This window comes from Streptomyces sp. NPDC127098, assembly GCF_042722465.1.
Taxonomy (GTDB): Bacteria; Actinomycetota; Actinomycetes; order Streptomycetales; family Streptomycetaceae; genus Streptomyces; species Streptomyces millisiae.
This window is the reverse complement of record NZ_JBHXFJ010000024.1, coordinates 1-56,394: the sequence shown is the minus strand read 5'-3', so window position 1 is coordinate 56,394 and position 56,394 is coordinate 1. Positions and strand designations below refer to the sequence as shown.

51 protein-coding genes and 1 riboswitch (1 of these 52 only partly in view) are annotated in these 56,394 nt (G+C 74.0%); of the genes, 27 read left to right on the top strand and 24 right to left on the bottom strand.

Translation table 11 applies throughout. From position 1 onward, the window contains the following. From ACFWI8_RS17440 to ACFWI8_RS17405, 8 genes are all read right to left on the bottom strand, one after another. A protein-coding gene (locus ACFWI8_RS17440) for an extracellular solute-binding protein (protein ID WP_387091826.1) crosses the window boundary here: on the bottom strand, positions 1-168 show its 5' portion. 1,482 nt of this gene lie to the left of the window's left edge; only the first 168 of its 1,650 coding nucleotides appear in the window; it begins with the start codon at positions 166-168; its stop codon lies beyond the left edge, outside the window. Positions 169-230: 62 nt separating this feature from the next. Further along, positions 231-1,178 (bottom strand): carbohydrate ABC transporter permease, encoded by a 948-nt coding sequence (locus ACFWI8_RS17435; protein ID WP_387091824.1) that lies wholly within the window; start codon positions 1,176-1,178, stop codon positions 231-233. Beyond that, a complete protein-coding gene (locus ACFWI8_RS17430; RefSeq protein ID WP_387091821.1) occupies positions 1,175-2,188 on the bottom strand; it encodes an ABC transporter permease in 1,014 nt (337 codons plus the stop codon). Before ACFWI8_RS17430 ends, ACFWI8_RS17435 begins: the two co-directional genes overlap by 4 nt. An 81-nt stretch (positions 2,189-2,269) precedes the next feature. Continuing rightward, positions 2,270-5,002 (bottom strand): Tat pathway signal sequence domain protein, encoded by a 2,733-nt coding sequence (locus tag ACFWI8_RS17425; protein WP_387091818.1) that lies wholly within the window; start codon positions 5,000-5,002, stop codon positions 2,270-2,272. Between the two features lie 532 nt (positions 5,003-5,534). Then, positions 5,535-6,692 (bottom strand): substrate-binding domain-containing protein, encoded by a 1,158-nt coding sequence (locus tag ACFWI8_RS17420; RefSeq protein ID WP_387091815.1) that lies wholly within the window; start codon positions 6,690-6,692, stop codon positions 5,535-5,537. Between the two features lie 148 nt (positions 6,693-6,840). Continuing rightward, positions 6,841-7,833 carry an aldo/keto reductase gene (locus ACFWI8_RS17415; RefSeq protein WP_387091813.1) on the bottom strand — a complete coding sequence of 331 codons (993 nt, stop codon included), beginning with the start codon at positions 7,831-7,833 and terminating at the stop codon, positions 6,841-6,843. Between the two features lie 60 nt (positions 7,834-7,893). Further along, positions 7,894-8,664, bottom strand: coding sequence for an alpha/beta hydrolase (locus ACFWI8_RS17410; protein WP_387091810.1), 771 nt, complete (start codon positions 8,662-8,664; stop codon positions 7,894-7,896). An 80-nt stretch (positions 8,665-8,744) separates the two neighbouring features. Continuing rightward, positions 8,745-9,656, bottom strand: coding sequence for a LysR family transcriptional regulator (locus ACFWI8_RS17405; protein ID WP_387091807.1), 912 nt, complete (start codon positions 9,654-9,656; stop codon positions 8,745-8,747). Between the two features lie 108 nt (positions 9,657-9,764). Between ACFWI8_RS17405 and ACFWI8_RS17400 the strand changes: the two genes are divergently transcribed. Continuing rightward, a complete protein-coding gene (locus tag ACFWI8_RS17400; protein WP_387091804.1) occupies positions 9,765-11,006 on the top strand; it encodes a pyridoxal phosphate-dependent aminotransferase in 1,242 nt (413 codons plus the stop codon). 46 nt (positions 11,007-11,052) lie between these two features. On the opposite strand, the gene manD is transcribed toward ACFWI8_RS17400, so the two are convergent. From manD to ACFWI8_RS17365, 7 genes are all read right to left on the bottom strand, one after another. Next, positions 11,053-12,261, bottom strand: a complete 1,209-nt coding sequence (gene manD / locus ACFWI8_RS17395) for a D-mannonate dehydratase ManD (protein ID WP_387091801.1) — start codon at positions 12,259-12,261, stop codon at positions 11,053-11,055. Between the two features lie 34 nt (positions 12,262-12,295). Beyond that, positions 12,296-13,141, bottom strand: coding sequence for a carbohydrate ABC transporter permease (locus tag ACFWI8_RS17390; protein ID WP_387091799.1), 846 nt, complete (start codon positions 13,139-13,141; stop codon positions 12,296-12,298). Continuing rightward, entirely contained in the window at positions 13,138-14,091 is a 954-nt protein-coding gene (locus tag ACFWI8_RS17385; RefSeq protein ID WP_387091797.1) for a carbohydrate ABC transporter permease, read from the bottom strand. The genes ACFWI8_RS17390 and ACFWI8_RS17385 overlap by 4 nt, the downstream gene beginning before the upstream one ends. After that, entirely contained in the window at positions 14,091-15,410 is a 1,320-nt protein-coding gene (locus tag ACFWI8_RS17380) for an ABC transporter substrate-binding protein (protein WP_387091794.1), read from the bottom strand. The genes ACFWI8_RS17385 and ACFWI8_RS17380 overlap by 1 nt, the downstream gene beginning before the upstream one ends. A gap of 181 nt (positions 15,411-15,591) precedes the next feature. Then, a complete protein-coding gene (locus ACFWI8_RS17375; protein WP_311594595.1) occupies positions 15,592-16,377 on the bottom strand; it encodes a FadR/GntR family transcriptional regulator in 786 nt (261 codons plus the stop codon). 73 nt (positions 16,378-16,450) lie between these two features. Continuing rightward, positions 16,451-17,152 carry a ribonuclease H gene (locus ACFWI8_RS17370; protein WP_387091789.1) on the bottom strand — a complete coding sequence of 234 codons (702 nt, stop codon included), beginning with the start codon at positions 17,150-17,152 and terminating at the stop codon, positions 16,451-16,453. A gap of 20 nt (positions 17,153-17,172) precedes the next feature. Continuing rightward, positions 17,173-17,937, bottom strand: coding sequence for an IclR family transcriptional regulator (locus tag ACFWI8_RS17365; protein ID WP_387091787.1), 765 nt, complete (start codon positions 17,935-17,937; stop codon positions 17,173-17,175). A gap of 93 nt (positions 17,938-18,030) precedes the next feature. Here ACFWI8_RS17365 and ACFWI8_RS17360 point away from each other — a divergent pair, with 93 nt between their 5' ends. From ACFWI8_RS17360 to ACFWI8_RS17335, 6 genes are all read left to right on the top strand, one after another. Then, positions 18,031-19,236, top strand: coding sequence for a pyridoxal-phosphate-dependent aminotransferase family protein (locus ACFWI8_RS17360; protein ID WP_387091785.1), 1,206 nt, complete (start codon positions 18,031-18,033; stop codon positions 19,234-19,236). Continuing rightward, the gene (locus ACFWI8_RS17355; RefSeq protein WP_387091782.1) at positions 19,233-22,187 is read left to right on the top strand and encodes an FAD-binding and (Fe-S)-binding domain-containing protein; all 2,955 of its coding nucleotides are present in this window, start codon (positions 19,233-19,235) and stop codon (positions 22,185-22,187) included. The genes ACFWI8_RS17360 and ACFWI8_RS17355 overlap by 4 nt, the downstream gene beginning before the upstream one ends. 57 nt (positions 22,188-22,244) lie before the next feature. Next, complete coding sequence (locus ACFWI8_RS17350; protein WP_387091779.1) at positions 22,245-23,555, top strand: SLC13 family permease; 1,311 nt, start codon at positions 22,245-22,247, stop codon at positions 23,553-23,555. 16 nt (positions 23,556-23,571) lie between these two features. After that, a complete protein-coding gene (locus ACFWI8_RS17345) occupies positions 23,572-24,402 on the top strand; it encodes a hydroxypyruvate isomerase family protein (protein WP_387091777.1) in 831 nt (276 codons plus the stop codon). Positions 24,403-24,546: 144 nt separating this feature from the next. Beyond that, on the top strand, positions 24,547-25,629 hold the full coding sequence (locus tag ACFWI8_RS17340) for an NAD(+)/NADH kinase (RefSeq protein ID WP_387091774.1): 1,083 nt from the start codon (positions 24,547-24,549) through the stop codon (positions 25,627-25,629). Positions 25,630-25,728: 99 nt separating this feature from the next. Next, positions 25,729-26,610 (top strand): aldo/keto reductase, encoded by an 882-nt coding sequence (locus tag ACFWI8_RS17335; RefSeq protein ID WP_387091771.1) that lies wholly within the window; start codon positions 25,729-25,731, stop codon positions 26,608-26,610. A gap of 46 nt (positions 26,611-26,656) precedes the next feature. Here the strand turns inward: ACFWI8_RS17335 and ACFWI8_RS17330 are convergent, their stop codons facing one another. Next, complete coding sequence (locus ACFWI8_RS17330) at positions 26,657-27,568, bottom strand: undecaprenyl-diphosphate phosphatase (protein ID WP_387091768.1); 912 nt, start codon at positions 27,566-27,568, stop codon at positions 26,657-26,659. 419 nt (positions 27,569-27,987) lie between these two features. On the opposite strand from ACFWI8_RS17330, the gene tuf reads away from it, so the two are divergent. From tuf to ACFWI8_RS17315, 3 genes are all read left to right on the top strand, one after another. Then, complete coding sequence (gene tuf, locus ACFWI8_RS17325) at positions 27,988-29,160, top strand: elongation factor Tu (RefSeq protein ID WP_387091765.1); 1,173 nt, start codon at positions 27,988-27,990, stop codon at positions 29,158-29,160. 60 nt (positions 29,161-29,220) lie between these two features. Beyond that, the gene (locus ACFWI8_RS17320; RefSeq protein WP_387091762.1) at positions 29,221-30,090 is read left to right on the top strand and encodes a spermidine synthase; all 870 of its coding nucleotides are present in this window, start codon (positions 29,221-29,223) and stop codon (positions 30,088-30,090) included. Between the two features lie 64 nt (positions 30,091-30,154). Beyond that, on the top strand, positions 30,155-30,628 hold the full coding sequence (locus ACFWI8_RS17315; protein ID WP_387091759.1) for a DUF4442 domain-containing protein: 474 nt from the start codon (positions 30,155-30,157) through the stop codon (positions 30,626-30,628). Positions 30,629-30,942: 314 nt separating this feature from the next. Here the strand turns inward: ACFWI8_RS17315 and ACFWI8_RS17310 are convergent, their stop codons facing one another. Next, positions 30,943-31,803, bottom strand: coding sequence for an EamA family transporter (locus tag ACFWI8_RS17310; protein WP_387091757.1), 861 nt, complete (start codon positions 31,801-31,803; stop codon positions 30,943-30,945). Between the two features lie 102 nt (positions 31,804-31,905). Here ACFWI8_RS17310 and ACFWI8_RS17305 point away from each other — a divergent pair, with 102 nt between their 5' ends. From ACFWI8_RS17305 to ACFWI8_RS17295, 3 genes are all read left to right on the top strand, one after another. Continuing rightward, the gene (locus ACFWI8_RS17305; protein WP_387091754.1) at positions 31,906-32,481 is read left to right on the top strand and encodes a helix-turn-helix domain-containing protein; all 576 of its coding nucleotides are present in this window, start codon (positions 31,906-31,908) and stop codon (positions 32,479-32,481) included. A 30-nt stretch (positions 32,482-32,511) separates the two neighbouring features. Then, complete coding sequence (locus ACFWI8_RS17300) at positions 32,512-33,066, top strand: YbaK/EbsC family protein (RefSeq protein WP_387091751.1); 555 nt, start codon at positions 32,512-32,514, stop codon at positions 33,064-33,066. A gap of 87 nt (positions 33,067-33,153) precedes the next feature. Further along, entirely contained in the window at positions 33,154-35,124 is a 1,971-nt protein-coding gene (locus ACFWI8_RS17295; RefSeq protein WP_387091748.1) for a hypothetical protein, read from the top strand. Between the two features lie 33 nt (positions 35,125-35,157). Here the strand turns inward: ACFWI8_RS17295 and ACFWI8_RS17290 are convergent, their stop codons facing one another. Next, a complete protein-coding gene (locus ACFWI8_RS17290; RefSeq protein ID WP_387091745.1) occupies positions 35,158-35,577 on the bottom strand; it encodes a hypothetical protein in 420 nt (139 codons plus the stop codon). Between the two features lie 32 nt (positions 35,578-35,609). Further along, entirely contained in the window at positions 35,610-37,298 is a 1,689-nt protein-coding gene (locus ACFWI8_RS17285) for a translation initiation factor 2 (RefSeq protein WP_387091742.1), read from the bottom strand. A 107-nt stretch (positions 37,299-37,405) separates the two neighbouring features. Between ACFWI8_RS17285 and ACFWI8_RS17280 the strand changes: the two genes are divergently transcribed. The 8 genes from ACFWI8_RS17280 (at position 37,406) to ACFWI8_RS17245 (ending at position 45,399) form a co-directional block, all read left to right on the top strand. Then, positions 37,406-37,810: a hypothetical protein gene (locus tag ACFWI8_RS17280; protein ID WP_387091739.1), complete on the top strand. Its 405-nt coding sequence runs from the start codon at positions 37,406-37,408 to the stop codon at positions 37,808-37,810. 98 nt (positions 37,811-37,908) lie between these two features. Continuing rightward, a riboswitch (cobalamin riboswitch) is annotated at positions 37,909-37,975 on the top strand. 137 nt (positions 37,976-38,112) lie between these two features. Next, positions 38,113-39,132, top strand: a complete 1,020-nt coding sequence (locus tag ACFWI8_RS17275) for a hypothetical protein (RefSeq protein ID WP_387091736.1) — start codon at positions 38,113-38,115, stop codon at positions 39,130-39,132. Further along, positions 39,129-40,262, top strand: coding sequence for a CbiQ family ECF transporter T component (locus ACFWI8_RS17270; RefSeq protein WP_387091733.1), 1,134 nt, complete (start codon positions 39,129-39,131; stop codon positions 40,260-40,262). The genes ACFWI8_RS17275 and ACFWI8_RS17270 overlap by 4 nt, the downstream gene beginning before the upstream one ends. After that, positions 40,259-41,881 (top strand): ABC transporter ATP-binding protein, encoded by a 1,623-nt coding sequence (locus ACFWI8_RS17265; RefSeq protein ID WP_387091730.1) that lies wholly within the window; start codon positions 40,259-40,261, stop codon positions 41,879-41,881. Before ACFWI8_RS17270 ends, ACFWI8_RS17265 begins: the two co-directional genes overlap by 4 nt. After that, the gene (locus tag ACFWI8_RS17260; protein WP_387091727.1) at positions 41,878-42,756 is read left to right on the top strand and encodes an ECF transporter S component; all 879 of its coding nucleotides are present in this window, start codon (positions 41,878-41,880) and stop codon (positions 42,754-42,756) included. Before ACFWI8_RS17265 ends, ACFWI8_RS17260 begins: the two co-directional genes overlap by 4 nt. After that, entirely contained in the window at positions 42,753-44,237 is a 1,485-nt protein-coding gene (locus ACFWI8_RS17255; RefSeq protein ID WP_387091724.1) for a prenyltransferase/squalene oxidase repeat-containing protein, read from the top strand. Before ACFWI8_RS17260 ends, ACFWI8_RS17255 begins: the two co-directional genes overlap by 4 nt. 54 nt (positions 44,238-44,291) lie before the next feature. Beyond that, positions 44,292-44,786, top strand: coding sequence for a DUF4430 domain-containing protein (locus ACFWI8_RS17250; RefSeq protein ID WP_387091721.1), 495 nt, complete (start codon positions 44,292-44,294; stop codon positions 44,784-44,786). Between the two features lie 82 nt (positions 44,787-44,868). Further along, entirely contained in the window at positions 44,869-45,399 is a 531-nt protein-coding gene (locus ACFWI8_RS17245; protein WP_311594623.1) for a hypothetical protein, read from the top strand. 19 nt (positions 45,400-45,418) lie between these two features. Here the strand turns inward: ACFWI8_RS17245 and ACFWI8_RS17240 are convergent, their stop codons facing one another. Then, positions 45,419-46,729 (bottom strand): acyltransferase family protein, encoded by a 1,311-nt coding sequence (locus ACFWI8_RS17240; protein WP_387091718.1) that lies wholly within the window; start codon positions 46,727-46,729, stop codon positions 45,419-45,421. A gap of 149 nt (positions 46,730-46,878) precedes the next feature. On the opposite strand from ACFWI8_RS17240, the gene ACFWI8_RS17235 reads away from it, so the two are divergent. Next, positions 46,879-47,268, top strand: a complete 390-nt coding sequence (locus ACFWI8_RS17235; protein ID WP_387091715.1) for a VOC family protein — start codon at positions 46,879-46,881, stop codon at positions 47,266-47,268. 4 nt (positions 47,269-47,272) lie between these two features. Here the strand turns inward: ACFWI8_RS17235 and ACFWI8_RS17230 are convergent, their stop codons facing one another. Both ACFWI8_RS17230 and ACFWI8_RS17225 read right to left on the bottom strand, forming a co-directional pair. Beyond that, positions 47,273-48,112 (bottom strand): nitroreductase/quinone reductase family protein, encoded by an 840-nt coding sequence (locus ACFWI8_RS17230; RefSeq protein ID WP_387091712.1) that lies wholly within the window; start codon positions 48,110-48,112, stop codon positions 47,273-47,275. A gap of 230 nt (positions 48,113-48,342) precedes the next feature. Further along, on the bottom strand, positions 48,343-48,759 hold the full coding sequence (locus ACFWI8_RS17225) for a CoA-binding protein (protein ID WP_387091924.1): 417 nt from the start codon (positions 48,757-48,759) through the stop codon (positions 48,343-48,345). Positions 48,760-48,839: 80 nt separating this feature from the next. Between ACFWI8_RS17225 and ACFWI8_RS17220 the strand changes: the two genes are divergently transcribed. Further along, on the top strand, positions 48,840-49,466 hold the full coding sequence (locus tag ACFWI8_RS17220; protein ID WP_387091709.1) for a YigZ family protein: 627 nt from the start codon (positions 48,840-48,842) through the stop codon (positions 49,464-49,466). Positions 49,467-49,653: 187 nt separating this feature from the next. Then, positions 49,654-50,031, top strand: a complete 378-nt coding sequence (locus ACFWI8_RS17215) for a hypothetical protein (RefSeq protein ID WP_387091706.1) — start codon at positions 49,654-49,656, stop codon at positions 50,029-50,031. A gap of 82 nt (positions 50,032-50,113) precedes the next feature. On the opposite strand, the gene ACFWI8_RS17210 is transcribed toward ACFWI8_RS17215, so the two are convergent. Next, positions 50,114-50,770 carry a CE1759 family FMN reductase gene (locus ACFWI8_RS17210; RefSeq protein ID WP_387091703.1) on the bottom strand — a complete coding sequence of 219 codons (657 nt, stop codon included), beginning with the start codon at positions 50,768-50,770 and terminating at the stop codon, positions 50,114-50,116. Continuing rightward, positions 50,767-51,876: an LLM class flavin-dependent oxidoreductase gene (locus tag ACFWI8_RS17205; RefSeq protein WP_387091700.1), complete on the bottom strand. Its 1,110-nt coding sequence runs from the start codon at positions 51,874-51,876 to the stop codon at positions 50,767-50,769. Before ACFWI8_RS17205 ends, ACFWI8_RS17210 begins: the two co-directional genes overlap by 4 nt. A gap of 156 nt (positions 51,877-52,032) precedes the next feature. Between ACFWI8_RS17205 and ACFWI8_RS17200 the strand changes: the two genes are divergently transcribed. The 3 genes from ACFWI8_RS17200 to ACFWI8_RS17190 form a co-directional block, all read left to right on the top strand. Then, complete coding sequence (locus ACFWI8_RS17200) at positions 52,033-53,097, top strand: pectinesterase family protein (protein ID WP_387091697.1); 1,065 nt, start codon at positions 52,033-52,035, stop codon at positions 53,095-53,097. 156 nt (positions 53,098-53,253) lie between these two features. Further along, positions 53,254-54,402 (top strand): exonuclease SbcCD subunit D, encoded by a 1,149-nt coding sequence (locus tag ACFWI8_RS17195; RefSeq protein ID WP_387091694.1) that lies wholly within the window; start codon positions 53,254-53,256, stop codon positions 54,400-54,402. Positions 54,403-54,404: 2 nt separating this feature from the next. Then, on the top strand, positions 54,405-56,394 hold a 1,990-nt coding region (locus ACFWI8_RS17190; protein ID WP_387091691.1), incomplete at its 3' end, for an AAA family ATPase.

Sequence of the window (56,394 nt, the reverse complement as noted above, 5' to 3'; positions counted from 1 at the left end):
GTCGAAGGGGACGTACCGCGGCAGCTGGACCGCGCTGTTGGCCTCGGCGCTGTTCCGGGTCGCGCGCGACCCGGACGAGCAGGCCGTCAGGGGGCCGAGGCCGAGCGTGGCCGCGCCGAGGCCGAGACCGGCGAGCAGGCCGCGCCGGGAGAGGGGTCTGGTGGACAACGGGATCACCTCTGTGGGACATGCGGAAGAGAAGAGGGGGAGAGGGGGCAAGGGGGGAGTGGTCAGCCCTTGACCGCGCCGATGAGGACGCCCTTGGCGAAGTGGCGCTGCAGGAAGGGGTAGACGAGCAGGATGGGGACGATCGCGATGACCAGGATCGCCATCTGCATGGGGAGTTGCGGGGGCAGCGCCTCGCTGCCGCCGACCTGGTCGCCGCCGATGGCGCTCTGGTTCACGACGAAGGTGCGCAGGACGAGCGCCATGGGCCACTTGTCGGTGGTCTGGATGTAGAGCAGCGCGTTGAAGAACGCGTTCCAGTAGCCGACGGCGTAGAAGAGGCCGACGACCGCGAGCACCGCCTTGGAGAGCGGCAGGACGATGCGGGTGAGGACGGTGAACGGGGTGGCGCCGTCGATGTGCGCGGACTCGAAGAGCTCCTGCGGGAGTTCCTGGAAGAAGGCGCGCATGACGATCACGTTGAAGGCGTTGATCATCACCGGCAGGACCAGCGAGGCGTAGCTGTCCAGCAGGCCGAACTCCCTGACCACCAGGTACGTCGGGATGATGCCGGGCGAGAACAGCACCGCGCCGAGCAGCAGCATCAGCACCGGCCGGCCGCCGACGGCGCCCGGCCTGGCGAGCCAGTACGCCAGGCCGGCCGAGGCGGCCAGCGAGAGCAGGGTGCCGATCACGGTCACCCCGATCGAGATCAGCAGGGCCCGGGTGACGACGCCGCCGGAGAGCACGGCCTGGTAGGCGTCGAGGGAGATGCCGTCCGGCCACATCAGCATGCCGCCGCCGGCGTCGTTGATCGCCTCCTGGTCGGCCAGGGAGGTGACCACGATCGACCAGAACGGGACGACCACCAACGCCACCGCGACGAGGAGCGCGACGAACTTCAGGAACTGGACGACCGGGTTGGGCTTCTCCATCCAGATCGGCCGCTTGCGTTCACGGCCGGGCCCGCGGACGGTGTCGTCGCCGATCGTCGCCTGTTCGAGTGTGGTCATCGCCGGTACACCCCCCGCTCGCCGAAGGCGTGCGCCACCTTGTTGGCGCCGATGACGAGGAGCACTCCGACCAGGCCCTTGACCAGGCCCGCCGCCGCCGAGACACCCCAACCGCCGCCGAGGATTCCGTAGTTGTAGAGCCAGGTGTCCAACACCTCGCTGGCCTCCAGACCGACCGGGCCCTGCTGCAGGATGATCTGCTCGAAGCCGACCGAGAGGCTGTTCCCGAGCCTGAGGATCAGCAGCAGGACGAACAGGCCCCGCAACGAGGGCAGCGTGATGTGGATCAGGCGGTGCCAGCCGTTGGCCCCGTCGATGGCCGCCGCCTCGTACTGCTCCTCGTCGATGCGGGAGAGCGCGGCGAGGAAGATGATGGTGCCCCAGCCGGCGTCCTTCCAGATCGACTGCGCGGTGATCAGGGTCATGAACAGCTCGGGGGTGCCGATGATCTCCACCGTCGGCAGGTCGTTCCGGACCAGGAAGGTGTTGAGGGTGCCGGCGTTGCCCAGCATCTGCTGGAAGATCGCCACCACGATCACCCAGGACAGGAAGTGCGGCAGGTAGAGGACCGACTGCAGCAGGCGCTTGAGCCGTTCGCCGGCCAGGCTGTTGAGGAGCAGCGCCAGGGCGAGCGGCACCGGGAACACCAGCACCGTCTGGATGACGGTCAGTTGGAGGGTGTTGACCAGCGCGTTGACGAACTCGGGGTCGCCTTCGGTCAGGAAGGAGAAGTTCTCCAGGCCGACCCACTCGGAGTCGCCGATGCCCAGGTAGGGCTGGTAGTCCTGGAAGGCGATGACGCTGCCGAGCATGGGCAGGTAGTGGAAGGCGACGAGCACCAGCGCGCCGGGCAGGCCCAGGACCAGCAGGAGCCGGTCCCGCGCCAGGCGGCGCAGGAGCCCGGGGGGCCGAGCGGTGGGCGGCGCTGGCGGCCGTTTCCGGCCCGCGCGGTGCCGCGCGTCGGGAGACCGCTGTCTCCGACGCTCGCGAATCGTTTCAAGTGCGGTCATGGAAAGGGGGGTCCCTTCGACGAGGGCGGGGCGGGCACGCTTCCGGCAGTGCCGTCGGCCGCCGTCCCGGAGCTGACGGCGTCAGATGTGGTCGCCGACGAGCGCGAGGCACTGGATGACGGCCAGGCCGTACTGGGCGCTCGCGTTGGTGCCGAGGCGGGCCTCGTCGACGGGGTTGAGCACCGCCGGGCCCTCGATGCGCTCGGAGGTGAAGGGGTGGTCCTCCGGATAGCCGGCGTGCCCGGTGCGCAACTCCCGCCAGGCGCGCTCCGCGAGCGCGGCGTCGTCGAGCCGCACGGCGGCGTAGGCGGTGGCCCGGGAGTACGCCTGACGCAGGTTGAGGCTGCCCCAGGACGAGCCGGTCTCCTGCCGCTGTTCCTCCGCGGTGGAGTTGTAGAGCCGGCAGAACCGCACCCACTGCGCGGTGACCTGCTCGTCGTCGATCAGCTCGAGCAGTTCCGTCATCAGCTCGATCAGGCCGAAGACGGAGCTGAGGCTGCCGATGCTGATACTCGGCTCGGCGGGTCCCGTGAAGCGGCCGTCCGCGAGGTCGTAGGTGACGTTCCCGCCCTGCGCCCAGGAGTTGGGCAGCGCCGCGATGGTGGTGGCGCCGTTGATCAGCTTGGTGCGGGCGATCCCGTCGCCGTTGCGTTCCCACTCGGTCAGCCAGGCCAGGGCCAGCGCGCCCCAGTCGGTCGACTTGCTGACGCCAAGCGCCGTCGGGTCCGGGTCGAAGGGTTCGTCGGTGAGCTTGCGCCCGGGGTTGAGCACGAGGAAGGTGCGGTCGGCGTCGACGAGTTCGTGCAGCACGTCGCCGACCCGCTCGTCGGCGGTGAGGAAGTAGAGGAACCGCTTGTAGCCGGCGTTGCTGATCCGGACCTGCTTGGCGCTGTCCCCCCAGTGCTGCACGCCGTGCCGGGTGCCAAGACCCTTCCACTCGCCCAGGTGGTACATGTCGACCTCGCCGGTGTGGCGGGTCATGGCCTCGGCGAAGCGGAACGCGGTGGCGTCGCCGGTGCGCAGGTAGTGGTACCACAGCCACAGGTCCGTGGAGAGCTCGGAGTTGTCCCAGGCGTAGCCGCCCACGTCGTAGCGCCAGGCGTGCCGGTCCCGGTCGTAGTCGTGCATCACGTCGCCGTAGTCCCAGAAGCCGTACCAGTGGCGCTGGTCGACCGAGTCCACGTAGTAGCGGTGCATGAGCGCCAGGTTGTTCTCCACCTCGTCCCTGGCGGCGTTGGAGCGGTCGACCGGGGACCAGGCGCCGAACACGCCGGCCGCGTGGTTGTGTTCGGGTGGGCTGGCCAGCAGCGGCGGGGTGGCGTTCGCGTCGGCGAGGGCCGAGACGCGTTCGGCGCTGGGCGTCGACTCCAGGGCCCAGAAGGTCAGTTCCGTGGTGCGGGCGACGCCGTAGGGGGTGCCGAACTCCGGCTCGTAGTCCTCGTAGGTGATCTCCAGGCCCTCCAACTGCTCGGGGTAGGTGTCCTGGCCCATGCCGTCGTGGTAGAAGCGCAGGTCCATCGCCCCCGCGCGCGGGGACCACATCCACACGGTGGCCTGCGCGGTGTCGGTCGCGGCGCCGGTGATCTCCAGCTCGGTCGGGTGCAGTTGCCAGAAGTTCCGCATTCCGAACGCCAACCCGCCGCTGGGCGAGCCCACATAGGCCAGGCCTCTGGCACGCTGTCCACCGTCCACCCGCAGCCACGAGTGCCCGGCCTTCGTCCGCTTGTGGAGCTCGAAGCCGTTGGCGGTGAGCTGGTGGAGGCTGTAGTCGCCGAACGCCGGTATGTACTGGAGCCGGGTGGTGACGCGCTGGTCCCAGGTGGCGGGGTCGGGGGTGGCCTGGCCGGCGACCTGGGCCTGCCGCACCGCCGCGCCTGGGTCCCGGCGCAGCCCGGTGATGCCACGCACCGCCTCGGACAGCACGCCCTCGCCCTGGCCGGCGAACCGCACGTGCCGGTCGTGCGGCTCGCCCCGCATGGGCACGTCGAACCGCACGCCGAGGCCACCCACGAAGTCCCGCTCGGCGTCGCCGTCATAGACGAAGGTGTGCACCACGCGGACCCCGTCCGAGCCGGCGTAGAGGTAGAAGCGGACGGTGAACGGCAGCCAGGCCCGCCGGTCCTTGCGGTGCTTGCCCTCGACCTTGACGACGGCCCGCACCGGTCCTTCCTGTTCGACCGTCACCTCCTCGATCGCGCTGGTGAAGAACTGAGTCCTGATCACCTCGGCCTGCTCCGTGCTCGGTCTGTCCTGGCGGGAGGCGACCAACCGGCCCTTTTCGGCGATCACCGTGTCGCCGCGTCGGATCGACTCCACCAGGTGCTCGCCGCCGCGCCGGAAGGTCACGGCGATCACGCCGGTGTCGACGGTGATCCGCCGGCTGTTCGAGGTGACCGTCACGGGCGAGTCGGGGGCGGCGGCCTCGCCGGCGACGAGCCGGTAGGTCCCGGCGCGCGGGGCGGCGCCGCTGGTGGCGTGTGCCGTCCACTTCACGGAGCCGTCGGGCCACCACCCGGTGGGCCAGGACTGCACGGGTATGGCCGTCCCCGAGTCGGTGACCAGCGAGAACTCCTGGTCGGGGGCGAAGGCCCCGCGCGGCCACGGCACCCCGAACGTCGTCCCGGCGGCCAGCTCGGCCGGCGTGCCGCCCTCCAACCACCGCACGGTGACCGGCTCGTGACCTGCCAACTCGGTGGGGCGTGAGGCTTGTTCCGCGCTGGGCGTCGCCGCCTCGGCGCCGCGGGAGGCGAGCAGGGCGGTGGCGCCGGCGGCGGCCGCCGAGGTGAGGACGTTGCGTCGACTGATGTGGACCACGGTGTTCAGCTCCTTGGGGCGGGCGAGGTGCGGGAGGTCAGCGGATGACGCGGGCGCCGACCAGGCCTTGGGCCCGGAGTTCGGCGACGGCGAGGCCGGCGAAGGTGCGGCGCAGCACCTCGCCGGGCGCGGTGGCGGTCTCGGCGAGCATCGTGCGCCGCGTCTCGGCCGAGACGCGGGGGCGGTCAGCAGCACGACACCGGCGACGGTTCTGCGGGGGCGGGAACGGCGTGTTCTCGGCATGGGCGCGGGTTCCTCCAGGCTCGGGCCCCGCTCGGCGGCGCTCCGCGGAGCTCATCGGCGCGAACAGTGTGCACAGTCATGCGCGAAGCTGCAATAGATTGGCGTGAGAAGGAAATTTCTGCCTGGGTGTGGCGTAAACGTTGACGTCCTGAGCGTTTCGCAGGAGGGTGCACCTGCGGTCAGCCAGCAGCGAGGAGATGGTCATGCGCCACGAGCACGTTCGACGGCGCGGCCGACGACGCCCGGGACCTCGACCCGCCCGCCCTCGCCTACGCGGGGCGGTGAGCGCTCAGGAGATGGACCCGCCCCCGGCGGCCGAGGCGCCGGCCGCCGCCGCGCCGCAGGAGGCTCGGACGACGAGCCGCGGCTGGAGCACGAGCTGCCGCACGGCCGGCGGCTCGACCGCGTGCAGCCGGTCGAGCAGCAACTGGGCCGCCCGCTCGCCGAGTTCCTGCTTCGGTGGGGCGACGGCCGTCAGCGGCACCTCGGCCAGCGAGGCGATCTCGTCGTCATAGGCGATCAGCGCCAGGTCGTCGGGGGTGCGCAGGCCGCGCAGCCGCAGACGCCGCGCCAGCTCGATCGCGTCGTGGTCGGAGTGCACCAGTGCCGCCCGGGTCCCCGTGGCCAGGCACCGCTCGATGAAACCGTCGTAGTGCCGGATGGCCTCCGCGGAGACCAGCACCGGCCGACCGCCGTCCACGACCGGGGCCGACGGGTCGAGACCGAGAGACCGCACCGCCGCCGCGTGGCCCTCCCGGATCAGCCCGGCCGTGGGGCTGCCGTTGACGAACAGACCCACCCGGTCGTGGCCGAGCGCGGCGAAGTGCCGGACCGCCGTGTACGTGCCCTGCCGGTGGTCGGACATCGCGAACTCGCAGGGCTCGTAAGCATCCCGGGGCTGACGCTCGACCAGCACGAACGGCAGCCCGGTGGCCCGGAGTCCGTCGAGGGTACCGGCGGGCGTGTGGTGTCCCTCGGCCGTGGTGACCAGCAGCCCGGCGGCGCCGGAGGCGACAAGCTCCTCGATCTGGCCCAGGTCCCTGGGCTCCGCGTAGGTGGTGAGGCCGATCACCACGCGGGCGCCGCGCCGGGCGGCGGCGCCGCGCACCCCCGCCACCAGCTGGGGGTAGTAGTAGTTCATCGAGGGGACGAGCAGGCCCAGCATCGGGCCGTCGTCGCCCGGGGTCGGCGCCGGGGGAGTCGCCCGGGCGGTCCGCGCCCACTGCCGGACGTGTGCCTGGTCGTGGGCGCCCCGTCGCGTCACCAGCATGGCGCCGCCCCTGACCCGGGTGACCTTGCCGGCCGCCGCGAGCTCGGCGAGGTCCCGGCGGATCGTCGCGCTCGACACCCGCAGCCGGGCGGCGAGTTCGACGATCTTCAGAGCGCCGTGGGCCTTGAGCTCCCTGAGCAGCAACTCGTGTCGCTGCGCGACGAGCATGTCGGCCATCGGTCCTCCGGTGATCAGTTATTGAGCATCCTAGGCGAAAGCTGTCGTTCGTGCGTGAAATGCTGCGTCACGACGGTGGATGCTGCACAACTGCGCACTCGCTGATCGCTTGCCGAGGGAGGGCCGACCACGCCGCGCGGCCGGGGACCTAGCCGGGGACCGGTGCCGTCTCGGGCAGCAGGCCGGCGGCGCGCAGGTCGGACCAGAGGGCCGGAGGAACGGGACGGGCCAGCAACTCGGCGCTGCCGGTCACCTCGGCCGGTGTACGGGCGCCGACGACGACGGCCGCCACCGCCGGGTGGGCCAGCGGGAACTGCACGGCCGCCGCGAGGGGCGGGACGGCGTGCCGCTCACAGAGGGCGCGCAGCGCGCGCAGCCGCGCGGCGAGCGCCGGCGGGACGTGGGAGTGGCCGTGGGGCGCGCCGGGGCGCGGGTCGGCCAGCAGTCCCGACTGGTAGACGCCGGCGGCCAACACCGCGATGCCCCGCGCGGCGCACAGCGGCAGGAGTTCGGCCAGGCCCGACTGGTCGAGAAGCGTGTAACGGGCGGCGAGCAGCACGCAGTCCGGGCCCGGGGGTGGGGCCTCGCGGATGAAGCGGGCGGCGACGTCGGCGTGGTTCACGCCGAGCGAGACCGCGCCGACCGTGCCGCGGTCGCGCAGCTCGGCCAGTGCCGGGTAGGCCTCGGCGAGGGCCGTGGGGTAGTCCTGCTCCGGGTCGTGGACGTGCAGCACGTCGATCCGGTCGAGGCCGAGGCGGTCGAGGCTCTCCGCGAGCGAGCGGAACACCGCCCGCCGGCCGTAGTCGAGGCGTGGCCCGACGCCGGGCGGCGGGTCGGCCCAGATGGGCTGGGTGTCCGGGCCGCCCGGTTCGATCAGCCGGCCGACCTTGGTGCAGAGGGTGAAGCGCTCCCGCGGCTTCGGGCGCAGCGCCCGCCCGGCGAGGCGCTCCGAGCGCCCGTAGCCGTAGACCGGCGCCGTGTCGTAGAGCCGGATCCCGAGCTCCCAGGCGCGGTCGATCGTGGCCTGGGCCTCGGCCTCCGACACCGGCTGGAACATCCCGCCCAGTGCGGCGAGGCCCAGACCCAGCCGGGTCACGCGCAGTCCGGTGCGACCGAGCGTCACGCGTTCGTCGGCACGCATCGCGCCTCCTCTCGCGTTCTGTATGCGCACCACCGGCCCCGGCCATGCGTGACGCTCGCCTCAACCGTCCTCGCGCGAGCGGCCGGACGGCTCCTCGGGGGCGTCCTGGCGCCAGCCGTGCGAGCGGAACCAGGCGGCGCACCAGTCCGTCCAGCGGGACAGTTCCGGCTGCTCGGGGGCGAGCCCGACGCCGTGCCGGCCGTGCGGCAGCACGTGCAGTTCGACCGGCACCCCGACGGCTGCGAGGGCCTCGGTGTAACGGAGCGAGTGCGAGACGTCGACGGACGGGTCGTCGGCCGTGTGCCAGAGGAAGGCCGGGGGGCTGGCCCGGTCGACCGTCAGTTCGCGCGAGGCGGCCCGGCGCTCGGCCGGCGTCGCGTCCGGGCCCAACAGCGCCTCCAGCGACCCGAGATGAGGCAGCTGGCTGAAGGAGATCACGGGGTAGCAGAGCACGGCGAGCGCCGGGCGCTCGGCCGGCGTCAGGACCGGGTCGCCGGCCAGCGTGGCGGCCAGGTGACCGCCGGCGGAGAAGCCGAGGACCGCCACCCGGTCCGGATCGATCCCCAGCTCGGGGGACTGGGCCCGGATGGCACGCAGCGCCGCGCGGCCGTCCTCAAGAGCCGCGGGGTGCCGGTGCGGCGCGACGCGGTAGCGCAGCACGAAGGCGGCGAGCCCGAGCTCGTTCAACCAGCGGGCCACGGGTTCGCCCTCGTGCTCGGCGTGGCCGAGGTAGGCGCCGCCGGGGAGGACGAGCACCGCGGGGGCGCGCTCGCCGGCCCACGCGGGGGCGGGGAAGGCGGCGAGACGGCCTTCGAGGCTGGGGTCTGTCATGGTCATGCGTCCCTCGGTTCGTGCGTGGCGCCGGGCGGCGGAGCTGGGCGCCGGAGCGGTCCCCGGGAGGATAGAACGTTTCAACCCTGGGTTCCCAGAGCCTGTCGGACCGCCTGGAGGCAGGCGGCGACGGCCGGGTCGTCCCTGGTGGTGGTCCTGGTGAGGGCCAGCACGTGCCGCCGCATGCGGGGAACGAGCGGCAGCCAGGCGACGCCCGGCTGGTCCCGGGCGACGCCGGCCGGCAGGAAGGCCACGCCGGCTCCGGACGCGACGAGCGCGGCCAGGACGTGCAGCCCCTCGAACTCCCAGCGCTGCCGGGGCACGGCGTCGGCGGCGGCCAGCCGCAGGTCGCCCGCGGCCCGGGAGAGCTGGCCGACCGGGGCGCACAGCCAGGTCTGGTCCCTGACCACCTGGCGCAGCCGGGCGGCGGTGGCGCGGTCCCCCCGCTCGGCCGGCGCGTGGTCGGCCGGGACCGCCAGGACGACGTCCTCGCGGCGCAGGTGGTGGACGGACAGGCCGGCGCTCCCGGTCGGCTTGTCCGGGGACCAGTCGTCGATGACGGCGAGGTCGTAGCGGCGGTCCAGGACGCCGGCCGCGGCGGTGGTCGAGCCGGTCTCATGGGCGATGACGGTGAGTTCGGGGTGCCGGCGCCGCAGCGCGGCCAGGCGCGGGGCCAGGACGGCGGCCAGGGTCGGGAGGCAGCTGACGGTCACCCGCCCGCCGACGGCGCCGGCGCGGGCGCGCATGCGACTCCCCGCGGTCTCCACGGCGGCGAGGATGCGCTCGGCGTGCTCGGCCAGTTCGCGCCCCGCGTCGGTCAGACTCGCGCGCTGGGCGGTGCGTTCGAGCAGGGCGACGCCGGCCTCCCGTTCCAGGGCCGCCAGTTGTTGGGAGACCGCCGAGGGCGAGTAGCCCAGGTCGGCGGCCGTGGCGGCGATGGTCCCCCGGGCGGCGAAGCGGAGCAGGATCTCAAGACGGCGCAGATCCAGCATCAGTTCTCCTTAAGGTTTCCCCCGTCCTTTCGTGCTGTCGCTGATGCTACGCGTCGGGCAGGCTGGTCGTGGCCGCCCCTGCCACGTGCCAGAACAGGATGGTTTCCCATGACGACGCACTCCGCGACCCTCGCCATCGATGAGGCCGTCCAGGCCCGCCGCGCCGCGGGCCACGACGTGCTGCACCTCGGCTTCGGGGAGGCCGGGTTGCCGGTGCCGCCGGGCCTGGCCGAGGTGCTCGCCGACGCCCACACGAGCAACGGCTACGGCCCGGTCGCCGGCTCGCGGCGGGCGAGGACCGCGGCGGCGGGCTGGTTCGCCCGGCGCGGTCTGCCGACCGAGCCCGACCAGGTCCTCTTCGCGCCGGGCAGCAAGCCGTTGCTCTTCGCCCTGCTCGCCGCGATCGGCGGTGACGTGGTGCTGCCCCGCCCCGCGTGGGTCTCCTACGCGGCCCAGGCGGCCCTGCTCGGCCGCCGGGTCCTCTCGGTGCCCGTCCCGGCCGAGGCCGGCGGCATCCCCGACCCGGAGCGCCTGGCCGCGGAACTCGGGCGGGCCGCGGTGGCCGGGGCGCGGCCCGGCGTGCTGGTGCTGACCGTTCCCGACAACCCGACCGGCACCGTCGCGCCGGCCGAGCAGGTGGAAGCGGTCTGCCGGATCGCCGAGCGGCACGGCCTCGCCGTGGTCAGCGACGAGATCTACGCCGAGCTGAGCCACGGCGGCGCCGTCCCGAGCCCCGCGCGGTACCTGCCGGAACGCACCGTCGTCACCACCGGGTTGAGCAAGTCGCTGGCCCTGGGCGGCTGGCGGATCGGCTTCGCCCGCCTGCCGGCGGGCGGCTGGGGCCGGCGGCTGCGGCAGGAACTGACCGGGGTGGCAAGCGAGATCTGGTCCAGCCTGGCGGCGCCCATGCAGGCGGTGGCCGCCCACGCCCTGGACGAGCCGCCGGAGATCACCGCGCACGTCGCCGCCTCCCGTCGCCTGCACGGGCGCGTCGCCCGGGAGGCGCACAACCTGCTCCTGTTGGCGGGGGCCGACTGCCGCCGGCCCCAGGCCGGCTTCTACCTCTATCCGGACTTCGCCCCGGTCCGCGGGGCCCTGAGTGCCCGGGGGATCACCACCGGCGGCGGGCTCGCCGCCGCCCTGCTGGACCGGCACGGCGTCGCCACCCTCCCCGGCAGCGCCTTCGGCGAGCCCGACACCGCGCTGACCCTCAGGATCGCCACCAGCCTCCTGTACGGCGCCACCGCGCGGCAACGCCAGGCGGCGCTGGCCGCCGAGGAGCCGGAGACGCTGCCCTGGATCGCGCCCGCCCTCACCCGACTCGGCGACGCGCTGGACGCGCTGCTCTGAGCCGCCGCCGGGGTGGCCGGGCCGAGCGGCCACCCCGGCGCGGGGCTCACCAGTCGTGGACGGTGCCGTCGGCCAGCCGGTTGACCGGCAGGTAGGCCGGCCGGTAGGGGTGGGCCGCGGCCAGCTCCTCGTCGAGCTCGACGCCGATGCCGGGGGCCTCGCCCGGGTGCAGGTGCCCGTCGGTGAACGTGTAGGCGTGCCGGAACACCTCGTCGGTCAGCGCGGTGTGTCCCGAGTACTCCTGGATGCCGAAGTTGTGGATCGCCAGGTCCAGGTGGATCGCGGCGGCCATGCCGACCGGCGAGATGTCCTCCGGGCCGTGCACGGCGCTCTTGATCTGGTACTGCGCCGCGTAGTCGAACAGTTTGCGCAGCGGCGTGACGCCGCCGAAGTGGGTCACGGCGGAGCGCACGTAGTCGATGAGCTGCTCGCCCACCAGCGTCTGGTAGTCGAAGACGCTGTTGAAGACCTCGCCGATGGCCAGCGGGGTGCTGGTCTGCCGGCGCACCAGACGCAGCCCCTCCTGGTTCTCGGCCGGGGTGCAGTCCTCCAGCCAGAACAGGTCGTACGGTTCGAGGGCCTTGCCGAGCCGGGCCGCCTGCACCGGGGTCAGCCGGTGGTGCGCGTCGTGCAGCAGCGGCAGCTCGGGCCCGAACTCACCGCGCACGGCCTCGAAGACGCCGGGTATGTGCCGCAGGTAGGCGGCGGTGTCCCAGTCCTCGACCACCGGGCGTGGGTGTCGGCCCTCCGCGGCGGACTCCCCGTCGCGGTGCACGCCGTAGACCTTCGCCAGGCCCGGCACGCCGGTCTGCACCCGGATCGCCTGGTAGCCCTCGGCCTGCCGGGCCCGGATCGAGTCGAACAGCTCGGGGACGTCCCGGCCGCTCGCGTGCCCGTAGGCGCGCACCCGGTCCCGGCTCGCGCCGCCGAGCAGCTGGTAGAGCGGCAGCCCGGCGGCCTTCGCCTTGATGTCCCACAGCGCCACGTCCACGGCGGCGATCGCGGCCATCGTCACCGGACCGCGGCGCCAGTAGGCCCCCCGGTACAGGTACTGCCAGGTGTCCTCGATCCGGTGCGGGTCCCTGCCGATCAGCAGCGGCACCACGTGGTCAAGGAGGTAGCTGACGACGGCGAGTTCGCGCCCGTTGAGGGTGGCGTCGCCCAGGCCGGTGATGCCCTCGTCGGTGGTGATCCGCAGGGTGACGAAGTTGCGGCCCGGGCTGGTGACGACGACCTTCGCGTCGACGATCTTCATGGAGTGGTCTTCCTGGGGGTGGGTGGGGTGCTGGTCAGCCCTTCGTGGCCCCGGCCGTGAGGCCGGCCACGAGGTGCTTCTGTCCGATGACCGCGACGAGGACGACCGGGATGGTCATCAGGGCGGCGGCGGCCATCAGGCCGCCCCAGTCGGTGCTGGCGTAGGAGATGAAGTTGAACAGGGTCACCGGCGCGGTCCTGGTGTTCTCGTCGGCGAAGATCAGCGCGAACATGAAGTTGTTCCAGCTGAAGACGAAGGCCAGCAGCGAGGCCGTGGCGGTGCCGGGCGCGGCCAGCGGCAGCGCGATGCGCCAGAACGCACCGAAGGCCGAGAGGCCGTCCGTGCGCGCCGCCTCCTCCAGCTCCACCGGCAGGCCCTCGAAGAAGCCGATCATGATCCAGAGGATGAGCGGCACCGAGACGAACATGTGGCTGAGGACCAGGACCGTGTAGCTGCCGACGAGGCCGGCCCTGGCGAACAGGTAGTACCAGGGCACCAGGAGCGACACCGCGGGAACGATGCGGGCGATGAGGATCAGGGACCCGGTGCGGTGCATCCGGAACCGGCCCACCGCCCAGGCGGCCGGCACCGCGATCAGCGCGGACAGCGCGGTGGAGACACCGCCCACGATCAGCGAGTTGCGCAGCGACCGCAGGATCTCGCCGTCCGCCAGGACGTTGCGGAAGTTCTCCAGCGTCGGGCTGAAGAACAGGCCCACGCTCGGGTCGGTGACCTGCACGTTGGTCTTGAAGGCGGCCGCGAACATCCACACGATGGGCAGCGCGAAGACCAGCGAGACCGCCGTCACGGCGACTCCCCGCAGCAGGGCCCAGGGGTGGCGGCGCCGGCCGGCGCGGCTGGTGGCGGCGTTGGCGCTCATGCGGACTTCCTTCCGGCGCGGCGCCGCAGCACGAGCACGACGCCGATGATGAACAGCGTGAACAGCACGAGCACCGCGGAGGCCAGCCCGTACTCCAGGTAGTCGAAGGTGAGGCCGTAGGCGTAGACGTTGAGGGTCTCGGCCTCGAAGTCGGAGCCGCCGCCGGGGCCCTTGGTGGCGTAGAGCAGGTCGAAGGTCTTCAGCGCGTCGACGGAGCGCAGCACCAGCGCGGTGGCCAGCGTGGTGGAGAGCATCGGCAGCACCACGTGCCGGAAGCGCTGCCAGGGGCCCGCTCCGTCGACCTGGGCGGCCTCCTCGGGCTCCTCGGGCAGTGTGGACAGGCCGGCGAGCAGTAGCAGGGTCATCATGGGGGTCCACTGCCACACGTCGATCAGCATCAGGGTGGGCAGCGACTGGCTCACCGAGCCGAGGAACTCCTGGGGCGGCAGGCCGACGGACTCCAGCAGGTGGTTGGCGATGCCGTTGGTGGGGTCCAGGATCAGCAGCCACAGGATGCCGATGGCGACCGGCGTGGTGAGCAGCGGGACCAGCAGGATCGTCCGCACCCACCGCATGCCGGTGAACGCCCTGCGCATCAGCATGGCCAGCGCCAGGCCGAGCACCGTCTCCAGCAGCACCGCGCCGACGGTGAAGACGACGGTGCGCCGCACGGCCGGCCAGAAGCGGCGGGTGTCGCCGAGCGCGTCCGCGAAGTTCTGGAAACCGACGTACTCCTGGTCCGCGTTGACGGCGCCGAAGGCGTCCGTGAAGCCGAGGTTGAGGGTGTAGACGAGCGGAAAGACGATCATGGCGCCGACGAAGAGCAGGGCGGGCGCCAGCATCATCCACTTGAGGCGCCGGTTGGCCTGTTCGAAGGTGCGCGGGGCGCGGCCGCCCGGCCGGCCGCCCAGGGCGGGGTGTGGCTGGGGCTTGGTCTGCACGGCGGCCATCAGGACTCCCGGTGGCGGTTGTCGCGGACGAGGAAGTCGGCGAACTCGGCGTCCGCCTCGCGGGCCACCGCCGCCACGGGTTCGCCCAGGATGCCGGCGACCAGCGGGCGGCCGACGATGTCCCGGGCGCGGCCGACCTGGAGCACCTCCGGCCGGTCGTGGTCGACGCCGCGCTCCCCGCCCAGCCGCATGGACTCGGCGAGTTCGGCGGGGAACGCCGCGAGGGTCTCGGCGTCCGACCAGGCGGACTGCCGGGCTCCCGGTATGCCGTCGGCCTGCAGCGCGGCCACCATCTCCGGGCTGGACGCCCAGCGGATGAACTCCCAGGCGTCGTCCCGCAGGAGGGAGAACTCGTTGACGGCCAGGGACCAGGACGGGATGTTGTGCGGCCTGGAGCCGGCCGGTCCTGCCGGGAACGGGGCGAAGCCGACGGTGTCCTGGACGGTGGAGACCGCCGGGTCGAGGAAGTTGGTGTAGATCGCGTCGGCGTCGACGTAGAACGCCGCCTTGCCCTGGGCGAAGATCGGCATGGCCTGCTCCAGGCTCATGTTGGTCGCGCCGGGCGGGCCGGTCCGCTCCAGCAGCCGGCCGTAGTACTCGTAGGCGGCGATGGCCTCGCGGGTGGCGATGGTGGAGCGCCCCTCGGCGGTGAAGTCACCGCCGAAGGAGTAGAGGAAGCTCGACCACTGGCTGACGGCGCCGCTGCGCTGGCCGCGGCCGACGAACCCGAAGAAGTCGTCGCCTCGGTCGGCGAGTTCGAGGGACAGCTCCATCAGCTCGTCCAACGTGCCGGGCGGGCCGCCGAAGTCCGCCAGCAGGTCCCTGCGGTAGTACAGCGTCGGCCGCTCGGTCACCACGGGAACGCTCAACACCCGGCCCGCCGTGGTCGACCGCCGGCGCGGCGCCTCCTGGAAGTCGGCCCAGTCGAAGGCCGCGTCCGACACGCGGTCGGTGAGGTCGGCGAGCCAGCCGTTGGTCGCGAAGAGCAGCTGCTCCTGGAGCGCCCTGACCATCATGACGTCGACGTCCGTGGCGGAGGCGTTGAGCTTCACGTTGTAGCTGTTGGACAGCTGGTCCGAGGTGAGCATCGAGATCGAGACGCGGCGGCCGATCCGCTCCTCGAACTCGGCGACCCGGCCGGCGATCGCCTGCGACCAGACGTGGTTGATCGCCATGACGCGCAGCGGCGCGTCGGGGGAGGCGGAGCCGCTCCGGCCCGAACAGGCGCCGAGCGTCAGCCCGCCGACGGTGGCGGCGGCCGCCACGGCGGCCAGTCTGCCGAAGGAACGGCGGCTGACCGACTGGGGGCTCGTGGACATCCTCGTCCTCGACTTTCTCCGTACGCGCGGAAGTGCGTGTGCTGGTTCCGAAAAAAGAGTGGTCCAACTGGTAGGACCAGTTGGACCGTAACAGGTGTCCTGGCCTCTGACCAGCCCCGGGATCAGGGGGTCACGCTGTGCCGACCGGCGGTCGGCCGCGCGTCATCGGCGGGCCGTGACCTCAGCCATGGTCCTGGGACTGCCGCAGCAGCGTCTCGATGTGCTGGCGCGCCATGACATCGAGGCCGAGATCGAGGTCCGCGCCGTAGGTCCGCAGCCCGAGCATGAGGTGCTCGCGCATCCGCGCCCTGGCCAGCTCGACGTCCCGGGCCACGATCGCCTCGAGGATCTCCGGGTGGTGCGGCACGCCCGGCTCGCCGATCGACGGATCGGAGTTCGAGCGGAGCATCATCTCGAACATCATCCCGCCGATCGACGACAGCATGGTCCGCAGCACGGGGTTGCCGCTCGCCGCAGCGATCGCGTCGTGGAAGTCGAGGTCGGCCCGGGCCTTGTGCACGACGTCGGTGGCCCGCAGCAGCGCGTCGTTGGCCCGCCGCATCGCGTCGAGCTCGGCCTCGTCGGCGCGCTCCGTGGCCAGGCCCACGATCTCGACCTCCAGCGGGATGCGCGCCTCGATCAGGTGCCGCACGGTGGGGCGGCCCGCCCGGTACAGGGCGTCGTAGCTGCGCGCCTGCCCCGGTGACTGCTCGCTGACGAAGGAGCCCCGGCCCGGTGCCACCTCGATCATGTGCTGGGCCTCGAGCCGCCGCAACGCCTCCCGGACCACGTTCCGGCTGGCGCCGAACCGCTCGGCCAGCTCGCGCTCCGAGGGCAGCTTCTCCCCGACGGGGATCTCACCCGAGCGGATGTCGTGCTCCAACTGGCGTGCGACGCGCTCCGTCAGCAACCCTCGCTGCGACGAGGGCGCGGCACGACCCGACGGTGAGGTGGGCGGGGCGGGCATGACCAGGAGCTTAACAGCAGGCCGGGGCGCCGCCCCCGGCGCGGGCGCGCGCCCCGGTCCCGCGGTCCCGCGGTCAGGAACTCCGGCCGGCCGCCTCGGACTCGGTATCCCGGCAGGCCGGGTGGCCCCAGCCCTGCGCGTTCCTGACGATCGGCTCGCTGGCCGCGTAGGACCGGCCGCAGCGGCAGCGGCCCGGGAACTTCGCGGTGATCTCGCCCTTCGAGGCCCGGCGGCGCGTCGAGTTCGCCGTCTTGGCCGCCTTCGCCGTCTTGGCCGGCCTGGCGGCGGCCGGCGGCGGGGCCGCGGAGCCCTGCGCGCTGCCGGCGGCGAGCTGGCTGGTGGCGGCCTGGCTCGCGGCGCGGTCGGCGAAGTCGTTGAGCCGGTCACCGTCCACCTGGTGGGCCGCCACGTACACGAACTCCACCGCGCGGCCGGCCAGCAGCCGGTCGATGCCCTCCACCAGCTCGCGGTTGGCCACCGGCGAGCCGGAAGCGGTCCGCCACCCCTTCTTCTTCCAGCCCGGCAGCCAGGTGGTGACCGCCTTCATGGCGTACTGCGAGTCCATCCGCACCTGCATCGGCACGGCCGGGTCCGCCGCCTCGAGCAGGTGCCGCAGCGCGGACAGCTCCGCCACGTTGTTGGTCGCCGTGCCCAGGGGCCCGGCCGCCCAGCGCCCCGGGTCGCCTTCGGCGTCGGCGATGACCCAGGCCCAGGCGGCACGCCCCGGGTTGCCCTTCGACGCCCCGTCGCAGGCGGCGATGATCCGTTCCGTCATGCCCCCGATGATGCCAGTGGTCAGCGGGTGGCCTCCGCCGCGTCCCCGTAGCCGAGCCGAGCGGACAGCTCCGCCGCCGCCTCGCGCACCAGGCCGCCCCAGCACGTCTCGGACTCCTCGGTCAGGCGGCTCATCGGGACGTTCACGCTGAGACTGGCGATCGGCCTCTCCGGGCCGGCCAGGACGGCGGCCGCGACCGAACCGACGTCGGCCCGCCACTCGCCGTGGTTGAGGGCGAACCCCCGCTCCCGGACTCGGGCCAGCTCGGCGAGCAACTGGTCGGGATCGGTGATCGTGTGCTCGGTGTACCGCGGCACCTCGTCGGCGAACAGGCGGCCGAGGCGCTCGGGGCCGCTGTTGGCGAGGACCGCCTTGCCGTTGGCGGAGGCGTGCAGGGGCAGCGCGTGGCCGAGGGCCATGCTGATGCGCAGCGGGTTGGAGGTCTCCAGCCGCTCGATGAGCACCACCCGGTCCTCCTCGGGGACGGTGAGGTGGATGGTCTCCTCGGTGCGCCGGCGCAGGTCCTCCATGACGGGCACCGCCGCGTCGCGCAGGCCGAGGTCGCCGCTGGCCCGTCCGCCGACCGTGAGCGCCTTGGTGGTCATCACCCACCGCCTGACCTCGCCCGGGGCCGGACGGATCCAGCCGGCCGTGTGGAGCGTGACCAGCGCGCGTTGGACCGAGCTCTTGGGCAGGTCGAGCACCCGCGCCAGGCCGCCGACCCCGACCGGCTGCCGGGCGGCGACCTCTTCGAGCACCCGAAGGGCGTTCAGGACGTTGCGCACTGCCTTGACTCCTCGATCGTCGATCCCTAACCTCACCGCGCTCTGAAACGGCACAGTGTACCGCCTCACGGCACAGCGAAGGGGTTGGATCCGGTGACGGCTCACAGCGGACGACATTTCCTGCAGATCCCCGGGCCGACCAACGTCCCGGACCGGGTGTTGCGGGCCATGGCCCGGCCCACCATCGACCACCGCGGACCGGAGTTCGCGGAACTCGCGCGCGACCTGCTCCGGCGGCTCGGGCCGGTCTTCGGCACCGGCGGTCCGGTCGTCGTCTATCCCTCCTCGGGCACCGGCGCCTGGGAGGCGGCGCTCGTCAACACCCTCTCGCCGGGCGACCGCGTACTCGCCTTCGACACCGGCCACTTCGCGACCCTCTGGCGCGACATGGCCGAGGGACTCGGGCTGGTCGTCGACCTCGTCCCCGGCGACTGGCGGCGCGGCGTCGACCCGGCCGTCGTCGCCGAACGCCTCGCCGCGGACCGGGCGCACGCCGTCGCCGCGGTGCTGGTCGTCCACAACGAGACCTCGACCGGGGTCACCAGCCGGGTGCCGGAGATCCGGGCCGCCCTCGACGACGCGGACCATCCCGCGTTGCTGCTGGTCGACACGATCTCCTCGCTGGCCTCCATCGACTACCGGCACGACGAGTGGGGCGTCGACGTGACGGTCGGCTGCTCACAGAAGGGCCTGATGCTGCCGCCGGGCCTCGGGTTCAACGCGATCAGCCAGAAGGCGCTCGCGGCCGCCGACACGGCGCGGCTGCCGCGCTCGTACTGGGACTGGGCACCGATCCTGGCGGCCAACGAGGGCGGCCACTTCCCGTACACCCCGCCCACCAACCTGCTCTACGGGCTGCGGGAGGCGCTGCTCCTGCTCGAGGAGGAGGGGCTGCCCGCGGTGTTCGCGCGGCACGACCGCCATGCCGAGGCGACCAGGGCCGCCGTCCGGGGCTGGGGCCTCGACGTGCTGTGCGCCGACGAGCGGGAGTACTCGAGCTCCCTGACCGCCGTGCTGCTCGGCGACGGCCACGACGCGGACGCGGTCCGCCGGACCGTACTCGACCGCTTCGACATGTCGCTCGGCACCGGGCTCGGCAGGCTCGCCGGCCGCGTGTTCCGCATCGGACACCTCGGCGACCTCAACGACCTGACGTTGGCAGGCACCCTCGCCGGGGTGCAGCTGGGCCTCCAACTGGCCGGGGTGGCCGTCGACCCCGGTGGCCTCCAGGCCGCGCTCGACGTGCTGCGCGCCGCGCACGAGGACCGGACCGCCGACCGGGGAGAGGAGTCGCGATGACCGCCCCGACCCCGCGCCCGACCGTCGGCGCCCACCTGGAACGCGCGCTCACCGTCACGCTCGACGGCGAGGTCGCCTTCGACGACTACACCCGCCACCTCTTCTCGCGCGACGCCAGCATGTACGCGATCACCCCGCTCGGCGTGGCCTTCCCGCGGCACGCGGACGACGTCGCGGCGGCGGTGCGGGCGGCCGGCGAACTCGGCGTGCCCGTCGTGCCCCGCGGCGCCGGGACCAGCCTGGTCGGCCAGACCATCGGGCCCGGACTGGTGCTCGACACCTCCCGGCACATGAACCGGATCCTGGAGATCGACCCGGCGGCGCGCACGGCGCTGGTCGAGGTCGGCGTGGTGCAGGACCAGCTCAACCAGGCCGCCGCCGCCCACGGGCTGATGTTCGGCCCCGACACCTCCACCAGCAACCGGGCCACCATCGGCGGGATGATCGGCAACAACTCCGCCGGCAGCGGCTCCCTGACCTACGGCATGACGATCGACCACGTGCGGGCGCTCGACGTGGTGCTCTCCGACGGCTCACGCGCCCGGTTCGAGCCGATCGACGAGGCCGAGCGGGAACGCCGCGCGTCGGCGGCGACGTTGGAGGGCCGGATCCACCGGGCGCTGCCGGGGCTGGTCGAGGCCCACGCGGACGCCATCACCGCCGGGATGCCGGCGTTCTGGCGGCGTGCCGGCGGCTACCGGCTCGACCGGCTGGTGGGCTTCGGCCCCGAGAAGCCGTTCGACCTGGCGAAGTTCGTGGTGGGAGCCGAGGGCACCCTGGTGGTCGCCACCCACGCCCTGGTCGACCTGGTGCCCAGGCCGGGACGCACGGTCTACGCCGTCGGCCACTTCGCCGACACGCCGAGCGCCATCTCCGCCACCACGGACGCCCTGGACTGCGACCCCCACCAGGTCGAGCTGATGGACCGCACCATCCTCGAACTCTCCCGCCGGAAGCTTGAGTTCGCCGGCCTCGGCGACATCCTGGTCGGAGACCCGGGAGCCCTGTTGTTCGTCTCCTTCACGGGCGACGAGGAGCCGGAGCTGATCGCCCGGCTCGACCGACTCGACGCGCTGTGGCGGCGGAACGGGCACGGCTACCACACGCTCCGCGCCGTCACCCCGGCCGAGCAGGGCGCGCTGTTGAAGGTCAGGAAGTCCAGCCTCGGCCTGCTCATGGCCGCCGGCCGGGGCACCCGCCGACCGCTGGCCTTCATCGAGGACACCGCCGTGGACCCGGCCGTCCTCGCCGAGTACACGACGCGGCTCAAGAAGATCCTCGACGACCACGGCCTTGAGGCGGGCTTCTACGGCCACTGCTCCGTGGGATGCCTGCACATCCGCCCGTTCGTCGACCTCACGGAGCCCGACGAGGTCAGCACCATGCGTGCCGTCGCCGAGGCGGTCAGGGACCTCGTCACCGAGTACGGCGGGGTCAACTCCAGCGAGCACGGCGACGGCCTGGCCCGCAGCGAGTTCAACCGGGAGATCTTCGGCGACGAACTCTACGAGGCCATGCGCGAGGTCAAGCGCCTCTTCGACCCCGCGAACATCATGAACCCCGGCAAGATCGTCGACGCCCCGTCGATGACCGACAACCTCCGCGACCGCGACGCCCTGCCGCCCGCCTCTCCGCTGAGGACCACCCTGGACTTCGAGGTCGTCGGCGGCATGCGTGGGGCCGCCGACCGCTGCATGAACATCGGCGCCTGCCGGAAGGCCAGCGCCGGGGTGATGTGCCCCTCCTACATCGCCACGAGGAACGAGGAGCACTCCACCCGGGGTCGGGCCAACGCCCTGGTGAAGGCGCTGTCGCAGCCCGACCCGCACGCCGCCCTCGGCGATCCGCGGCTGCACGAGATCCTCGACCTCTGCCTGATGTGCAAGGCCTGCAAGAGCGAGTGCCCGATGAGCGTCGACATGACCTCGCTCAAGGCCGAGGCGCTCGCCCACCACCACGAGTCCCACGGGGTCCCCGCGAGGTCCCGGCTGTTCGCCGCGATCCGCGCGCTCAACCGGCTCGGCTCGGCGACCGCGCCGCTCTCCAACCTCCCGGGGCGCGTCCCGCTCCTGCGCCGGCTCCTGGAGCGCGCCCTCGGCATCACCGCCGCCCGCCCGCTGCCCACGTTCCACCGGGTCAGCCTCCAGCGGTGGTTCCGCCGCCACCGTCCGCCCGCACCCCGGCAGGAGGCGCCGCTGGGCACCGTCACCTGGCTCGCCGACTCGTTCACCAGCTACACGGAACCGGGCATCGGCCGGGCCACCGTCGAACTGCTGGAGCGCGCCGGGTGGCGCGTCGAACTCGCCGCCGGCGGCTGCTGCGGGCGCTCCGGCATGTCCAAGGGACTGCTGGACGACGCCGCGAAGAAGGCGACGGCGCTGGTCACCTCGCTCGACCGTGGAGCGGACCCCGAATCACTGATCGTCGGCTGCGAGCCCTCCTGCGTGTTCATGGTGCGCGACGAGTACGCCACGCTGCTGCCCGACTCCGCGCCGGCACGCGCGGTGGCGAAGCGGGTCAGGCAGGTCGAGGAACTCCTCGTCGAGGCCGTCGACGCGGGCCTGCTCACCCTGCGCGCGGACTCCTGGCTCGCCGGGCGGCGCGTCGTCTACCACGGCCACTGCCACCAGAAGGCCGAGGTGGGCACCGCGGCCACCCTCGCCCTGATCCGCCGGATCCCGGGCGTCGAGGTCGTGGAGATCGACGCCGGCTGCTGCGGGATGGCCGGCTCCTTCGGCTTCGAGTCCGAGCACTACGAGACGTCCATGACCGTCGGCGGCGACCGGCTGTTCCCGGCGCTGGCGGCGGAACCGGAGGACACGGTCGTGGCCGCGACCGGCGTGTCGTGCCGCCAGCAGATCTTCCACGGCGCGGGCCGCACCGCCTGGCACCCGGTGGAACTGGTGCGGGAGGCGCTGGCCGACCGTGACCGGGGAGAACCGGGCGCCTAGCGACCCGCCGCCTCGGCGTCACCCCCCGCGAGCCAACGTCTGCCCCGAGGAGCGTCGATGTCCCCCGAAGCACTCTCCATCGTCGGCCTGGTTCTCGTCTTCCTCTTCGCGACCGTGCGATCGGTCAACATGGGAGCGGTCGCCTTCCTCGGCGCCTTCCTGCTCGGCACCTTCGTCTTCGGGAAGACCGAGGACGACCTCTTCGCCGGATTCCCCGGTGACCTCTTCGTCGTCCTGGTCGGCGTGACCCTGCTCTTCGCCATCGCCAGGTGCAACGGCACGGTCGACTGGCTCATTCAGGCCGGGGTGCGGGCCGTGCGGGGACGGATAGCCCTGATCCCCTGGGTGATGTTCCTCGTCACCAGCCTGCTGACGGCGGTGGGCGCCGTGGTGCCGGGCGCGGTGGCGATGATGGCACCGATCGGCCTGAACTTCGCCACCCGCCACGGGATCAACCCGATGCTCATGGGGCTGCTCGTCATCAACGGCGCCAGCGCCGGCGGCTTCTCGCCGATCAGCATCTACGGCAGCACCACCAACGGGGTCGTGGAGCGCAGCGGGCTGCCCGGCAGCCCCGTCACGTTGTGGGTCAGCTCCCTGCTCTTCAACACGCTGCTGAGCCTCGTGGTGTTCTTCCTGTTCGACGGGCGGCGGCTGCTGCGCCGGCGCGTCGACGCCGAACCCGCCCGACGGGCCGAGAAGGACCGGACGGACGGCGGCGGGAGCACCGTGACCGGGGCGGCGGGCGTGACGGACACGGACGTCACCACCCTGAACGCGCAGCGGATCGCGACGCTCGCCGGGCTCGTCGTGCTGGCGGTCGGCGCGCTCGCGCTGGAGTTCGACGTGGGGCTGCTGGCGTTGAGCATCGCCACCACCCTCCTCCTGCTGTGGCCCGAGACCACCAGGACGTGCGTCTCCGACGTCGCGTGGCCCACCGTGATGCTGGTCTGCGGCGTGGTCACCTACGTGGGGCTGATGGAGAGCGTGGGTACCATCGACCACCTCGGCGAGAGCGTCGCCGGCATCGGGACCCCGCTGCTGGCCGCCTTCCTCATCTGTCTCATCGGCGGCGGCGTCTCGGCGTTCGCGTCGACCACCGGAATCCTCGGCGCGCTCGTTCCGCTCGCGGTGCCCTTCCTGTACACCGGGCAGGTCGGCGCGGTCGGCCTGATCACCGCGTTGGCGATCTCGGCCTCGGTGGTCGACTCCTCCCCGTTCTCCACCAGCGGAGCGCTCGTCGTGGCCAGCACCCCGGCGGAGGCCAGGGACGCGACGTTCAGGGGGCTGATGGTCTGGGGCATGAGCATGATCGCGATCGCACCCCTGGTGTCGTGCGCCGTCTTCGTGCTGCCAGGCTGGCTCTGACGGAAAGCGAGGACCGATGCGGCACCGACTGCCCTACACGATCAACCTGTCGATGCTCCTCACCGAACTGCCCCTGGTCGAGCGCCCCGCCGCCGCGAGGCGACTGGGGTTCGACGCGGTCGAGTTCTGGTGGCCCTTCGCGACGGCCGTGCCGGCCGACGCGGAGGTCGAGGCGTTCGTGCGGTCCGTGCGCGACGCCGGGGTCCGCCTCACGGGTCTGAACTTCTTCGCCGGGGACCTGCCCGGCGGCGACCGCGGCCTGGTCTCCTGGCCCGCCCGCGCCGCCGAGTTCCGCGACGGCGTCGACGTCGCCGTGGCGATCGGCGAGCGGCTCGGCTGCCGGGCCTTCAACGCGCTGTACGGGAACCGGGCCGACGGCGTCGCGCCGGCGGCCCAGGACGAGACGGCGGTGGCGAACCTGACGCTGGCGGCCGAGGCCGTGGCGCGCGTCGGCGGCGTGGCCCTGCTCGAACCGCTCAGCGGCGCCCCCGCCTACCCGCTGCGCACCGCGGCGGACGCGGTCGCCGTGATCGACCGGGTGGCGGCCGCCGCCGGCGGTCCCCACCCGCTGCTGCTGGCCGACCTCTACCACCTCGCCGTCAACGGCGAGGACCCGGCCGGGATGATCGCCGCGCACGCCGACCGCGTCGGCCACGTGCAGATCGCGGACGCGCCGGGGCGGGGCGCGCCGGGCACCGGACGCCTCGACCTCGACGGGGCGCTGGTGGCCCTGGAGAACGCGGGTTACACCGGCCGGGTGGGCCTGGAGTACCAGCCGGCGGGACCGAGCGCGGACAGCCTCGACTGGCTGCCGCGCGAACGGCGCGCCGCCGACCACGTGGGGTGACACCCGTCGCGCACTCGAAGGACGCGTACCCGCCCATGCCCGGCATTCGGGACGTCCTCGGGGGAGAATGGCGGACCGACGGCGAGGGGCCGGCGGAGAGTGCGGTCCGCGGGCGCTCGTCCGCGAACCACTGTGGAGGCGGACGTGACGGTGAGCCGGGTCGGTCTGGTCGTGCACGGCGGGCGCCCGGCGGCGCGGGACGCGGCGCGGGCCGTGCACGCGTGGTGCGCCGAACACGCCCTGCCCTGCGCGGACATCGACGTGTGGGAGGACGGCGGGCGGCGCAGCGCCCGAGAGGAGGTCGCGTCCGCCGGTGATCCCGACCTCATCGTCACTCTCGGAGGCGATGGCACCTTCCTCCGCGGCGCCCGGCTGGCCGCCGAGCACGACGCGCTGCTCCTGGGCGTCGACCTCGGCCGTCTCGGGTTCCTGACCGAGGTCTCGGCGGACGAGGTGCTCTCGGCGCTGGACGCGGTCCTGGCCGGCCGGCTCGCCGTCGACCACCGCATGCTGCTCACGCTGCGTGCCTCGCGTCGGCTCGAAGTGCCGCCGGACGTCGAGGCGTTGATGAGGTACGGGCGAGGGCCCCTGCTGCCGCCGCCCCGGGTGCGGACGGACTGCGAGACCGACGACGAGTGGGGCATCGCGCTGAACGTCTTCGCGCTCAACGACGTCGTCCTGGAGAAGCTCTCGCGGGACCGGCAGGTGTCCGTCGGGGTCTACCTCGCCGGAAGGCTGCTGGCCTCCTACTCGGCCGACGCCCTGCTGGTGGCCACGCCGACCGGCTCGACCGCCTACAGCTTCGCCGCCGGCGGGCCCGTGGTGTCGCCCCGCGCCGAGGCCCTCGTCTTCACCCCGATCGCGCCGCACATGGCGTTCGACCGCTCCGTCGTCACCGCACCCGACGAGCCCATCGGCCTCCGGGTGCTCGAACGGTCGGGCCAGGCGGCCGTCAGCGTCGACGGCCAACTGCGCGGCGTGCTCGACCCCGGCGACTGGATCGGCGTCTACGCGGCCCGGCGCCGACTGCGCGCCGTCCGCCTGAAGCCGATGGACTTCTACGGCCGGCTGCGCGCGCGGATGAACCTCACCGACGCGCCGGCCGCGGTCGCCGACGGCACCCCCGCCCCGCTCTGGTCGGTGACGACCCCGCCGCCGGGCGACCTCGCCCACCTCACGCTGCTCACCGAGCCGTCCGAGCCCCCGGGCCCGGACCACGCCGGCTGACGGCCCACCGCCCGACCGGTCCCCGGCGTGAGGGTGAATGTCGTTCCGGGCAGTGTCACGGCCTGCCTCCGGGCCCGGCCGTCGGCCTAGCCTGCGGTCATGACGACGAGCCTGACGCTGAACAACGGCGTCGACGTCCCCGCCCTCGGATTCGGGGTCTTCCAGACCCCGCCGGAGCAGACGGTCGAGGCGGTCGAGACCGCGCTGCGGATCGGGTACCGGCACATCGACACGGCCGCGGCCTACTTCAACGAACGCGAGGTCGGCGAGGGCATCCGCCGCTCCGGCCTCCGGCGCAACGACCTGTTCCTCGAGACCAAGGTCTGGATCAACGACTACGGCTACGAGGAGACCCCGCACGCGTTCCAGAAGGCCGTCGGGAAGCTCGGCGTCGACCACCTCGACCTGCTGATCCTGCACCAGCCCCTGCCGAGCGCGTTCGAGCGCACCATCGCCGCCTACCGTGCCCTGGAGCGGCTGCTGGCCGACGGCAGGGTCCGCGCCATCGGCGTCAGCAACTTCATGCCGGAGCACCTGGACCGCCTACTGGCCTCCGTCTCGGTGGTGCCGGCGGTGAACCAGATCGAGGTCCACCCCTACTTCCGCCAGTCCGAGCTGCTCGCGGTCGACGCCCGGCACGGCATCCTCTCCCAGGCGTGGTCCCCGATCGGCGGCATCACGTTCTACTTCGGCAGCGACGGCACCAGCACGCTGGACGACCCGGTCATCGCGCGCGTCGCGCGCGCCCACGGCAGGACCCCCGCGCAGGTCATGCTGCGCTGGCACCTGCAACAGGGCCGCTCCGCGATCCCCAAGTCGACCAGGCCCGAGCGCATCGCCGAGAACTTCCACGTCTTCGACTTCGAACTCACCGACGCCGAGCTGAGCGCGATCGACGGACTCGACCAGGGCGTGCGACGCGGCCCTGACCCGGACTCCATCACCCTCGCCAACTACGGTCGTGAGATCCCCGAGGCATGACGGTGGGGCACCGGATCCCGGGCGTGTCCGCTGTGCCGGGGGGCGCTCAGCCCTCCTCGGAGGTGGTGACCTCGTCGTCGCCGCCGATGCCCTCGCCGGCGTGCGGCTCCACGACCCCGAAGAAGATCAGCGCGAGCAGCACGACGCCGATGACGAGCCGGTACCAGACGAACGGCATGTAGCTGCGGGTGCTGACCCACTTCATGAACCAGGCGATGATGGCGTAGCCGACGACGAACGCGACGACCGTGGCCAGGATCGTCGGACCCCAGGAGACGTGGGAGCCCTCCTCGCCGATCGAGGTGAGCTCGTAGCCGCCGGAGGCGAGCACGGCGGGGATGGCCAGCAGGAAGGCGTACCGGGCGGCGGCCTCCCGCTTGTAGCCCAGGAAGAGGCCGCCGGTGATCGTCGCGCCCGACCTGGAGACGCCCGGCACCAGCGCCATCGCCTGGCAGAGGCCGAACAGCAGGCCGTCCCTGACACTCAGCTGGTCGAGCGACTTGCGCTCGCGGACCGCCCGGTGCCGGCCCCCCGACGCGTCGCGGGCCGCCATCCGGTCGGCGACGCCCAGGATCACGCCCAGCACGATCAGGTTCATGGCGATGAGACGCAGGTCGCGGAACGGCCCGTCGATGGCGTCCTGCAGGGTGAGGCCGAGCACGCCGATCGGGATGGTGCCGATGATCACCAGCCAGCCCATCCGCGCGTCGGGGTTCGAGCGCGCCTCCTTGTTCGTCAGCGACCGGAACCAGGCGGACACGATCCGCACGATGTCCTTGCGGAAGTAGATGAGCACCGCCAGCTCGGTGCCGATCTGCGTCACGGCGGTGAACGCGGCGCCCGGGTCCTCCCAGTCGAAGGCCACGGCGGTGAGCCGCAGATGGGCGCTGGAGGAGATCGGCAGGAACTCCGTCAGCCCCTGGACAAGCCCGAGAATGATCGATTCGAACCAAGACATGGACTCTGCGGCATCCCGGGCGTGTGAAAAAGCGGGCGACGGCAAGGATGGGCGTGGGCGCCGGACGACCCCACACCCCGTTCCCACGGCACTCTAAGCCAGAGCGCGACGCGAGCCGTAACGCGGGCCGCGAAAACCGTTCGACGGCCGGACCCCGGCGGCGCGATCATGGGCACATGTTCCGGCACGCCTTCGCTCTCGCGCCGTCCGCCCTGGCGGACGCGCCGAAGGCTGCCGTCGTCCTCCTCGCACCCCCCACCCCGGTCGCCCACCTGGACGGCGCCCGAAGCTGACCCTTCCCGGACACACCGCGGACCCCGCAGGGGGAGGGTCGGCCGGTCAGCGACGGGGTCCGCGCCCAGGCCCCGGGCCGTCAGCCCGCGCCGGGAGACCAGCCAGCAGCGAGGAAGCATCCCGCCATGCCCAAGCAGGCGTACACGCGCACCAAACCCCACCTGAACATCGGCACCATGGGCCACGTCGACCACGGCAAGACGACCCTGACCGCCGCCATCACCAAGGTGCTCAGCGACCGTGGCACCGGCTCCTTCGTCCCCTTCGACCGGATCGACAGGGCCCCGGAGGAGGCGGCGCGCGGCATCACCATCACCATCTCGCACGTCGAGTACGAGACCGGGACCAGGCACTACGCGCACGTCGACATGCCGGGCCACGCCGACTACGTCAAGAACATGATCACCGGCGCGGCCCAGCTGGACGGCGCGATCCTGGTCGTCTCGGCGCTCGACGGGGTGATGCCGCAGACCGCCGAGCACGTGTTGCTGGCCCGTCAGGTCGGCGTCGAGCACATCGTGGTGGCGCTCAACAAGGCCGACGCGGGGGACGACGAGCTGACCGACCTGGTCGAGCTCGAGGTCCGCGAGCTGCTCACCGCGCACGGCTACCCCGGTGAGCTGCTGCCCGTGGTCCGGGTCTCCGGGCTCGGCGCGCTCAACGGCGAGCCGCGCTGGACCGCCGCCATCGAGGCCCTGCTCGACGCCGTGGACACCTACGTCCCGGTGCCGGAGCGCTACCTCGACGCGCCGTTCCTGCTGCCGGTGGAGAACGTGCTCACCATCACCGGGCGCGGCACGGTCGTCACCGGCGCCGTCGAGCGCGGCACGGTGCGGCTCGGCGACCGGGTGGCGGTGCTCGGCGCGGACGTCGAGACCGTGGTCACCGGGCTCGAGACCTTCGGCAAGCCGATGGCCGAGGCCCAGGCCGGGGACAACGTGGCCCTGCTGCTGCGCGGAGTGGCGAGGGACGCGGTGCGCCGGGGGCACGTGGTGGCCCGACCGGGCAGCGTCGTGCCACGCTCCGGCTTCACGGCCGAGGTGTACCTGCTGTCGGCCGCCGAGGGCGGCCGGCGCACGGCGATCGCCACCGGCTACCGGCCGCAGTTCTACATCAGGACCGCGGACGTGGTCGGCGACATCACGCTGCCCGGCGGCGTGGCGCTGCCGGGCGAGACCGTCACCATGGCGGTCGAGCTCGGCCAGCCGGTGCCACTGGAGGCGGGCCTCGGCTTCGCCGTCCGCGAGGGCGGCCGCACCGTCGGCGCCGGCACCGTCACGGCGGTCGACGGCGCCTGACCGCGGCCGGCCCGCCGGTCCGGGAGCGCGACTCCCGGACCGGCGGGCCACAATGGGACCGTGCACGAGCCCATCCCGGACGCGCAGGACGAGCCGACACCCGTGGTCAGGGCCGTCGACCTGGGCACCGCCCGGCTGCTTCCCGACCTCGACCGGCCGCGCGCCTGGCTGCTCACCGTGGACGGCGCGCCCCAGTCCCACCTGGACCTGGACGACCCGGGCCACCTGGAGTTCGAGTACGCCAGGCGGCTCGCCCACGTGCTGGACGTGGCCGCCCCGCCCGGCGCCCCGCTCGACGTGCTGCACCTGGGCGGTGGGGCGTTCACCCTGCCCCGCTACGCGGCCTGGCGCCGGCCAGGCTCGCGCCAGCGGGTGGCCGAGGTGGACGGAGGGCTCGTCGAGCTGGTCACCGAGCGGTTGCCGCTGCCGGCGGGGTCGGGGATCGAGGTGGCGGTCGAGGACGCGGGCGCGCTGCTGGCCGCGGCGCCGACCGATTCGGCGGATGTCGTCCTGGCCGACGTCTTCCGCGGCTCCCGGATCCCCGCCCATCTCACCGGCGTCGGGCACGTCGCCGAGGCGGCCCGGGTGCTGCGACCCGGCGGCAGCTACGCCGCCAATCTCGCCGACTCCGCCCCGCTCGACTTCACCCGCGCCCAACTGGCCACGCTCCGCGTCCACTTCGCCGAGCTGTGCCTGATCGCCGAGCCCGCGGTGCTGCGCGGCCGACGCTTCGGCAACGTGGTGCTGGTCGCCTCCGACGCCCCGCTCCCGGTGGCCGAACTGACCCGAGGGGCCGCCGCCGACCCGTTTCCCGCCCGGGTGGTGCACGGCGCGGAGCTGACCCGGCTGATCGGCGACGCCGAACCGGTGCGGGCGGCCGCCGGCCTGCCCTCGCCCCGCCCGCCGTCCGGCGCCTTCGACCTGGCCTGAGCGGCCGGCCGGTACGGGCGGGCGACCCGTTCCCAGCTTCATTACTCACTGGTAACCTCATGGTATGACTGACGCCACGCCCGCCGCCGAGCCGTCCGTCGGCGAACTGCTCGCGGCCACGGTGCCCATGGTCCGGACGCTCAACCTCCAGTACGAGGAGGTCACGCCGGAGCGCGCCGTGCTCCGCCTCCCGGACCAGCCGGAGTTCGCCAACCACCTCGGCGGCCCGCACGCCGGCGCCATGTTCACGCTGGCCGAGTCCGCGAGCGGCGCCATCGTCCTGGCCGCCTTCGGCGACCAGCTGTCCCGCGCCGTGCCGCTGCCGGTCCGCGCCGACATCGCCTTCAGGAAGGTCGCCAGGGGGTCGGTGACCGCCGTCGCCACCCTGGGCCGCCCCGCCGCCGACGTCGTGGCCGAACTCGACGCCGGCCGGCGGCCCGAGTTCCCCATCACCATCGACATCACCCGCGAGGACGGCGCCGTCACCGGCGAGATGACGGTCGTCTGGACCCTCCGCCCCAACGACCCGCCGAGTTAGGGCCGCGCCTCTCGGGTGGGCTCCGTCCGGGACAGTCCGGGACGTCGCGCGGCCCTACCGCTCGGCGCCCCGCGCCGGTCAGGCTTACGGCGTGCCCCACTCGGGGCGCTCACCAGGGAGGAGAACCCATGCGTATCCGACGCGTCCTCGCCGGGGCCGCGGTCGTCGCCGCGCTCGCCGCCGGTCTCGCCGTCACGCCCGCACAGGCGGCCTCCAGCACGCAGGGCGACGTCTACTGCTGCTGACGGCCGCGCGACACCGAGCCCCCGCCGTGTATCGCGACGGGGGCTCACCCGTCGCCCGGAGCGCGACGCTCAGCCGGTCGCCAGCAGCAGCGTGCCCGTCATCGCGAGGCAGGCGCCCGCGGCCTGGACGGCGCGTAGCCGCTCGCGCAGCATGCCGCGGGCGGCGAGCGCCGTCACCACCGGGTAGAGCGAGGCCAGCATGGCGGCCACGGTCACCGGGCCGATCCGGGTGGCCAGCGCGTAGGTGGCGTTGGCCGCCACGTCGGCGAGCCCCACGAAGAGCAACGAGGGCAGGGCGGACCGCACCGCGCCCACCCCCTCCACGGGCAGCACCGGCGAGCCGCGCCGCGCGGCCACCCACAGCGCGACGCCGCCGGCCAGCACGTTGCACAGCCGCTGCGTGAACAGGGCGAGGAACAGGCCGGTCACCGTCGTAGACGCCGCGGAGATCAGTGCCAGCACCGCGCCGAAGCCGAGCGCCGACACCAGCGTCAGGCCCAGCGTCTCGCGCTGCACCGCGGCGCCGCGCAGTTGCGGACCGCCGGCCAGCACCACGCCGGCGAAGGCGACCAGCAGCCCGGTGTACTGCGCGCCGCCCGGCCGTTCCCCCTGGAGCAGCGCCACCGCGAACGGCACCACCACCGCCGTGGAGACCAGCGGCGACACCACGCCCATCGGCCCGCGCGCCAGTGCCCGGTAGAAGCACAGCAGCACCAGCGGGCCGATCAGTCCGGCCGCGACCGCGAACCACAGCCGCCAGCCGAACTCCGTCCACGCCGAGGTGGCGACCACGACGGCGCCGAGCACCACGACGGCCAGCGCCTGCGAGACCACCGTGGCGGTGAGCGCCGGGATGCGTCGCGCCAGCAGCCCGCCGCCGAAGTCGGCCAGCCCCCAGAGCAGGCTGGTGGCCAGGGCCAGGGCTACCATCGGATACCTCGCAGTGCAGTCTGATGAACATGGAGTCCGGTGCACGGTAGCTCAAAATATTGCACTGCGCCATTCAGTATATTGATCGAGAGGCCCGCGCCCGTGACCAACCTCGACCAGCTCTCCCAGTCGCTCGCCCGCAACCTGCGGCGGCTGCGCACCGAACGCGGCCTCACGCTGGACGCCCTCGCGGCCCGTGCCGGCGTCAGCCGGGGCATGCTCATCCAGATCGAACAGGCGCGGACCAACCCCAGCGTCGGCACCGTGGTGAAGGTCGGCGACGCGCTCGGTGTCAGCATCACCACGCTGCTCGACTTCGACCAGGCACCGAAGGTCCGGCTCGTCCCCGCCGAGCAGGCCGTCCGCCTGTGGTCCACGGCGGCCGGCAGCCACAGCACCCTGCTCGCCGGCACCGAGGCCCCCGGGCCGCTCGAGCTCTGGGAGTGGCGTCTCATGCCGGGGGAGAGCAGCGCCTCCGACCCCCACCCGATCGGCACCTCCGAGCTGCTGCACGTCACCTCCGGCGTGCTGACCCTGCGTCTGGACGGCGTCGACCACGAGGTGCCCGCCGGCGCCTCCGCCTCCTTCGAGTCCCACGTCGCGCACGCCTACCGCAACGACGGCACCGAACCGGTCGAGATGACCATGGCCGTCTCGGTCCCCGGCTACTCCCACTGACCCGCGCCGGGCGTGCGGTAGCGTGCCGACATGCGCCCCCCCATCGGAGACTTCGCCGACGTCCGCCCCGCCCCCGACTGCCTGGACCTGCTCGTCGAGCCGGTGGCCGCCGCCGTCCGGGACTGGCGGGGTCCGGTGCCGGCCGACGAGGTGCTCTACGTGGACACCGACCCGGAGAAGGCCGACACCGCCGTCTTCGTCGAGACCTACGGCCGGGACCTGCTCGACGCGTCCGCCAACTGCGTCGTCGTCGCCGGCAAGCGCGCCGGCGAGACCAGTCTCGCCGCCTGCCTTGTCCCCGCCACCACCCGGGTCGACGTCAACGGCGTGGTCCGCCGCCAACTCGCGGCCCGCAAGGCGTCCTTCGCGGCGCACGACACCGCCGTCGGCGCCACCGGCATGGAGTACGGCGGCATCACCCCGGTCGGGCTGCCCGCCGACTGGCCCCTGCTGCTCGACGCCGCCGTGACCGCGCTGCCGCACGTCCTCGTCGGCAGCGGCCGGCGCCGCGGCAAGCTGATCCTGCCGGGCAAGGCGCTCCTCCAACTCCCCGGCGCCGTCGTGCTGGAGGGCCTCGGCCGCTGACCGCCGCCGCGCCCTGCTCGACGGGCCCTCGTCCGGCATAGAGTTGCCCCGTCGAGAACTGGCGCGAGGCATCGGAGTCGGCCCCGGATGACGTATCAGATCCCGCCCGAGACAGTGGACTTCATCGACCGGGACGAGGAACGGGCGCGCGCCCTGCGGGCCGTGGCCGAGTGGGAGGAACCCACCAGGCCGCTGTGGATCGCGTTGAGCGGCCTCGGCGGTGTCGGAAAGACCGAGCTCGGTCTCCACCTCGCTCGCCGGCTCCGCGACCGGTTCGCCGACGGCGTCCTCTACCTCGACCTCGACGAACTGCGCCGGGACGGCGCGGTGGACGTCCTCGACGCCCTGGGCGACCTGCTCGGCCCGCTCAGCGACGGGTCCGACTGGCTGAATCTCTCGCTCAGCGCCCGCCGCCGGCAGTACTGGCGGCTGACCGAGCGGAAACGGCTGCTGGTCTTCGTCGACAACGCCCGCTACGGCAGCGAGGTACAGCCACTGCTGCCCGCCTCGGGCAGCAGTACCCTGATCGTCGCCAGTCAGGGCCCGCTGTACGACCTGCCGGACGGCGGCGGCGTCGAACTCCGGCTCGGCCCGCTCGACGACGCCCACGCCCTCCGGCTGCTGCGCAGCGTGGTGGACGATCCGCGGCTCGACGCCGAACCCGAGGAGGTCGCCCGACTGCTGCGGCTCTGCTCCGGGTTGCCGGTCGCCCTGCACGTCGCCGCCCGGCTGGTTCGCAAGCACCGCCGACGTCCGCTGGCGCGGCTGCTCACCACGTTCACCGCCGAGTTGGAGGAGCGAGGGCTGCCCATGGTCGACCAGGTGTGGGACGCCGCATACCGCGACCTCGGCCCCGAAGCCGCCCTGCTCTACCGCCTGTTGGGCGCCGCGCCCGACGCGCCCCTGTCCCCGGCGGCCGCGGCGGCCCTGCTCGGCCGGGGCACCGAGGCCGCCGAGGAGGCCATCGAGGAGCTGGAGATCGCCGGGCTGCTCGAACCACGCGGCGACCACAAGCGCGTGCCCGGGCCCCTGCGCGCGCACGCCAGGCGGCGCGCCCGGCACGACGCCGACGAGGACCAACTCGCCCAGGCCCGCCGGCGGATCGTCCGCTGGTACCTGCGCCAGGCGCAACGCGCGGACCTGCTCGCGGCCGGCAGCCGACTGACCCTGGGCGAACCGGTCCCCGCACTGCCGGACGCTCCCGACGTCGACTTCGGGCCCGGGGACACCGCCAGAACGCGTGCCCTGCGCTGGCTGGAGGAGGAGCGGCACGCGCTGTACGCCGGCGTCCGCCTCGCCCACGAGCACGGACTCGACGCCGAGGCATGGGCGTTGTGCGAGCCGCTGTGGACCCACTTCCTCGACCACAAGCGCTACGCGGACACCGTCGACGCCTTCCGCACCGGAGTCGTCGCGGCCCAGCGCGCCGGCCACGTGCCGGCGCTGATCCGGATGCGGTGCCAGCTGGCCAGAGCGCTGTGGGAGCGTGGCGACGTGTCGGAGGCGGGCGAGGAGATGACGCGCGCCGGGACGGCGACCGCCGCCCTGGGCGACAGCGCCCCCGAGCGTAAGCTCGCCGCCTCCGTCCGCGAGTTCACCGGATCACTCCGCTCCGTCGGCGGCGACTGGGCCGGCGCGGCCGAGGAGTTCGAGGCGGCACGACAGGCCCACCTGGCGATCGGCAACCGCTACGGCGCGGCGCTCCAGACCTACCGGCTCGGCGAGGCCCTGGCCCAGCTCGGCGAACTCGACCGCGCCGCCGAGCTGTTGGCCGCCGCCCACGAGGCGATGGCGGGAGAGCTCGGGCGCCCGCGGATGGCCGCCCGCACCGGCTTCGCACTCGCCGGCGTGCTGCGTCGGCGCGGCCGGCTCGACGCGGCGCGCGCGCTGTACGAGGAGTCGCTGGCCGCTGCCAGGGCACGCGGCTCCAGCTATGACGAGGCACGTGTCCTGGACGCGCTCGGCGAGCTGGCCGAGGAGGCGGGCGAGGAGGCGGCGGCCGCCGAACACCGCGAGCTGGCCCACGCCATCCGCCGACGCAACGGCGTCGACGGCTGAGCGCCGCGGGCGGAGCCGGCCGCGCGAGAGCGCTCAGGAACCGGCCGACGGTCGGTCGACGAGGCCGTCGAGGACCGGCGGCCGGTAGCTCGGGCCCTTCAGCACCTTGCCGTCGGCCCGGCGGAGAACCCGGCCGTCCGCGTCGAGCTTGCTCATGTTGGACCGGTGGACCTCGACGAAGACGGCCGGCAGGTCGATGCCCAGCGCGTCCGCGGCGCCGTAGGTGACGTAGAGGACGTCTGCCAGTTCCTTGGCCACCGCCCGGTACGCGGCGAGCGGGTCGTCGCCGGTTCGCAGGGCCTCCGCGAGCTCGGTGAGGGCCTCGGCGGCCTCGCGCGCCTCCTCGGTCAGCAACGTCCGGCGATGCTCCGCCAGTTCGGGGTGTTCGGCCCGAGCCCCACCATCGAACACCTCGCGGAACTCGGCGACTCGTCGCATCGGCTCATGGTCCATGCCCTGAGCCTAGGCCCGGTCCGCGCGGTTCCTCAGGGCCCGGCCCACACCGTCCGTGCCAGCTCCGCCGGCGTCGCGGGGGCGAGCCGTACCCGGGTCGCGCGGTCCGCTGTCACACAGGTGAACTCCGTGGGCGGGGCCGGTCGCCAGGTGTGCAGGGCGCAGAGCACCGCGGCGGGGTCCGGGAGGTACGCCGTGCCGTCCTGGCGGCTCTGCTCGATCCTGGCCGCCAACGGCGGACCCGATCGGAAGGCCAGCAGGCAGAGTTCAGGGGAGAGGACGATCCCGGCCGTCCGGCAGGACGGATGGTCCGCGAGGGTGTCGAGGAGCCAGCGCTCGGCGCTGCGGCCCTCGGCGTGCGGCGCGGGCTCGCCCGGCGACCGGCGGTAGAGCAGCCCCGCCGTCTCCTCGTGTCGCCGGCCCGCCAAGCCGGACTCGGCGGCGAGGAAGTGGCCGTCAGGTCCGACCCGGTCGGGAAAGCGCTCGACCCGCACCTCGGTCCCGCTGATCCGGGTCCGGACGGCGAAGGCACCTGGCCCCCCGGCAGGCCGCGCGGGAACGGGCAGGAGTCGGGGGACGGCGGGCCACGCGGGCGGATCGAGCCCGAGCAGCGGGTAGACGCTCGCCCGGAGCCGCGCCAGCGCTTCGTGGTGGTGGGCGAACGCCAGTCCGGTGCGGGCGCGGGCCGCCCCGGGACGATGGCCCGCGAGGGCCGCGCCGACGCTGTCCGGGCCCGCGAACCGCAGGCTGCCGGCGAGCAGTTCGGCCGTCGGGCTGCCGGGTATCAGCTCCTGGCCGCCGTCGTAGGCGGCGATGACGGGCCGGTCGAGCGCGGCCGCGTAGAGCGCCGTGGACCCGTGGTCGGTGATCACGACGTCGGCGGCGACCAGCACCGAGGCCCACTCCTCGTGTGGCTCGGCCAGCACCAGCCCCGCGTCGAGCGCCGGACGCAGCGGCTCGGCGAACTGGAGCGCGCCCCGCTCACTGTGCTCGTTGGGGTGCGCGACCAGGGCCAGCTGGTAGGCGTCGTACGGCAGGGTGGCCAGCAGCTCGGCGGGCAACGAGGGCCGGCGTCGGAGCAGGGACTCGGGACCCCAGGTCGACGTGATGACGACGAGCCGGCGCCCACCGGTGCCGAGAGCGGCCCGGAACCGGGGACGCAGGACGGCGGACTCCAGTATCCGCTCCAGCGTCGGGTCGCCGGTGACCGTCGTCACGGTCGCCGCCGCCCGGCTCTCGACCGCCAGCCGGTCGACCTGACTGGGGTGGGCCAGCGCGTGCAGCGCGGCGATCGGCCGGCCGCGGGACGTCAGGTACGTCCGGTCGAGCCCGGAGGGCGCGCCGCCGGAGCCCTCGCCCGGGAAGGCCTTGCCGTAGCCGGCACCGTGGGGGAGCAGGACCAGGGGGCCGTGGAGCTCGCTCAGTTCGCCCTTCGGGCTGGCCGCGACGACCAGGTCGAACGCCCGCCCGCGGGCCTCGTCCCACGGGATGGTGCGCCCCCCGGCGCGTCCGACGGCGGCCAGTGCCCCGATGCCGAACTCGGAGCCGGGGACCAGGGTGAAGTACCGCTCGACCCGGTCGTCACCCTCGAAGACCGGGAGCACGTCGAGCAGTCGGTGCAGTGCCACCGCGGATCGCGCGGCGAACAGCACCGACCTCCGCGTCGCCTGTCGCCTGTCGCCCGTCGCCCGTCGCCCGTCGCCCGTCGCCCAAGTATCCATACTAATCTTCAGAGTTGGGGTTCGTGCGCCGTTTTCGCAGTTCAGCGAGGTGATCTGGGCGTCGTCCGGCGGCATGGGCCGATCGTACCGGGGAAGGAAGAGGGGCCATGAGCGAGTGGGGAATCGCGCTGATCGCCGCCGCGGCGGCCGTCGCCGGCAGTCTCGTCACCGGCTGGTTCGCCCGCAGCGCGGGCGAACGGCAGGCGGCGGCGATGGTCGCCACGGTCCGGATGTCGATCGCCGAGCAGCGGTCCGTCCGGATGCTCGAACAGCGACGCGTCACCTATCTGCGGTTCCTGGAAGCCGCCGAGGGCCGGGCCACCGACCGGGCGGCACTGCGCCGGGCGTTCGACGCGGTGACGCTCGAAGGACCGACCGAGGTCGCCGAGTCCGCGCGGACGCTGGTCGACCGGCTGCGCGGCGAGCGCTCGCTCGACGAGATCGCCCAGGCCCGCGCCGCGTTCGTGGCGGCCGCGGGAAAGGCGCTGCGGCCGCTCGACGATGAGGCGTAGACCACCCCTGGACGGCTGGTCAGGGGTGCGAATTGGCCTTATCCTGAGGGACGATTCCGCCCGGGGGCGGATGGACAACTCCATGCGGGCACAACCGAGGGAAGCCGGTGGAATTCCGGCACTGACCTGCAACCGTGAACGGCGCGAAGCGTCGTGAGTCGGATCGCTCGGCGTGCCCGCGGACAGCTTCTCACTGTCACGGTCTGCAGAGTGGAAGCCTGATGCGCCGCCACAGCCGATCGGTTCGCCGCGCGTCGGTTCCGTGAGGGAGGCCTTGGCGGTCTCTCATCGAAAGGGACACGATGCCCCGCGCCGGAGTCCGCGCAGCCGTCCTGGCGGCGCTGCTCGCCATGCTGACGGCGTTCCTGCCCGCCGGCGCCCACGCCGCGGGGCCCACCCTCGCCGGCACCGCCGGATTCTGCCCCGACGCGAGCGGCGTGACCGTGGTCGTCGACTTCCGTGAGCTCGGCGGCGGCCGGGTGGTGCGATGCGCCCCCGGCGGCCAGTCCGACGGTCTCGCGGCGCTGCGCAACGCCGGGTTCGAGGTGAGCGGCACCAGCCGCTGGGGCGACGCCTTCGTCTGCCGGATCAACGACCGTCCCGGCACGGACCGGGAGCCCTGCGTGGACACCCCGCCGGCCGACGCCTACTGGTCCTACTGGCACGCGGAGAACGGCGGTGAGTGGACCTACAGCCAGCTCGGCGCCAGCTACCGCACCCCACCGGAGGGCAGCTTCGAGGGCTGGTCCTTCTCGCTCGACCGGGAGAGCGGCGACTCCCCGGCACCCGGCGTCGCGCCCCTGCGCCCGGCAGGGGAGGACGAGACGGGCGGCGGCTCGTCGGGCGGCGGCGGGTCGGGCGGCGGTTCCTCGACCGGAGGCGACTCCGGCGGCACCGGCGGCGGTTCGGCGAGCGCGGGCACCGGCGGCTCCGGCGGCCAGGACGGCGGCGGCGCCACCACCGGCGGCACCGGTGGACAGGCCGAGACGGACCCGGGCGACGACGCCACCCCGCCTACGGAGGACGCGGACGACCAGCGGCCGGACGGGGAAGAAGCGGAGGACGAGGAGCGGCGGGACGCCGAGGCGGACGCCGCCGAGGACGACGAGCGCACCGAGGCGACACCCGGCCCCGCCCCCAGCGAGGCCGCCGACTGGAGCGGCCAGGACGAGGAGTTCGAGGAGGACCGCGCCGCCCCGGAGTCCTCCGGCCCCTCCGTCTCGACCATCGCCACCCTCGGTCTGCTGGCCGCCCTGGTGGCCGCCGGCGGCCTGGCCGCCTGGCGCAGACGCCGCGCCGCCCGAACGGCCGGCGAGCAGTGAGCGCGGGCCTCCTGGACCGCGCCGCCACCACACTGCCCCGCGCCCTGCACCCGGGCGCCTGGTGGCTGTGGGCCCTCGGCCTCGCGATAGCCGCCAGCCGCACCACCAACCCGCTGCTGCTCGCCCTGGTGCTGGCCGTCGCCGGCTACGTGGTGGTGCGGCGCCGCACCGACGCCCCCTGGGCGCTGTCCTTCCGGATGTACCTGCTCTTCGGCGCCTTCATCGTCGTCATGCGCGTGCTGTTCCGGATCGTGTTCGGCGGCGGTCAGGGCGGGACGGTCCTCTTCACCCTGCCCGAGATACCGCTGCCCGAGGCCGCCGCCGGCATCCGGCTGCTCGGCCCGGTCAGCGCCGAGGAGGTGCTCGGCGGGGCCTACGACGGGCTGCAACTGGCCACCATGGTCGTGTGCGTCGGCGCCGCCAACGCCCTGGCCAACCCCAAGCGACTGCTGAAGTCGCTGCCCGGCGCGCTGCACGAGGTGGGGACCTCCGTGGTGGTCGCCCTCTCCGTCGCGCCGCAACTCGTCGAGAGCGTCCAGCGGGTGCGCCGCGCCCGGCGGCTGCGCGGCGCGGGAGAGCGCGGCACGGCGGCACTGCGCGGCATCGTCGTCCCGGTGCTCGAGGACGCGCTCAGCCGCTCGCTCGCCCTCGCCGCCGCCATGGCCTCCCGCGGCTACGGCCGTACCGGCGACACGCCGCCGCGCGTCAGGCTGGTCGTCGGCACCCTGGTCATCGCCGGGCTGCTGGGCATCAGCGCCGGTCTCTACGGGCTGCTGGACAGCGCGGCCCCGCGCTACCTGGGCCTGCCGCTGCTGCTGGCCGGGGCCGGCGTCGCGGTGTTCGGCTTCCTGCTCGGCGGCCGCCGCGTGCGGCGCAGCAACTACCGGCCCGACCGCTGGCGGGCCGGTGAACTGCTCACCGCCGCCGCCGGGGTGACCACGGCCGCGCTGATGTTCCTGTCCTCCCGGGTGGACCCGGCCAACCTCTACCCCTCGCTCAGCCCGCTCGGCTGGCCCGAGGTCTCGCCGCTGCCGGTCGTCGCCGTGCTCGTCGGCCTGCTGCCCGCCGTCCTGGCCCCGCCACCACCGACCAACCAGCCCGCGCCCCCTCCAGGAAAGGCCCCGGCGTGATCACGTTCCACGAGGTGTCCTTCACCTACCCGGACGCCGAGCGGCCCACCCTGCGCGACGTCGACCTGGACATCGGCGAGGGCGAACTCTGCCTCGTCACCGGCCGCACCGGCACCGGCAAGTCGACGCTGCTGGGCGCCGTCAACGGCCTGGTGCCCCGGTTCACCGGAGGCACCCTGCGCGGCACGGTCACCGTCGCCGGGCAGCGCACCGACGCCGCGGCGCCCCAGGAGTTCGCGCATCTCGTCGGCGTCGTCGGCCAGGACCCGCTCGCCGGCTTCGTCACGGACACCGTCGAGGAGGAGCTCGCCTACGGCATGGAACAGTTGGCCATCGACCCGGGCACCATGCGCAAGCGGGTCGAGGAGACCCTCGACCTGCTGGGCATCGCCGAGCTGCGGCACCGGCCGCTGCGCACGCTCTCGGGCGGCCAGCAGCAGCGGGTGGCGATCGGCTCGGTGCTCACCACCCACCCCGCCGTGCTCGTCCTCGACGAGCCCACCTCGGCGCTCGACCCCACCGCGGCCGAGGAGGTGCTGGCCGCCGTGCTGCGCCTCGTGCACGACCTCGGCACCACCGTGCTGATCGCCGAACACCGCATGGAGCGCGTGCTGCAGTACGCCGACCGGCTGCTGCACCTCGCCGGCGACGGCGCCGTGCGCGACGGCGAGCCGGCCGAGCTGATGGCCGACTCCGACGTCGCGCCGCCCGTGGTCCAGTTGGGCCGCGTCGCCGGCTGGCGGCCGCTGCCGCTCTCCGTGCGGGACGCCCGCCGGCACGCGCCCGCGCTGCGCCGCCGCCTCGAAGGCCACCTGCCGCCCGCCCCGGAACCGGCCGGCGGCGAGCGCGAACCCGCCCTGGACGCCCACCGGATCACCGTCACCTACGGCTCCGCGGTCGCCGTCCGCGAGGTCGACCTGACGCTGTGGCCGGGCGAGGTCGCCGCGCTGATGGGGCGCAACGGCTCGGGCAAGTCGTCGCTGCTGTGGGCCCTCCAGGGCTCGGGACCGCGCCGCTCCGGCAGCGTCACGGTCGCGGGCACCGACCCCGGCCAGGCCGGCGCGCGGCGTGCCAGGGAACTCGTCGGCCTCGTGCCGCAGAGCGCCGCCGACCTGCTGTACCTGCAGACCGTGGCCGCCGAGTGCGCCCAGGCCGACCGCGAGTCGGCCGCCACCTCGGGCACCTGCCGCGCGCTGCTCGACCGTCTCGCGCCCGGCATACCGGACGACCGCCACCCCCGTGACCTCTCCGAGGGGCAGCGACTCGCCCTCGTGCTCGCCGTCCAACTCACCGCCGCGCCGCGGGTGATGCTCCTCGACGAGCCGACCAGGGGCCTGGACTACCACGCCAAGCGGCACTTCGGCCGGGTGGTGCGCGAACTCGCCGACGAGGGCCATGCGGTGCTGATCGCCACCCACGACGTGGAGTTCGTGGCGGCCACCGCGGACCGGGTCGCCGTCCTCGGCGAGGGCGAACTGGTCGCCGACGGCCCCACCGCCGACGTCGTCTGTGCCTCGCCCGCCTTCGCCCCGCAGGTCGCCAAGATCCTGCGCCCGCTGCCCTGGCTCACCCCCGAGCAGGTCGCCCACGCGCTCACCCTCCAGGAGGCGGCCGGATGACCGACCAGCAGCCGTCGACCACCCGCCGCGCCACCGCGCTGCGCGTCGGCCCCCGGGCCGCCGCCGTGCTGGCACTGGCCAGCCTGATCGGGCTCGCCATGTTCTGCTGGCCGCTGCTCTCCCCGCCCGAGCCGCAGGCCATGGCGCACGCCGGGCACGCGCCGCTGCTGTTCGTGCTGCTGCTGCCGGTGGTGCTCGCCGTGGTGCTCGCCGAGTTCTCCGAGGGCGGCATCGACCCCAAGACCCTCGCCCTGCTCGGCGTGCTGGCCGCCGTCAACGCCGCGCTGCGCCCGCTGGGCGCCGGCACCGCCGGGATCGAGACGGTGTTCTTCGTGCTCATCCTCGCCGGCCGGGTCTTCGGCCCGGGCTTCGGCTTCGCCCTGGGCGCCGTCTCGCTCTTCGCCTCCGCGCTGCTGACCGCCGGCGTCGGCCCCTGGCTGCCGTTCCAGATGATGGCCGCCGGCTGGGTGGGACTCGGCGCCGGGCTGCTGCCGCGCCGCCCCACCGGCCGGGCCGAGATCGCGCTGCTCGCCGGCTACGGGATGCTGGCCGCCTACGCGTTCGGGCTGCTGATGAACCTCTGGTTCTGGCCCTACGCCACCGGCCCCGACACCCAGCTGTCCGTCGACCCCGAGGCCGGCGTCCCGGAGAACCTGCACACCTTCGTCCTCTACACCCTGGCGACCTCCGCCTTCGGCTGGGACACCGGCCGTGCCCTGACCAACGCCGTCGCCGTCGTGGTCCTCGGGCCCGCCGTGCTCACCACGCTGCGCCGGGCGGCCCGGCGCGCCGCGTTCGACGCCCCCGTCACCTTCACCCCCGCATCCGCATCCGCGCCGCACCGCGCACACCACGAAGGAGCACTCAGCCGATGAGTCCGACGAGCCCGACGAGCAGGAGACCGGCGGCCAGACTCGCGCTGGCCGGAGCACTCATGGCCGGCGCCATGACGCTGCCGGCGGCGAACGCGGCCGCCGACGCCCTGCCCGAGCTGCGCGACCCGGCGGCCGCCGCCGCGACCTGGGCCGCCGGCCGGCTCACCGAGGGCACCCACGCGGGCGGCGACCACGGCCTGACCGCCGACATCGTGCTCGGGCTCGCCGCCTCCGGCACCGCGGGCGACACCGCGGACCGGGCCACCGACTGGCTGGCGGAGAACGCCGCCGACTACATCACCCGGGGCGGCGGCGAGGGCACCGTCTTCGCCGGCGGCGCCGCCAAGCTCGCCCTGGTCGCGGCCGTCGAACACCGCGACCCGCGCGACTTCGGCGGCCAGGACCTGACCGCGACCCTGCTCGGCCGCCTCCAGGACACCGGCCGCTTCACCGACGCGGGAACGACCGGCGACATGTCCAACCAGTTCTCCCAGTCCCTGGCCGTGCTCGCCCTGGAGCGTACCGGCGACGTGCCGGACTCCGCCGTGGACTTCCTCGCCTCCACCCGCTGCGCCGACGGCGGCTATCCGCTCTCGCTGCGCCGCAACCCCGACCGCTGCACCTCCGACACCGACAGCACCGGCATGGCCGTGCAGGCGCTGCTCGCGGTGGGCAGCACCGCGGACGCGGAGCCCGCGCTCGACTGGCTGGAGGGCCGGCAGCGCGAGGACGGCGGCTTCGGCTACGACGCCGCGAGCGCCCCCAACGCCAACTCCACGGCCCTGGCCGTCCAGGCCCTGGCCGCCGGCGGCCGGGAGGACGCGGCCAGGCGCGGCGAGACCTGGCTGCGTTCGGTGCAGGTCGGCTGCGCCGGCGCGGCGGCCGACCGGGGCGCCGTCGGCTACACGGAGCCCGTCGCCAACGGGCTGGCGCTGCGCGCCACGGCCCAGGCGATACCAGCGCTGGCCGGCCAGGCGCTCGGCGAGATCGACGGCGCCTCCTCCGCGCCCGACACCGAGCCCATCGACTGCACCCCGGACGACGGCTCCGCCGGCGCCACCACCGGCCAGCCGGGCGCGGGCGGCGCGGCGAACGGCGCCGACGCGGACGGCGCCGCGAACGGCAACACCAGCGACGGCGCCACGGCGAACGGCGCGGACGCCGGCGCCACCTCGGGCACGACGACCGCCAGCGCCACCACGGACGGAGCGGCGACAGACGGCACGACCGACGGCGGCACCACCGACGGAACCACCGCCACCGGCGGCGCCAGTGACGGCACCACGGGCGGCTCCACCAGCACGGGCACCACCACCTCCGGCGCCACCACCAGCACCACCACGACCGGCACCGGCCCCGACGGGAACCTCGCGGACACCGGCTCGTCCTCCGCCCGCCCCCTGATGGCCGCCGCCGCGCTGTTCCTGCTCGCCGGCTGCGCCGCCTACCTGATCGCGCGCCGCCGCCGCGGCAACACCTGAGCCGCCCGCGACAGTCGGGCCCGCACACCACCACCATCCGAGGAGCGACCACCCATGCCCACCACCAGAGCCAGACGTGTCCTCGCCGTCGCCGCCACCGCCGGCCTCGCCGCGCTCGCCGCCGCCCCGTCCGCCACGGCGGCCGCCGGCGCCCGGGCCGCGGCCGACCCGGTCACCGTCTCCGTCACCCTCACCGGGCCGGCCGGCGTCATCTTCGACGGCGAGGTCACCACCACCGGACACGTCGTCACCCCGCTCACCGGCGGGGCCAGGCTGTGCGACGGCACCAACCTCGGCGCCAACCCGGCCGCCGGCGCCACCCCGACGGCCGCCCTGGACGACGCCGCCGACGCGGGCGGCTTCGACTGGGACGGCGTCTGGTACGCCTCGTTCCAGGACTACCTGGTGACCTCCATCGACGGCTTCACGCAGGACGCCGACCACTTCTACGAGATCTCCGTCAACGGCGCCGCCACCCTGGTCGGCGGCTGCCAGCAGCTGCTCGACGAGGGCGACGAGGTCGCCTTCACCTGGACCGAGATCGGGTGACGACAGGCCCGGGGCCCGCCCCCGGTGCCGCCGGCCGAGCCCGGCGGCACCGGGGGAGCCGGGAGCGTGATACGCATGTCGGATGACCTCTGCTGACTCACCCGACTCCCCCAACTCACCAGCGGACGCCGAGCGTTACGCCGCCGCCCTGACGGCGCTCGGCTTTCCCGTGCAGGCCGGCCTCGCCGCGCCCGTCGACCTGGCCCGCCTGCTGCTCGAGGCGGCCGAGGTACGGGTGCGGAACGAGGAGACCGTCGACGGCCGGATCGCGCTGCCCCAACTCCCCGACCTCTCGGGCCCCGACGGCGGCCAGATCGTCCTGGAGCGGCTGATCATGTCCCACTACCGCGCCATCCGGCTCGCGCACGGCGTCACCCCGCTCGGCGCGGCGATGCGCGAGGCCATCGGCGAGGGTGGCGTTGGCGAGATCTGGCGCCTCGCCGCCGAGACCGCGCAGGCGCTCGAGTCCACCCTGGCCTTCCTGATCTCCGTCAGCGTCCCCGAGGCCGACACCCGGGCCGCGAGCGAGCAACTGCGGCTGGCCACGGACCGGTTGGCCGAGGCGGGGGAGACCGCCGCCCGCATCCGCGCCACCGCTCCCGAGCGGGACTGACGGGCGACCCCCGCGAGGATCACCGGATCTCGGCGGCGGCGGTCGCCGTCCCGGCGGCCGGCTGCCGCCGCCCGCACGCCACCAGTACCAGCAACACCCCGGCCACGTAGCACAGCAGCACCGGCCAGGGCAGTCGACCCGACGGCGCGAAGCCCGCGACCGCGATCCTGGCCAGCGCGTAGCAGGACGCGCCGAGACCCGCGACCAGCACCACCCAGGGGCCCGACCGCCACTCGGCGCGCGCCGCCCTGGCGGGCGGCCTGGGCAGCGCCCCCACCAGCACCACCAGCGGCACCAGCAGCACCCAGAGCAGCCCCACCCAGGCGAGGCGCAACAGCCACCAGTAGCCCGTGCCCGTCGGCACCTCGGGGAACAGGCCGAGCGGGTAGAGCACGGCCCCGGCCACCATCGCCGGCGCCATGTGCCACAGGTAGAGCCCCATCGCGGCCCGGTTGCCCGCCGCCACCCGCCGCCACCGGCGGGGCTCCCGCAGCCAGCGGTTGACCGGGCCCTCGGCCGCGACCAGCAGCCCGATGGCCGTGACGGCGTGCGCGTACAACGCGACGGTCGGCGGCGAGGCGTTGGCGATCCTGGCCCCCGGCACCCCGATCAGGCTCACCGGGAACGGGCCGAGGGTGATCAGCAGGACCCAGGTCACCGTGCCCCCCACCGCCATCAGCCACGGCCGGGCGCCGCGGAGCGCCCCGTCGTGCCAGGCGAAGCCCAGCAGGTACATGCCGCCCCACACCAGCAGGTAGTTGAGCCACCCCACCAGGGGCAACCGGGGGACGAGCACCAGCACGTTCACCACCGCCGCCAGCACGACGGTGGCCGTCACCAGCCACAGTCCGACGCGCCGGTACAGCGCGTACAGCGGCGGCGTCAGGGCGAGCAGCGCCAGGTAGAGCGGCAGGAACCACAGGTGCAGGGCCGTCGCCCAGCCCAACTCCGCGAGCACCCCCGCGTCCACCCCGACCAGGAGGCACACGCCCACGGTGACCGTGCCCGTCGCCACGTACACCGAGGTCGGGACCAGCAGCCCCCGGGCCCGCTCCGCCAGCCAGCCACCCCACGCGTCCCGCCGCCGGTGCGCGGACCAGGAGACCGCGTTGGCGTAGCCGCCGGCCAGGAAGATCACCGGCATCACCTGGAAGACGAGCGTCAACCAGTGTGCCCAGTGCACCAGGGCGAGGGCGTCGACGCCGTGCAGCCGGCCGCCCCGGTAACTGATGTCGGTGACCAGCCAGTGCCCCACGCACACGAAGCAGACCGCCGTGAACCGCAGCAGATCCACATACCGGTTCCGCGGCTCCTGGGTGGTTTGCGTCATTCGAGAAGGATTACCAGCAAGCGACTCCCGTCCCAAGGCGCAACGGCGGGACGCGGCGTCCCCGAACGGCCCAACGACCGATGACTTCCGGCGGCCGGGGGAGTCGGCACCACGGACGACACCACCAGCACGCCCCCGGGAGGGCCACCATGTCCGACGCCGTCTTCAGGAACACCGAGGCGTTCAGCGGATTCTCCGTGGACGACATCGACCGGGCCAGGGAGTTCTACGGCGACACCCTCGGCCTCGACGTCTCCACGGAGAACGGCATGCTGTTCCTGCACATCGCGGGCGGCCGGGACATCCTGGTCTACCCCAAGCCCAACCACACCCCCGCCTCCTGCACCCTGCTCAACTTCCCCGTCGACGACGTCGAGGCCGCCGTCGACCGGCTCGCCGAGCGCGGGGTCACCTTCGAGCGGTACGAGGGAGCCGACGCCCGGGGCGTCCACCGTGGCCAGGGCGGCCCGCCCATCGCCTGGTTCCGCGACCCGGCCGGCAACTTCCTCTCCGTGCTCGAGCAGCCTTCGAGGAGCTAGTCACTCAGCCGGGCGCGTCGAGAAGTGGGATCAACTCCCGCTCCTCGTAGTCGAGATGGGCCTCCAGCTCGGCCGTGAGGCGGTCGACCTCGGCCAGTGCGTGCCCGGGCTCCGACTCTTCGGCCATGACGAGCGCCCGCAACTCCTCGACCAGCGCCGCGATCCGCTCGTGCTCGCGGCGCAGCCTCGTCAGCGTCGGCGCCAGCTCCGGGCGGACCCGCTCGAAGTGCGGGAACAGGCCGCCGTCCTCGATCGCGTGGTGGTGGCCGAGGCCCTGGCAGAACGTCAGGCAGTTCACCCGCAGTTGGGCTGCGAGCCCGACCCCGCCGCCGGACTCGGCCATCTCCTTGCGGATCAGGGCGAGTTCCCGGCGGAACGCGTCGTGCACGGCCCGCAGCCCCGCGCCGGGCGAGGCGGCGGCGGGCGTTGGGCGGCCAGCCGGCGACAGCGCCACCACGGGGATCGTCCGGGTGGTCTTGTTCTGGTACGCGGCCCACCCCGGGTCGCCCTCCGCCGCGCGGGCGAAGAGGCGGTCGCGCTCCTCGCCCGCGAGCACGGTGGCCTCCGCCTCGTAGCTGAACACACCGTCCTCGACGGTGGCCCGGGGGTGGACCACCAGGTTGTGGTACCAGTCCGGATGGCGCGGCGCGCCGCCGGCCGAGGCGATCACCAGGATCCGCCCGCCCTCGTCCGGCAGGTAGGCGACCGGGGTGGTGTGCCGGGCGCCCGACCGGGCCCCGGTGGTGGTCAGCAGGATCAGCCGGGCACCCTCGAAGGGGCCGGAGACGCGACCTCCGTTGGCGCGGAACTCGTCGATGATCCGCTGGTTGAAGTCTGTGGGCATGCTCGCTCGGGTTCTCCGTGATTCCGTGAGGTGTGCGGTCGATGGGGATCGATGGGAGGGACGACGCGCACGTGCGCGCGGTCCCGACACGACACTCGACGGAGAACGGCGGGCCCCTGGCCCGGTCGGCGATCACGCCATGACCGGGATCAACCTCACTCGCTCATGGCACGTGGCCGACCCGGTAGTCACGGAGGCACCCTAATCTCGGGCCGCCCGATCGGACAATCTCATTTCTGGAACCTCGGTGCGCGCAGCTCGATGGCCGGGCACCGGTCCATCACCATCTCCAGGCCGGCCGCCCGGACGCGCTCGTACGCGGCCTCGTCGACGACGCCCAGCTGGAACCAGACGGCTCCGGCGCCGATCCGCACCGCCTCGTCGGCCACCGGGCCGGCCAGCTCACTGTTGACGAACACGTCCACCACGTCCACCGGGAACGGGATGTCGGAGAGCGTCGGGTACCCGCGCTCGCCGTGCACCGTCTCGGCCTTCGGGTGCACGGGCACGATCCGCTTCCCGAACCGCTGCAACACCTGGGCGACACCGAACGCGGGCCGCCGCGCGTTGGTGGAGAGCCCCACGACCGCCCACGTGTCCCCGAGCCCGGTGAGAATCCGATCCACCGTCGCCTCGTCGCCGTACATCCCGGCCTCCCTCATCCGCGTCCACCCGGCCAACGCCATCCTCCCGCAGACCATTCCCGCCCGCCGCATACGCTGGCCCGATGCGGGACGGGTATCTGACGGTGGCCGGCGAGGGCGAGCACGAGACCGAGGTGAACCGGTCGCGCTTCCTGTGCGCCCTGGCCCCGGTGGCCGACGAGGCGGCGGCGCAGGCGTTCGTCGCCCGCGTCAGGCAGCGGCACCCGACCGCCAGCCACCACTGCTTCGCCTACGTCATCGGTGCCGACGCCGCCGTCCAGCGGAGCGGCGACGACGGCGAGCCGGGCGGCACCGCAGGCCTGCCGATGTTGCAGATGTTGCTGCGCCGCGAGGTGCGGTTCACCGCCGCCGTGGTCACCCGCTGGTTCGGCGGGGTCAAGCTGGGCGCGGGCGGCCTGATCCGCGCCTACGGCGGCGCGGTCGGCGCCGCCCTCGACGCGGTCGGCACCGTGCCGCGCCGCCGGCTGCGGCTGGCCGCCGTCACCGTGGGACACGAGCGCGCGGGCCGCCTGGAGCACGAGCTGCGGGCCGCCGGCCACCCCGTGCGGGACGTTCGGTACGGCGTCGAGGTGACCGTCGAGCTCGGCCTGCCGGAGGCCGACGTCGAGACCTTCCGCGCCTGGCTGGCAGACGCCACCGCCGGCGCCGCCCGGCTCGACCTGGGCGGCGAGGTGTACGAGGCGGGCTGAGCCGGCGAAGAAGGCGCGTCGATTCCACACGGGCTTCACCGTGGAATCACGAATTCCACGCTCCCGTCGTGAGCTTCACATGAGCCGCGCCGTGCGCCTCCCCTGCCTGACGCCCCGTCAGTAGCGTGTGGCCCGGTCCTCCGCGGTCCGCGGAGGAAGCGCTCGCACGACTCTTCATGGAGGTGCAATGAGACGCGCAAGGATTCTCGCCGCGACCGCCACCGCGGTGCTGTTGGCCGGCACGGCCACCGCGGCCGCCCAGGGCGGCGGCTCGGCTCGGGGCGACGAAGTCAAGGACGTGCCCGCCGCCGAGGGCGTGGCCCCGCTGGCCGCCCACAACCAGTACATCGGTCTCCCGACGAACCTCGCCCCCGGCACCTCGGGGTCGGCCTGGGTGGCCTGTCCCTCCGGGGAGGTGCCCACCGGCGGCGGCGCGGGCACGAGCGCCTTCGACATCTACCTGCTGGACACCCGCCCGTCGGGCAGCTCCTGGGTGGTCTTCGGGAAGAACACCGGCACCACCACCCAGAGCCTCACCGCGTACGTCATCTGCACGGTGCCCTGACCCCCTCCAGGCCCGATGCCCTGAAGGGCCCGGCACGGCCGGCGCGGTCCCGCGCCGGCCGTGTGCGCCCCGCCTCGCCGGCTCAGCCGCGGGGGTCCCTGGGCTGCTCGATGCCGAGCGCGGCGAGTCGTTCGGCGAACGGTACGACGTTCGCCGGCTCGTCGTCGCGCCGGCCGTGGGCGATCGGTCGGGGCGGGGTCGGCCGGGCGTCGGGGGCGAGCAGCGCGGCCAGCTCGGCGGCCGCCCGGTCGACGCGTTCGGCGAGGCCGGCCGCGTAGTCGTCACCCTCCGCTCCCCAGTCCTGGGAGGCCGCGTACACCCCGGTGGGAACCACGACGGCCCGCAGGTAGGCGAAGAGCGGACGCAGGGCGTGTTCGAGCACCAGCGAGTGACGCGGCGTCCCGCCCGTGGCACCGAGCAGGACCGGCTTGCCCGCCAGCGACTCCGGCTCCAGGACGTCGAAGAAGGACTTGAACAGGCCGCTGAAGGAGGCGGAGAACACGGGCGTGACGACGATCAGCCCGTCCGCGTCGGTGACCGACTCGATCGCGGACGCCAGCCGAGGGCTGGGGAAGCCGCCGGTGAGGTGGTTGGCGATGTCCACGGCCAGTTCGCGCAGCTCGACGACGGTGACTTCCGCCCCCTCGGTCCTGGCGGCGGTGGCCGCCGCCAGGCGGTCGGCCAGCAGCCGGGTGGACGAGGGGACGCTCAGCCCCGACGCGACGACGGTGATCCTCATGCGGCGTCCGACCCCTCGCGCCGCGCGGCGGCGGCCAGCACCCGCGACTCGTGGGTGGGCGCGTCCGGCACCTCGGCCGGCCGGCCCTTGGCGAACTCCTCACGCAGCACCGGGACGACCTCCTCGCCCAGCATGTCGATCTGTTCCAGCACGGTCTTCAGCGGCAGCCCCGCGTGGTCGACCAGGAACAGCTGGCGCTGGTAGTCGCCGGCGTACTCGCGGAAGGTGAGGGTCTTCTCGATGACCTGCTCGGGCGTCCCGACGGTGAGCGGGGTCTGCGCGGTGAACTCCTCGAGCGAGGGCCCGTGCCCGTACACCGGGGCGTTGTCGAAGTACGGGCGGAACTCGCGCACCGCGTCCTGGGAGTTACGGCGCATGAACACCTGGCCGCCGAGGCCGACGATGGCCTGCTCCGGGGTGCCGTGGCCGTAGGCCGCGTAGCGGGTGCGGTACAGCTCGACCATGCGCTGGGTGTGTTCCCTGGGCCAGAAGATGTGGTTGGCGAAGAAGCCGTCGCCGTAGTACGCGGCCTGTTCGGCGATCTCGGGGCTGCGGATGGAGCCGTGCCAGACGAACGGCGGGGTGTCGTCCATGGGGCGGGGGGTGGAGGTGAAGCCCTGCAGCGGGGTGCGGAAGCGGCCCTCCCAGTCGACGACGTCCTCGCGCCACAGCTTGTAAAGCAGGGCGTAGTTCTCGATGGCGAGGTTGATGCCCTCGCGGATGTCCTGACCGAACCAGGGGTAGACCGGGCCGGTGTTGCCGCGGCCCAGCATGAGGTCGACGCGTCCGTCGGCCAGGTGCTGGAGCATGGCGAAGTCCTCGGCGATCTTCACCGGGTCGTTGGTGGTGATCAGCGTCGTCGCGGTGGAGAGGATCAGCCGTTCGGTGCGGGCGGCGATCCAGCCCAGCATCGTGGTGGGGGAGGAGGGCACGAACGGCGGGTTGTGGTGCTCGCCGGTCGCGAAGACGTCGAGGCCGACCTCCTCGGCCCGCTGGGCCATGGCGACCATCGCCCTGATCCGCTCCCGCTCGGTGGGGGCGCGGCCCGTCGTGGGATCGGGCGTGACGTCGCCCACCGTGAAGATCCCGAACTGCGTCCCGGTCATCGATACCACTCTCCAGATGGTTGAACTTTGAATCACCCGCGACAACGGTCTGCGGCCTCCCACTATTCCCCGCCCGGCGCCCCCGCGCAGCGGGCAACCTTCGACTGCGCGGCGGCGACCAGCTGATGTCAGGTCCTCGCCAGAACGGATCCCCCCATGAACCCCACCCCGCACCGCCACCGACGCCGGGCGGCCGCCCTCGCCACCCTGGCCCTCGCCGCCGGCGCCCTGCTGGCCACCGGCCCCACGGCCCGGGCCGCCGACGTCGGCTTCGCCGCCGACCTGGTGGTGGCCAAGGACGGCAGCGGCACCCACACCACTGTCCAGGCCGCCGTCAACGCCGTCCCCGCCGGCAACCCCAGCGCCGTCACCATCACCGTGCGGCCCGGCACCTACCGCGAGACCGTGCAGATCCCCAGCAACAAGCCGCACATCCGACTGGTCGGCAGCGGCAGCTCGCCCTCCCAGGTGACCATCGTCTACAACAACTCGGCCGGCACCACCAGGCCCGACGGCAGTACCTACGGCACCAGCGGCAGCGCCACCTTCATGGCCGACGCCGACGACTTCCAGGCCCGCAACCTCACCTTCGCCAACGACTTCGACGAGGTCGCGCACGCCAACCAGTCGGGACACCAGGCCGTCGCGCTGCGCACCCGCGCCGACCGGATCCGCCTGGAGAACGTCGTCGTCAACGGCGACCAGGACACGCTGCTGCTCGACACCGCGGGCCGCGACACCCGTGGCCGCGTCCACATCACCGGATCCACCATCCGCGGCAACGTCGACTTCATCTTCGGCCGCGCCACCGCCGTCATCACCAACTCGACGATCGAGGTCACCCGCCGCCCCGACGGCAGCTCAGGCGGCTACGTGATGGCCCCCTCCACCGCCCCCCAGTTCAACGGCTTCCTCGTCACCAACTCCACCATCACCGGCGGCGTCACCGACCGCACCTACTACCTCGGCCGCCCCTGGCACGCCGGCGGCGACGCCTCCCTCGACCCGCAGGGCATCGTCCGCAACACCCAGCTCAGCGCCGCGGTCCGCACCACCCCGTGGACCGACATGAGCGGCTTCTCCTGGCGCGACGACCGCTTCGCGGAACACCGCAACACCGGGCCCGGATCCGGCTCCGCCAGCGCCGACCGCCCTCAGTTGACGGACGCTCAGGCCACCGCGTACACCCCGGCGGTCTGGCTCGGCGACTGGACCCCGTAGCCGTCGCGTAGCCCCCCGCCCCGGGCCCGCTGTCGGACCCCGGTGGCAGACTGACCGGGTGATCACCGGGCGGCGGGCCCGGTGCCGAGGCAGGGGAGCGAAGCGGATGGCGGGGACCGGGGGAGGGGCCGCGACGGGCCGGCGGGGGGCGCCGCGGTGAGGCTGCTGCACACCTCCGACTGGCACCTGGGCCGGGGCCTGCACCGGGCCGGCCTCGCCGACGCCCAGCACGCCTTCATCGACCACCTGGTGGCGACCGTCCGCACCCGCCGGGTCGACGCCGTGCTGGTCGCCGGGGACGTCTACGACCGGGCCGTCCCCCCGCTCTCCGCCGTCCGGCTGTTCGACGACGCCCTGCACCGGCTCGCCGCCCTCGGCGTGCCGACCGTGATGATCTCCGGCAACCACGACTCGTCCCAGCGGCTCGGCGTGGCCGCCGGACTGATCGGCCGCGCCGGCATCCACCTGCGCACCGACCCGGCCGGCTGCGGCACCCCGGTCGTCCTGGCCGACGAGCACGGCGACGTCGCCTGCTACGGCCTGCCCTACCTCGAACCGGCCCTGGTGCGCGAGGAGTTCGGCGCACCCACCGGTGGTCACGCCGCCGTGCTCGGCGCCGCCATGGACCGCGTCAGGGCCGACCTCGCCACCCGACCGCCCGGCACCAGGTCCGTCGTCCTCGCCCACGCCTTCGTCACCGGCGGCACCGGCTGCGACAGCGAGCGCGACATCAGCGTCGGCGGCACCGCCGCCGTGCCCGCCGCGCTCTTCTCCGGCGTCGACTACGTCGCCCTCGGCCACCTGCACGGCTGTCAGACCATCACCGACCGCCTGCGCTACTCGGGTTCACCGCTGGCCTACTCCTTCTCCGAGGCACACCACCGCAAGTCCATGTGGCTGATCGACCTCGGCCCGCGCGGCGAGCTCGCCGCCGAGCGCGTCGACTGCCCCGTGCCGCGCCCGCTCGCCCGGCTCCGGGGCCGCCTCGAAGAACTGCTCGCCGACCCCGCCCACGCCCCCCACGAGACCGCCTGGGTCGAGGCCACCCTCACCGACCCCGCACGCCCCGACGAGCCCATGGCCCGTCTCGCCGAGCGTTTCCCGCACATCCTCAGCCTCGTCTTCGAACCCGAACGCGAGCCCGGCGCGCCCGGCACCTCCTACGCCGGGCGGCTCCGCGGCCGCAGCGACCAGCAGATCGCCGAGGACTTCGTCGCCCACGTCCGCGGCGGTGCCCCGCCCGACCCCCACGAGCGGGCCGCGCTCGCCGCCGCCCTCGAGGCCGCCAGGTCACGGGAGGGCTGACCATGCGCCTGCACCGCCTCACCCTCACCGCGTTCGGCCCCTTCGGCACCGCCCAGCACGTCGACTTCGACCGGCTCTCCGCCGCCGGCCTCTTCCTCTTCCACGGCGCCACCGGCGCCGGCAAGAGCTCCATCCTGGACGCCGTGTGCTTCGCGCTGTACGGCTCCGTCCCCGGCGCCAGGCAGCAGGCCACGCTCGCGTTGCGCAGCGACCACGCCGCCCCGGGCACCGCCACCGAGGTGGTGCTCGACCTCACCGTCGGCGGCCGCCGCCTGGAGATCACCCGGGCCCCCGAGCAGGACCGCCCCAAGCGGCGCGGCACCGGCACCACCCGGGAGCGGGCCCGCGCCCTGCTGCGCGAGCACGACCCGGCGACCGGAGCGTGGCGCGCCCTCAGCCGCTCCCACCAGGAGATCGGCGAGGAGCTTGCCGGGCTGCTCGGCGGCATGAGCCGAGAGCAGTTCTGCCAGGTCGTGCTGCTGCCCCAGGGGGAGTTCGCCCGATTCCTGCGCGCCGGCGCAGAGGAGCGAGCCAAGCTGCTCGGCCGCCTCTTCGGCACCCGCAGGTTCGCCGCCGCCGAGGCCCACCTCGCCGAGCAGCGCTCGGCCGCCGCCGAGCGCGTCCGGGCCGCGGACGAGCGGCTGCTCGCCCTCACCAACCGTGTCCTCCAGGCCGCCGGGCCCGACGCCGCCGAGCTCGGCCCTGCCCCCGACCCCCAGGACGCGCCGGTCGGCACCGACCCGGCCCAGCCGCTCCTCGGCTGGGCCGCCCAGGCCCGCTGCACCGCCAGGGAGCGGCACACGATCGCCGTCCTCGCGCTGGAGCACGCCGAAGCCGCCCACGCCGCGGCGGAGCGCCGGCACACCGAGACCGCCGAGCGCGCCCGCCTTCAGCGGGAGCACGCCCGAGCCAGGGAGCGCGCCGCCGCGCTGGCCGCGGGCGAGCTGGCGCACGCGGCCGACGTCGCCCGCCTCGACCGGGCCCAGGCCGCCGAGTCCGTCGCCCCCGCCCTCGGGCTGCGCGCGGCCGCCGACGCCGAGCACCGCGCCGCCGCCCTGGCCGAGCGCGAGGCCAGGGCGGCGCTGCCGCCCGACCTCGCGGACTCCCCGGCCGCCGTGCTCGCCGACCGCGAGCGCGCCGCCCGGGAGGCGCTCGGGGCCCTGGCCGCCGCGCGGGCCGCCGAGGCCCGCGCCGGTGCCATCGACGCCGAGCTCGCCGCGCTGGCCGAGGAGGCCGCCGCGGACGAGGCGTCGCTGGCCGACGCCGAGCGCCGGCTCGCCCCCTGGCCGGCCGAGGCCGAGCGGCTCCGCCACGACCTGGAGCGGGTCCTGGGCGCCACCGCCACCGCCGACGCCGTCGCCCAGCGGCTCACCCTGGCCCGCGACCGGCTCGCCGCCGCCCACCGCCGCGACCGGCTGTCCGTCGAGCTGACCGCCGCGGGCGAGGCGCTGCTGGCCGCCAGGGAGACGGCCGCCGACGCCTACGCCCACTGGCTCGACCTCAAGGAGCGCCGACTGCGCGACATCGCGGCCGAGCTCGCCGCCGCGCTGCACCCCGGCCGGCCCTGCCCCGTCTGCGGCGCCGAGGAGCACCCGGGCCCGGCGCGCCCCACCTCCGACCACGTCGACCGGGCCGCCGAGGAGGCCGCCCGCACCGCCCACCAGGCCGCCGAGCGGCACCGCGCCCGGGCGGAACAGGAGCTCGCCGCGCTCCGCGCGGACCACGCCGCCGCGACCGCCGAGGCCGGCGACGAGCCGGCCGAGGCACTGGCCGGCACCGTGCGGGCCCTGGAGGCCGAGCTCGCCGCCGCACGCGCTGAAGCGGCCGGCGAGGCCGCCGCCCGGCAGGCCGTCGCCGCCGCCGAGGCCGCACACGCCCGCCTGCTCGACCAGCGCGGCGCGGCCGAGCGCCGGGGCGCCGCCCGCGCCGCCCGGCAGGCGGCGCTCACGGCCGAGCTCACCACCCTGCGCGCCGAGGTCGACCGCGCCAGGG

Coding starts and splice junctions, on each gene's coding strand:
- ACFWI8_RS17335 (WP_387091771.1), top strand. CDS start 25,729: ATGACGACGAGCCTGACGCTGAACAACGGCGTCGACGTCCCCGCCCTC.
- ACFWI8_RS17300 (WP_387091751.1), top strand. CDS start 32,512: ATGCGCCCCCCCATCGGAGACTTCGCCGACGTCCGCCCCGCCCCCGAC.
- ACFWI8_RS17435 (WP_387091824.1), bottom strand. CDS start 1,178: ATGACCACACTCGAACAGGCGACGATCGGCGACGACACCGTCCGCGGG.
- ACFWI8_RS17415 (WP_387091813.1), bottom strand. CDS start 7,833: ATGCGTGCCGACGAACGCGTGACGCTCGGTCGCACCGGACTGCGCGTG.
- ACFWI8_RS17295 (WP_387091748.1), top strand. CDS start 33,154: ATGACGTATCAGATCCCGCCCGAGACAGTGGACTTCATCGACCGGGAC.
- ACFWI8_RS17225 (WP_387091924.1), bottom strand. CDS start 48,759: ATGTACGGCGACGAGGCGACGGTGGATCGGATTCTCACCGGGCTCGGG.
- ACFWI8_RS17420 (WP_387091815.1), bottom strand. CDS start 6,692: ATGGCCGACATGCTCGTCGCGCAGCGACACGAGTTGCTGCTCAGGGAG.
- ACFWI8_RS17230 (WP_387091712.1), bottom strand. CDS start 48,112: ATGCCCACAGACTTCAACCAGCGGATCATCGACGAGTTCCGCGCCAAC.
- ACFWI8_RS17405 (WP_387091807.1), bottom strand. CDS start 9,656: ATGCTGGATCTGCGCCGTCTTGAGATCCTGCTCCGCTTCGCCGCCCGG.
- ACFWI8_RS17330 (WP_387091768.1), bottom strand. CDS start 27,568: ATGTCTTGGTTCGAATCGATCATTCTCGGGCTTGTCCAGGGGCTGACG.
- ACFWI8_RS17240 (WP_387091718.1), bottom strand. CDS start 46,729: ATGACGCAAACCACCCAGGAGCCGCGGAACCGGTATGTGGATCTGCTG.
- ACFWI8_RS17235 (WP_387091715.1), top strand. CDS start 46,879: ATGTCCGACGCCGTCTTCAGGAACACCGAGGCGTTCAGCGGATTCTCC.
- ACFWI8_RS17255 (WP_387091724.1), top strand. CDS start 42,753: ATGAGTCCGACGAGCCCGACGAGCAGGAGACCGGCGGCCAGACTCGCG.
- manD (WP_387091801.1), bottom strand. CDS start 12,261: ATGAAGATCGTCGACGCGAAGGTCGTCGTCACCAGCCCGGGCCGCAAC.
- ACFWI8_RS17370 (WP_387091789.1), bottom strand. CDS start 17,152: ATGACGGAACGGATCATCGCCGCCTGCGACGGGGCGTCGAAGGGCAAC.
- ACFWI8_RS17280 (WP_387091739.1), top strand. CDS start 37,406: ATGAGCGAGTGGGGAATCGCGCTGATCGCCGCCGCGGCGGCCGTCGCC.
- ACFWI8_RS17285 (WP_387091742.1), bottom strand. CDS start 37,298: ATGGATACTTGGGCGACGGGCGACGGGCGACGGGCGACGGGCGACAGG.
- ACFWI8_RS17260 (WP_387091727.1), top strand. CDS start 41,878: ATGACCGACCAGCAGCCGTCGACCACCCGCCGCGCCACCGCGCTGCGC.
- ACFWI8_RS17200 (WP_387091697.1), top strand. CDS start 52,033: ATGAACCCCACCCCGCACCGCCACCGACGCCGGGCGGCCGCCCTCGCC.
- ACFWI8_RS17385 (WP_387091797.1), bottom strand. CDS start 14,091: ATGGCCGCCGTGCAGACCAAGCCCCAGCCACACCCCGCCCTGGGCGGC.
- ACFWI8_RS17250 (WP_387091721.1), top strand. CDS start 44,292: ATGCCCACCACCAGAGCCAGACGTGTCCTCGCCGTCGCCGCCACCGCC.
- ACFWI8_RS17215 (WP_387091706.1), top strand. CDS start 49,654: ATGAGACGCGCAAGGATTCTCGCCGCGACCGCCACCGCGGTGCTGTTG.
- ACFWI8_RS17355 (WP_387091782.1), top strand. CDS start 19,233: ATGACCGCCCCGACCCCGCGCCCGACCGTCGGCGCCCACCTGGAACGC.
- ACFWI8_RS17205 (WP_387091700.1), bottom strand. CDS start 51,876: ATGACCGGGACGCAGTTCGGGATCTTCACGGTGGGCGACGTCACGCCC.
- ACFWI8_RS17400 (WP_387091804.1), top strand. CDS start 9,765: ATGACGACGCACTCCGCGACCCTCGCCATCGATGAGGCCGTCCAGGCC.
- tuf (WP_387091765.1), top strand. CDS start 27,988: ATGCCCAAGCAGGCGTACACGCGCACCAAACCCCACCTGAACATCGGC.
- ACFWI8_RS17290 (WP_387091745.1), bottom strand. CDS start 35,577: ATGGACCATGAGCCGATGCGACGAGTCGCCGAGTTCCGCGAGGTGTTC.
- ACFWI8_RS17310 (WP_387091757.1), bottom strand. CDS start 31,803: ATGGTAGCCCTGGCCCTGGCCACCAGCCTGCTCTGGGGGCTGGCCGAC.
- ACFWI8_RS17315 (WP_387091759.1), top strand. CDS start 30,155: ATGACTGACGCCACGCCCGCCGCCGAGCCGTCCGTCGGCGAACTGCTC.
- ACFWI8_RS17410 (WP_387091810.1), bottom strand. CDS start 8,664: ATGACAGACCCCAGCCTCGAAGGCCGTCTCGCCGCCTTCCCCGCCCCC.
- ACFWI8_RS17350 (WP_387091779.1), top strand. CDS start 22,245: ATGTCCCCCGAAGCACTCTCCATCGTCGGCCTGGTTCTCGTCTTCCTC.
- ACFWI8_RS17245 (WP_311594623.1), top strand. CDS start 44,869: ATGACCTCTGCTGACTCACCCGACTCCCCCAACTCACCAGCGGACGCC.
- ACFWI8_RS17390 (WP_387091799.1), bottom strand. CDS start 13,141: ATGAGCGCCAACGCCGCCACCAGCCGCGCCGGCCGGCGCCGCCACCCC.
- ACFWI8_RS17375 (WP_311594595.1), bottom strand. CDS start 16,377: ATGCCCGCCCCGCCCACCTCACCGTCGGGTCGTGCCGCGCCCTCGTCG.
- ACFWI8_RS17430 (WP_387091821.1), bottom strand. CDS start 2,188: ATGACCGCACTTGAAACGATTCGCGAGCGTCGGAGACAGCGGTCTCCC.
- ACFWI8_RS17345 (WP_387091777.1), top strand. CDS start 23,572: ATGCGGCACCGACTGCCCTACACGATCAACCTGTCGATGCTCCTCACC.
- ACFWI8_RS17210 (WP_387091703.1), bottom strand. CDS start 50,770: ATGAGGATCACCGTCGTCGCGTCGGGGCTGAGCGTCCCCTCGTCCACC.
- ACFWI8_RS17220 (WP_387091709.1), top strand. CDS start 48,840: ATGCGGGACGGGTATCTGACGGTGGCCGGCGAGGGCGAGCACGAGACC.
- ACFWI8_RS17380 (WP_387091794.1), bottom strand. CDS start 15,410: ATGTCCACGAGCCCCCAGTCGGTCAGCCGCCGTTCCTTCGGCAGACTG.
- ACFWI8_RS17275 (WP_387091736.1), top strand. CDS start 38,113: ATGCCCCGCGCCGGAGTCCGCGCAGCCGTCCTGGCGGCGCTGCTCGCC.